This is a genomic window from Burkholderia sp. Ac-20365, assembly GCF_017104715.1.
Taxonomy (GTDB): Bacteria; Pseudomonadota; Gammaproteobacteria; order Burkholderiales; family Burkholderiaceae; genus Paraburkholderia.
In genome coordinates this window covers 171,902-220,947 of the sequence record NZ_JAAGPI010000013.1, presented here as the reverse complement: position 1 = coordinate 220,947, position 49,046 = coordinate 171,902, and the positions used below count along the sequence as shown (strand labels likewise).

45 protein-coding genes and 1 pseudogene (1 of these 46 cut by a window edge) are annotated in these 49,046 nt (G+C 62.4%); 15 read left to right on the top strand and 31 right to left on the bottom strand.

Annotation, left to right across the window (positions count from 1 at the left end):
• The 3 genes from G3O01_RS23520 to G3O01_RS23510 all read left to right on the top strand — a co-directional run.
• Positions 1-1,613 (top strand): type VI secretion system Vgr family protein (locus G3O01_RS23520; protein ID WP_205808189.1); only part of this gene is annotated, 1,613 nt, incomplete at its 5' end.
• 2 nt (positions 1,614-1,615) lie between these two features.
• The gene (locus G3O01_RS23515) at positions 1,616-3,028 is read left to right on the top strand and encodes a hypothetical protein (RefSeq protein WP_205808187.1); all 1,413 of its coding nucleotides are present in this window, start codon (positions 1,616-1,618) and stop codon (positions 3,026-3,028) included.
• 24 nt (positions 3,029-3,052) lie between these two features.
• Positions 3,053-3,832, top strand: a complete 780-nt coding sequence (locus G3O01_RS23510) for a hypothetical protein (RefSeq protein ID WP_205808185.1) — start codon at positions 3,053-3,055, stop codon at positions 3,830-3,832.
• A 17-nt stretch (positions 3,833-3,849) separates the two neighbouring features.
• On the opposite strand, the gene G3O01_RS23505 is transcribed toward G3O01_RS23510, so the two are convergent.
• Both G3O01_RS23505 and G3O01_RS23500 read right to left on the bottom strand, forming a co-directional pair.
• Positions 3,850-7,194: an adenylate/guanylate cyclase domain-containing protein gene (locus G3O01_RS23505; RefSeq protein WP_205808183.1), complete on the bottom strand. Its 3,345-nt coding sequence runs from the start codon at positions 7,192-7,194 to the stop codon at positions 3,850-3,852.
• Positions 7,195-7,353: 159 nt separating this feature from the next.
• The gene (locus G3O01_RS23500) at positions 7,354-7,992 is read right to left on the bottom strand and encodes a LysE family translocator (RefSeq protein ID WP_205808181.1); all 639 of its coding nucleotides are present in this window, start codon (positions 7,990-7,992) and stop codon (positions 7,354-7,356) included.
• A gap of 106 nt (positions 7,993-8,098) precedes the next feature.
• Between G3O01_RS23500 and G3O01_RS23495 the strand changes: the two genes are divergently transcribed.
• Positions 8,099-8,950, top strand: coding sequence for a LysR substrate-binding domain-containing protein (locus G3O01_RS23495; protein ID WP_205808179.1), 852 nt, complete (start codon positions 8,099-8,101; stop codon positions 8,948-8,950).
• Between the two features lie 15 nt (positions 8,951-8,965).
• Here G3O01_RS23495 and G3O01_RS23490 read toward each other — a convergent pair whose 3' ends face one another.
• On the bottom strand, positions 8,966-9,544 hold the full coding sequence (locus tag G3O01_RS23490) for an NnrU family protein (RefSeq protein WP_205808177.1): 579 nt from the start codon (positions 9,542-9,544) through the stop codon (positions 8,966-8,968).
• 214 nt (positions 9,545-9,758) lie between these two features.
• Between G3O01_RS23490 and G3O01_RS23485 the strand changes: the two genes are divergently transcribed.
• Both G3O01_RS23485 and G3O01_RS23480 read left to right on the top strand, forming a co-directional pair.
• Entirely contained in the window at positions 9,759-10,352 is a 594-nt protein-coding gene (locus tag G3O01_RS23485) for a DUF1007 family protein (RefSeq protein ID WP_205808175.1), read from the top strand.
• Complete coding sequence (locus G3O01_RS23480) at positions 10,346-11,461, top strand: high frequency lysogenization protein HflD (RefSeq protein WP_205808173.1); 1,116 nt, start codon at positions 10,346-10,348, stop codon at positions 11,459-11,461. The genes G3O01_RS23485 and G3O01_RS23480 overlap by 7 nt, the downstream gene beginning before the upstream one ends.
• Here the strand turns inward: G3O01_RS23480 and G3O01_RS23475 are convergent.
• From G3O01_RS23475 to G3O01_RS23405, 15 genes are all read right to left on the bottom strand, one after another.
• Positions 11,458-12,207, bottom strand: coding sequence for a GGDEF domain-containing protein (locus tag G3O01_RS23475; RefSeq protein WP_205808170.1), 750 nt, complete (start codon positions 12,205-12,207; stop codon positions 11,458-11,460). The genes G3O01_RS23480 and G3O01_RS23475 overlap by 4 nt on opposite strands.
• Before the next feature lies 1 nt (position 12,208).
• Positions 12,209-12,604, bottom strand: coding sequence for a DUF1987 domain-containing protein (locus G3O01_RS23470; protein ID WP_205808168.1), 396 nt, complete (start codon positions 12,602-12,604; stop codon positions 12,209-12,211).
• A gap of 18 nt (positions 12,605-12,622) precedes the next feature.
• On the bottom strand, positions 12,623-13,186 hold the full coding sequence (locus tag G3O01_RS23465) for a SiaB family protein kinase (RefSeq protein WP_205808166.1): 564 nt from the start codon (positions 13,184-13,186) through the stop codon (positions 12,623-12,625).
• Between the two features lie 2 nt (positions 13,187-13,188).
• The gene (locus G3O01_RS23460) at positions 13,189-14,430 is read right to left on the bottom strand and encodes a SpoIIE family protein phosphatase (protein ID WP_205808156.1); all 1,242 of its coding nucleotides are present in this window, start codon (positions 14,428-14,430) and stop codon (positions 13,189-13,191) included.
• 444 nt (positions 14,431-14,874) lie between these two features.
• Positions 14,875-15,987, bottom strand: coding sequence for a Gfo/Idh/MocA family oxidoreductase (locus G3O01_RS23455; protein ID WP_205808154.1), 1,113 nt, complete (start codon positions 15,985-15,987; stop codon positions 14,875-14,877).
• Positions 15,988-16,038: 51 nt separating this feature from the next.
• A complete protein-coding gene (locus G3O01_RS23450) occupies positions 16,039-17,151 on the bottom strand; it encodes a porin (protein WP_205808152.1) in 1,113 nt (370 codons plus the stop codon).
• Between the two features lie 70 nt (positions 17,152-17,221).
• Entirely contained in the window at positions 17,222-18,031 is an 810-nt protein-coding gene (locus G3O01_RS23445) for an SDR family oxidoreductase (protein ID WP_205808150.1), read from the bottom strand.
• On the bottom strand, positions 18,028-18,921 hold the full coding sequence (locus tag G3O01_RS23440) for an aldose 1-epimerase (protein WP_205808148.1): 894 nt from the start codon (positions 18,919-18,921) through the stop codon (positions 18,028-18,030). Before G3O01_RS23440 ends, G3O01_RS23445 begins: the two co-directional genes overlap by 4 nt.
• A 2-nt stretch (positions 18,922-18,923) precedes the next feature.
• The gene (locus tag G3O01_RS23435) at positions 18,924-19,757 is read right to left on the bottom strand and encodes an aldolase/citrate lyase family protein (protein WP_241024205.1); all 834 of its coding nucleotides are present in this window, start codon (positions 19,755-19,757) and stop codon (positions 18,924-18,926) included.
• A 17-nt stretch (positions 19,758-19,774) separates the two neighbouring features.
• Positions 19,775-21,517 carry an L-arabinonate dehydratase gene (gene araD / locus G3O01_RS23430; protein WP_205808146.1) on the bottom strand — a complete coding sequence of 581 codons (1,743 nt, stop codon included), beginning with the start codon at positions 21,515-21,517 and terminating at the stop codon, positions 19,775-19,777.
• A 5-nt stretch (positions 21,518-21,522) separates the two neighbouring features.
• Positions 21,523-22,344, bottom strand: coding sequence for a TSUP family transporter (locus G3O01_RS23425; protein WP_346779217.1), 822 nt, complete (start codon positions 22,342-22,344; stop codon positions 21,523-21,525).
• Positions 22,341-24,371: an alpha-glucosidase gene (locus G3O01_RS23420; protein WP_205808144.1), complete on the bottom strand. Its 2,031-nt coding sequence runs from the start codon at positions 24,369-24,371 to the stop codon at positions 22,341-22,343. Before G3O01_RS23420 ends, G3O01_RS23425 begins: the two co-directional genes overlap by 4 nt.
• Before the next feature lie 38 nt (positions 24,372-24,409).
• A complete protein-coding gene (locus G3O01_RS23415) occupies positions 24,410-26,158 on the bottom strand; it encodes a solute:sodium symporter family transporter (protein WP_205808141.1) in 1,749 nt (582 codons plus the stop codon).
• 137 nt (positions 26,159-26,295) lie between these two features.
• Positions 26,296-27,762: an NAD-dependent succinate-semialdehyde dehydrogenase gene (locus tag G3O01_RS23410; protein ID WP_205808139.1), complete on the bottom strand. Its 1,467-nt coding sequence runs from the start codon at positions 27,760-27,762 to the stop codon at positions 26,296-26,298.
• Positions 27,763-27,784: 22 nt separating this feature from the next.
• A complete protein-coding gene (locus tag G3O01_RS23405; protein ID WP_205808137.1) occupies positions 27,785-28,675 on the bottom strand; it encodes an SMP-30/gluconolactonase/LRE family protein in 891 nt (296 codons plus the stop codon).
• A 178-nt stretch (positions 28,676-28,853) separates the two neighbouring features.
• Here G3O01_RS23405 and G3O01_RS23400 point away from each other — a divergent pair, with 178 nt between their 5' ends.
• Positions 28,854-29,951, top strand: a complete 1,098-nt coding sequence (locus G3O01_RS23400) for a LacI family DNA-binding transcriptional regulator (protein ID WP_205808136.1) — start codon at positions 28,854-28,856, stop codon at positions 29,949-29,951.
• Here G3O01_RS23400 and G3O01_RS23395 read toward each other — a convergent pair.
• Complete coding sequence (locus tag G3O01_RS23395; RefSeq protein ID WP_205808134.1) at positions 29,939-30,178, bottom strand: hypothetical protein; 240 nt, start codon at positions 30,176-30,178, stop codon at positions 29,939-29,941. The genes G3O01_RS23400 and G3O01_RS23395 overlap by 13 nt on opposite strands.
• Positions 30,179-30,599: 421 nt before the next feature.
• On the opposite strand from G3O01_RS23395, the gene G3O01_RS23390 reads away from it, so the two are divergent.
• Together G3O01_RS23390 and G3O01_RS23385 are read left to right on the top strand one after the other, a co-directional pair.
• On the top strand, positions 30,600-33,023 hold the full coding sequence (locus G3O01_RS23390) for a membrane-bound PQQ-dependent dehydrogenase, glucose/quinate/shikimate family (protein WP_205808132.1): 2,424 nt from the start codon (positions 30,600-30,602) through the stop codon (positions 33,021-33,023).
• Between the two features lie 93 nt (positions 33,024-33,116).
• Positions 33,117-34,148 (top strand): porin, encoded by a 1,032-nt coding sequence (locus tag G3O01_RS23385; RefSeq protein WP_205808130.1) that lies wholly within the window; start codon positions 33,117-33,119, stop codon positions 34,146-34,148.
• A gap of 19 nt (positions 34,149-34,167) precedes the next feature.
• Here the strand turns inward: G3O01_RS23385 and G3O01_RS23380 are convergent, their stop codons facing one another.
• Together G3O01_RS23380 and G3O01_RS23375 are read right to left on the bottom strand one after the other, a co-directional pair.
• Entirely contained in the window at positions 34,168-34,998 is an 831-nt protein-coding gene (locus G3O01_RS23380) for an aldo/keto reductase (protein WP_205808128.1), read from the bottom strand.
• A 38-nt stretch (positions 34,999-35,036) separates the two neighbouring features.
• Positions 35,037-35,876 carry an amidohydrolase family protein gene (locus G3O01_RS23375; protein WP_205808126.1) on the bottom strand — a complete coding sequence of 280 codons (840 nt, stop codon included), beginning with the start codon at positions 35,874-35,876 and terminating at the stop codon, positions 35,037-35,039.
• A gap of 143 nt (positions 35,877-36,019) precedes the next feature.
• Between G3O01_RS23375 and G3O01_RS23370 the strand changes: the two genes are divergently transcribed.
• Positions 36,020-36,916 (top strand): LysR family transcriptional regulator, encoded by an 897-nt coding sequence (locus G3O01_RS23370; protein WP_205808124.1) that lies wholly within the window; start codon positions 36,020-36,022, stop codon positions 36,914-36,916.
• A gap of 9 nt (positions 36,917-36,925) precedes the next feature.
• Here the strand turns inward: G3O01_RS23370 and G3O01_RS23365 are convergent, their stop codons facing one another.
• The 6 genes from G3O01_RS23365 to G3O01_RS23340 form a co-directional block, all read right to left on the bottom strand.
• Positions 36,926-37,342 (bottom strand): cupin domain-containing protein, encoded by a 417-nt coding sequence (locus G3O01_RS23365; protein WP_205808122.1) that lies wholly within the window; start codon positions 37,340-37,342, stop codon positions 36,926-36,928.
• A gap of 36 nt (positions 37,343-37,378) precedes the next feature.
• Entirely contained in the window at positions 37,379-38,134 is a 756-nt protein-coding gene (locus tag G3O01_RS23360; RefSeq protein WP_205808119.1) for an SDR family oxidoreductase, read from the bottom strand.
• A 32-nt stretch (positions 38,135-38,166) separates the two neighbouring features.
• Positions 38,167-38,409, bottom strand: a complete 243-nt coding sequence (locus tag G3O01_RS23355; protein WP_205808117.1) for a hypothetical protein — start codon at positions 38,407-38,409, stop codon at positions 38,167-38,169.
• A 391-nt stretch (positions 38,410-38,800) separates the two neighbouring features.
• The gene (locus G3O01_RS23350; protein WP_205808115.1) at positions 38,801-39,259 is read right to left on the bottom strand and encodes a carboxymuconolactone decarboxylase family protein; all 459 of its coding nucleotides are present in this window, start codon (positions 39,257-39,259) and stop codon (positions 38,801-38,803) included.
• A 23-nt stretch (positions 39,260-39,282) separates the two neighbouring features.
• Entirely contained in the window at positions 39,283-39,927 is a 645-nt protein-coding gene (locus G3O01_RS23345; RefSeq protein WP_205808113.1) for an NAD(P)H-dependent oxidoreductase, read from the bottom strand.
• Complete coding sequence (locus G3O01_RS23340; protein ID WP_205808111.1) at positions 39,924-40,361, bottom strand: GNAT family N-acetyltransferase; 438 nt, start codon at positions 40,359-40,361, stop codon at positions 39,924-39,926. The genes G3O01_RS23345 and G3O01_RS23340 overlap by 4 nt, the downstream gene beginning before the upstream one ends.
• Positions 40,362-40,451: 90 nt before the next feature.
• Here G3O01_RS23340 and G3O01_RS23335 point away from each other — a divergent pair, with 90 nt between their 5' ends.
• From G3O01_RS23335 to G3O01_RS23325, 3 genes and pseudogenes are all read left to right on the top strand, one after another.
• Positions 40,452-41,894, top strand: coding sequence for a PLP-dependent aminotransferase family protein (locus G3O01_RS23335; protein WP_205808109.1), 1,443 nt, complete (start codon positions 40,452-40,454; stop codon positions 41,892-41,894).
• A 941-nt stretch (positions 41,895-42,835) separates the two neighbouring features.
• Positions 42,836-43,227, top strand: a pseudogene (locus tag G3O01_RS45580) (peroxiredoxin).
• 145 nt (positions 43,228-43,372) lie between these two features.
• Positions 43,373-43,636: a DUF3331 domain-containing protein gene (locus G3O01_RS23325; RefSeq protein WP_241024197.1), complete on the top strand. Its 264-nt coding sequence runs from the start codon at positions 43,373-43,375 to the stop codon at positions 43,634-43,636.
• 88 nt (positions 43,637-43,724) lie between these two features.
• On the opposite strand, the gene G3O01_RS23320 is transcribed toward G3O01_RS23325, so the two are convergent.
• From G3O01_RS23320 to G3O01_RS23305, 4 genes are all read right to left on the bottom strand, one after another.
• Positions 43,725-44,468 (bottom strand): SDR family oxidoreductase, encoded by a 744-nt coding sequence (locus G3O01_RS23320; RefSeq protein WP_205808104.1) that lies wholly within the window; start codon positions 44,466-44,468, stop codon positions 43,725-43,727.
• Positions 44,469-44,652: 184 nt separating this feature from the next.
• Positions 44,653-45,225: a YbhB/YbcL family Raf kinase inhibitor-like protein gene (locus tag G3O01_RS23315; RefSeq protein WP_205808102.1), complete on the bottom strand. Its 573-nt coding sequence runs from the start codon at positions 45,223-45,225 to the stop codon at positions 44,653-44,655.
• Between the two features lie 76 nt (positions 45,226-45,301).
• Positions 45,302-46,507 carry an FAD-dependent oxidoreductase gene (locus G3O01_RS23310; protein ID WP_205808094.1) on the bottom strand — a complete coding sequence of 402 codons (1,206 nt, stop codon included), beginning with the start codon at positions 46,505-46,507 and terminating at the stop codon, positions 45,302-45,304.
• A gap of 253 nt (positions 46,508-46,760) precedes the next feature.
• Positions 46,761-47,663, bottom strand: a complete 903-nt coding sequence (locus tag G3O01_RS23305) for a LysR substrate-binding domain-containing protein (protein ID WP_205808092.1) — start codon at positions 47,661-47,663, stop codon at positions 46,761-46,763.
• A gap of 103 nt (positions 47,664-47,766) precedes the next feature.
• Here G3O01_RS23305 and G3O01_RS23300 point away from each other — a divergent pair, with 103 nt between their 5' ends.
• Complete coding sequence (locus G3O01_RS23300; protein WP_205808090.1) at positions 47,767-48,969, top strand: MFS transporter; 1,203 nt, start codon at positions 47,767-47,769, stop codon at positions 48,967-48,969.
• Positions 48,970-48,999: 30 nt separating this feature from the next.
• On the top strand, positions 49,000-49,046 hold the start of the coding sequence (locus tag G3O01_RS23295) for a TIGR03571 family LLM class oxidoreductase (RefSeq protein ID WP_205808088.1). 928 nt of this gene lie beyond the right edge of the window; the window shows 47 of its 975 coding nt (coding positions 1-47); it begins with the start codon at positions 49,000-49,002; its stop codon lies off the right edge, out of view.

Here is a 49,046-nt window from a genome sequence, read left to right as displayed (position 1 = left end):
TGTCGTCGGGTACGACGGATTTCCCTCACAGCCTGAATAGCGTGATTGCGCAGGCGCGTGCGCAGCACGGCGCGGAATCGCTGGCGATAAAAGGCAGCGACGGCAGCGAAGGTTTTTTCATGGCGCGGGTCGAGGCGCAGCGCAAGGTCATTCCGTACCGCAGTCCGTTCGAGCATCGCAAGCCCGAGATGCGGTTGCAGACGGCTACCGTCGTCGGCCCCGCGAACGAAGAGGTCTATACCGACGAACTGAATCGCATCAAGGTGCGTTTTCATTGGGACCGTTTGAATCAGGGCGATGAAAACGCATCGTGCTGGGTGCGCGTCGCGATGTCGGATACAGGTGGCGGTTATGGCAGCGTGCATGTGCCGCGTATCGGCGAAGAAGTGATCGTCAGCTGGCTTGATGGCGATTGCGACCGGCCTGTCGTCACGGGGCGCGTCTATAACGGCGCGAAGACGCCGCAATGGCATTCGAACGGCATTCTGTCGGGCTATCGCTCGAAAGAGTACCAGGGCAGCGGCTACAACCAGATGGTGATGGACGATGCGACCGGGCAGAACCGCGTGCAGCTTTATAGCAGCAGCGCGGATTCGTTCCTGCATCTCGGCTATCTGGTCGCGCAGAACGGCAATACACGCGGCGCGTATCTGGGCAGCGGCTTCGATCTGAAATCGGATGCGTATGGCGCGGTGCGCGCGTCGCAAGGTTTGTATGTGTCGACGCATCCGTCGAATGGCACGGCAAGCCAGCCGCTCGACGCGAGTGCGGCGCGCTCGCAACTGGAGAACTCGCACAGCGTGATCGATGCGATGTCGTCGGCGAGCGAGGCGCATCAGGCCGAGTCGCTGAAAGACGGCACGGATGCGCTCAAATCGTTCAGCGATGCGACGCAGAATAGCGTCGCGGGTTCGAGCGGCAGCGGCGGCAACACAGCGGGCGGCGGAACCGGCAACGCGAACGCGTTCAAGGAACCGATCATGCTGTTCGCGACGCCTTCGGGTCTTGCGATATCGACGCAGCAATCCGCGCATATCGCTTCGACGCAACACACGAATCTCATCAGCGGACAGAGCACGCATATCGCGGCAGGCAAGTCGCTGATTGCAAGTGTCGGGGAGAAGATCAGCCTGTTCGTGCAGAACGCGGGCATGAAGCTGTTCGCTGCGAAAGGCAAGGTCGAAGTGCAGGCGCAGTCGGATAACGTCGAGATCACGGCGCAGAAGACGCTGAAGCTGCTGTCCGCCACTGATCAGATCGAGGCCGCCGCAAAACAGGAAGTGCTACTGACATCGGGTGGTGCCTACATACGCATCAAGGACGGCAACATCGAGATTCATGCGCCCGGCAATATCGACATCAAGGGTGCTCAGCATACGTTCAACGGGCCGACGAGCCTGAGCCGTACTTTCAACGCCGAAGGCAAAAAGGCGGACATGCGGCTCCGCTATGTCGACGCGGATGGCAACGTCCCGCAGGGCGAGCCGATCAAGCTGATGTCGGAGGACGGTGCGGTCCACAACCTGGTGCTCGACGGTGAAGGCAAAGGCGAACTGAAGGGTATCGATTTCGGCCGGTTCGTCGCGAATCAGCTCAAACGCAGCGGAGAATAACAATGGGCAATCGCCCCATGATTCAGCACCAGGTCTGCATCGACCTGCCAGGCGAACCGGTCCAATGCTGGGCAGAGACCGATGTCATCGTGCTATTGCGCAAACATCGCGACGTGATCTTCGACATCCACGTCAACAAAGGCGCAACCTATACGGTCGAGGCACCGGAGGACTGGATCTACGACGTCGTGAAGAAAAAGCGCGTGCAGCAAGGGCAATTCGCCGACGGGCAGCGCTATCACATCTGGATCAGCCGTGCGTTCAAGGGCGAACTGTTGCTCAAGCAGAACGGCAAAGTATTGCAACGCTATTCGATGCATCAATTCGGCCTGACGGGCAGCAATCCCGATCCGAAGGCAAAGCCCGATCCCATCATCATCGCGATGGGCACGAATCAGGCAAGCGGGCCGCCATTCGCAATGTTGCCTGCCACGAGCCCGCGCACCCCAGCGCTGCTGTCATACCCGCAGCCTGCCCTTCCCGACTATCTTCGCGCGCCGCAGCCATTCGACCTGACGACGGCGCAGCAGCAATGGACCTGTCCCGTGCCGGTCAAGCTCGCGGCCGGCACCGTGCAGGAGCCGGCGCAGCAGGCGCATGTCGCCGAAGTCAACAAACAGTCGTTGCCACAGGAGATACTCGACGGCATCGCAGCAGGCGGCGGCGACGAGACGGCGATCGACACGAACAAGATCGCGACGCGCAACTGGCTCATCGGTCAGCTCGCCGGCACGACGGCCTTTCTCAGCGACAACAAGGAATGGATCAAGGAACTGCTCCTGGAAAGATTCAAGCTGATGAAGATCGTGCACAAGAACGTGGGTGAGCGCTGGTATGTTGTTTTCACCGGCAATCCGCGCCTGCGCAAGCTGATCACAGCTGCGCGTTATGGTGTCAGGAATGAAAAAGTGTTGACCCTGGCAGGTGGCGCCGGCACGGTTGAATCGGGTGCCGCCGCAGCGTGGGAGAGTTCGAAAGGCGCGTTCAAGAAGGCCGGGTTGATCGCGCTGATCTTCACCGTCTCGCTGGATGTCGCCGAATGGCTGCATGACTACCAGCAGGTCGGACCGGACGGCAAACGCAAGAAAGACTTTGCCGATCTGCTCGGCAAGATCGGTATCGATCTCGCCAAAGCCGGCCTGAGCGCGGCCGTCGCGTCCGTTGCTGTCGGTACGATCGTCGCGGGACTGGCGGGCACTGTTGCGCTGCCCGTGGTGGCTATTGTTGTCGGTACGATCGTCGTCGCCATTGCGGTGGGCTACGGACTCGATTACCTCGACAAGAAGGTCCATGCGACGGAGCACGTCACGTCATGGTTCCGGTCTATCGGCGAATCGCTCAAGCATGCCGCGGAGTATCTGGCCAAGTCGATGCCGAAGGACTACGATTCCTATCCGCTGATGTACATGCCCTGAAGCACACCTTTTCGATCTCACTCAATGTCGCGTACTGAATCGATCTCGAAGCCCCGACAGCAAAAGCCCAATCACGTATTGGCGAATGCGAAGAAAGTCGCACCAATGGCGTTGATATTTACGTTGCTGGCAGCGGGTTTCTCGTATCTGGTCTACACAGATGAACTGTCCGTCGGCTCTGCGCCGTGGATAATCGGCATGCTGCTGGCATTGTTTTGCGCAGGCGGCCCGTTCGTGGTCGCTTTCATATCTCGCGGGAGCAACGCACTAAGGGCATGCGGCATCGTCGTGACTGTTGCGATGTTCGCTGTCTATTATTTTTTTGGCATTGTTTGTTACTTTTATTATTTTCTGTTTTCACCGATGCCTGCCGCTATGCATTGGCCAGGCCTGCTGGGCGGGATTGCCTTGACGGCCCGCTGGATCATGCTCGCGTACAAAAGCGTGCGGCACACGATCGACAAGACCTCATTCGTCGCCAAGGCATTTGCCGATAACGGCGACCACTATGCGTACAACATTGCAGAGGCCGGGAAACTCTATGAACGCTTCAACAGCGAGCGCTCTCCGTTCCCCAAGGTCCTGATGTACGTCGTAATGGGAATCGCACCGTTCTACCTGATATTGAGCCGCCTGTTGTCGGAGAGCTTTGGCGCAAACGGTGTGCTGCTCTTTTTGGCGGTCCTTGGTATGCCTATGTCGCTGTGGTCGGCGGGTATGATGGTGCGCACCTATCTGATCATGATCGCGTTGCCGGGCAAACTGGAAAGAGAAACGGGCAAATCAGTCGTGGTGGTCGAATAGTCGCTACCGAGCCGTATCTACCGCCCCTCCTTCCGCGAACTCTGGAACTTTATCAGCGCCGCATCCACCTCACGCCGCGCGCCATCGAACCCCGCCGCCGCCAGTGCCCCACTCACGCTTTTAAGTTCCTGAAGAACGGCTTCATCGGCCGAATCACGAAGCACTGCAGCTAGCACGCGCCCCCGGGCCGCGAACAGTTGAGCCCACGGCAATGGCTCCGTACGCGTGTACTGCTCGAGTGCTTCGATATAACGCAGCGCGCCCGCCGGATCGCGCATCGACAGCATTGCATCGATCGCATCGCGATAGAACCACAGATGATTGTGACCGACTGCACCACGCCGCAGCAGTTCGGCGCCCTCTTCAAGCATACGGACCCGCTCGACATCATCGTCGACAGCGCGGCTCAGCACGCTCAATGCCTTCGGCGCGCTGAACTGCATGCCGACCTCGCGACACAGTGCCAACGACTCCCTCAGCACGCGCACCGCCTGCTCCCGCTGCCCGTTGTGAAGCAGCACACGCGCCTGCATTTCCAGGTTCTGCGCCTCGAACCGCCGCGCGCCAAGTTGCAGGATCAACTGCATTTCCTGTTCGAGATGAACCTGCGTCGCGCGCATGTCGCCCGTTTCGTAGCACGCGAATGCGCCCAGCGTTTCGCATAGCAACTGCGCGCGCGGCTGCCCCACGAGCGCCGCATCGCGCGACGCAGCGATCGCATCGACACGTGCCTCGCGCGCCTCGTTCAGGTAGATGCGGCTAAAGCCCTGCATCGAGCGGTTGGCCACTTCGATACGACCGAAGCCATGTTCGCGGCAAAGCGCGACACAACGGCTGAAGTACTCGAACGCTGTGCGCATCCGTCCTTGCGCATAGGCGGCATCGGCGAGACCGCCCAGCGCGCGCGCCTCCGCTTCGGACAAGCCAAGTCGCTGCGCGTAAGCCAGCCCGCGTTCGTGTTCGATCCGGCAATCGTCGATCCGTCCGAGCGGGAACAGGATATTGCCGCGCAGATGATGCAGGCGCGCGAGCTCGCTCACGCGGTCTTCGCGCACCGCTATCTGCTGCGCAGCGTCGAGCAGCGCAAGCGCTTCGCTCAAGCCCTCGTTGACCCGCAAACCTTCCGCGAGTCCAAGTTGCGCGACACAACGGCTGGCATCATCGGGTGTTGCATCGACTGCGCAGCGATACGTCGCAATCGACGCTGCAATGTCGCCCAGATCCCGCTGCAATTCGCCCTTGAAGCACGTCAGCGCATGCGTGTCGTGCGGCGTGTGCGCGATCCGAAGCCCTCGCTCGATCAGATGCAGCGCAGACTCCGTGAAATGCACGGCACGCTGCGCAAGCGCCGCATCGAGGTAAGCCTGCGGCGCGCGGTCATCTTCGGCGCGATCCAGGTGCTGTGCGCGCAGCACGACGTCGGTGTCTGCGAACCAGTCGGCGGCGCAGCGATGCAACTCGCGCCGCCGCGCCCGCAGCAGCGTCGAGTACGCGCTCTCCTGAATCAGTGCGTGCGCAAACAGAAAGTCGTCGCCTTCCGGCAGCACGAGCGCGTTGGCGACGAGTGTCCGGCAGTCGTAGTCCGGCCTGTCGATCAGCCGTCTGAGCAGCGCGAGCCCAAAGCGCTGCCCGATCGCCGATGCCGCCTGAAACGCGACGCGGTCGAGCGCGTCGAGCCGGTCCATACGCGCGAGCACGAGGCTCTGGATCGACGCCGGCACGGCATCGCCGCTGCCTTCTTCGGCGTTGTGCAAAAGCTGTTCGAGAAACAACGGATTGCCGTCTGCGCGTTCGATGCACGCAAGCGCCACGCGCTGCGTCGCGTCGATAAAATTGCCCGCGAGCGTCAGCGCTTCGTCGCGGCGCAGCGGACCAAGATCGATCGTCGCGAGCGGTGTGTCGCGCATGCGGGCGCGCCACACGGCGTCGAGCGGATCGCCCTCGATGCGCGACGTCAGTACCAGCAATCCCACACCGCCGCCAATACCCGACGCAAACGCAGACAGGTAGCCCAACACCTCGGCGTCGGCCCAATGCAGGTCTTCGACGACGATCATGCTCGCGCCACGCCGGCATGCATCGGCCGTCAGCGCCGCGACGACGGCCTGCTTGCCGTGCTTGCGCGCGCCGTGATCCATCGCGTCGTAGAGCGTGCGCCATTCGCCCGCTTGCGGCAGATCGAGCAGATCGTCGAGAAAGACCCGCTGCTCAGGCTGGATGACGCCACTGTCGACAAGCCGCGCGGCCACGGCCTCGCGCGTTTCGCTGTCGGCCGCGGGCGCCAGGCCAAGCAGGCTGTCGATGATCGCGCGAACAGGGTCCTGCCCCTTGCCGACGCCGAAGTCAAGCACGAGGCCGCGATGCACCGCGAAGCATTGCGTCTGGGCAAACACGCGCATCTCCTCGACGAGCCGCGTCTTGCCGATTCCCGCATCGCCGCGCACATAGACGACATGTCCGGTTCGCTGTTCGACGCACGTGCGCGCGATGCCACGAAACTGTTCCAGTTCCGCCTTGCGTCCGACGAATCGGCTGCGGCTCGCACGGGCAGGCTCGCGCACCATGCAGGAGAGGCGCCACGCGCGCGCGGGCCCGTCGATACCCTTGAGGTGCATGTCCTCAATCGGTTCGCAGACCGCGCTGTCGCCGAGCGCACGCCGCACCCCGTCGGACAACAGCGTCTGCCGCGCGCCCGCCGCCGACACCAGGCGCGCGGCGAGATTCACCGTGTCGCCATGCACCGTGTAGTCCTGTGCATCGGCACGGCTGACTGCGCCCGCAACCACCTCGCCGCTTGCAATGCCAATATGTGCCTGTAAGCTGCGCCCGCTTTTCGCGCTCAACTGGTCGAGCGCATCGTGAATATCTAGCGCGGCGCGGGCCGCACGCAATGGATCGGTTTCGTGTGCCCGTGGTGCGCCAAAGAGCGCCATCACCGCATCGCCGATGTGTTTGTCGATGGTGCCGCCGTACGCGAGCACGATGTCGTCGACCAATGCGGTGAAGCGACCGATCAACTCGCGCAACTCCTCGGGATCGAGTGTCCTCGAGAGCGCCGTGAAGCCGCACAGGTCGGCGAAAAGCACGGTGACCTGTCTGCGCTCGTCCACAGGTGCGCTGACGGCAGGCGCGACGGGTTTATCGCGGGCAGGCTGGGTTTCAGGCGGCGCATCGGCTCCCGCAGCCGACATCTGCGCAATCGCCGCCAATAGCCGCTTGCGGTGTCCGAGCGATTGCACGCCGAGTTCCTTCAGATCGGCGTCGGTCAGTCCGGGCAGCATCGTCGCGTCGATGTCGTTGTCGACAAACGCCTGTGTGTATTGATCTAGCCCAAGTCCACCCAACCACAGTTCGATATTCATCGTCGTCGCCGGAGTCTGGTTCTCGTTGCGCGCTTAAAAATGCAACACCACACCTTGTCTAGTGTAGGTGTTGTGCACGCGGGCGACTGCTTGTGTGGGTGGTTTTTCAGGCGGTCATATGCGCCTGCCTTGCGCAAATGTCAGCGGATTTGATCTGTATCACACAGACAGATTCCACTCCCACGCATCCAGCGCCATCTTCGCGCCGAGCGCGAACAGCATCACGCCCATCACGCAGCGCTGAACACCGAGCCAGTTCGGCCGCGTCGCCAGAAACCGGGCGAGATTGCCCGAAAACATCGCCACCGCCGTATTCACGGAAGCAAACGCAAAGATCAGCGAAAAACCAAGCGTCAGCGACTGCCTGAACACACCTCCCGCGCGATAGTCGATGAATTGCGGCAGCAGCGACAGGAAAATCAGCGCGAGCTTCGGATTCAACAGGCTCGTCGTCGCACCCATCGCAAACAGCCGGCGCGGCCTTTCAATCGACGCCACTTCAACTTGCAGCGGCGAGCGGCCGCCCGGCCTCAGCATCTGCCAGGCGAGATACAGCAGATAGAGCGCACCGCAGACGGCAAGCATGCGGCCCGCGCCCGGTATCGCGAGAAACAGCGTGGTGATGCCGAACGCCGCACCGAACATATACGTCAGATAGCCGAGCATCACGCCGGACAGCGAGATCAACCCCGCACGCGTACCCTGCGCGACCGAGCGCATCATCACGTAGACCATATTGGGACCGGGCGTCACGGCTAGCATGCCGCCCACGGTAATGAATTCGACCATCGTTCTCATGCGCTGCCCCGTACGTTCCCGGTTTCAATCACGATTCCAGTATCGGGACGCACGACCGCTAAGTAAAACGATTTAAACTGAATGAATTATTCAATTTTTCTGAGTGATGAAAAAACTCGATCTCGACGTTCTGGAAATGGTGGTCGCCGTGGCCGACACGGGTTCGTTTGCGCGCGCCGCGACGTCCTTGCATCGCACGCCGTCGGCCGTCAGCATGCAGATCAAGACCATCGAAGAAGCGCTAGGCAAGCCGCTTTTCGTGCGCACGACCCGCAACGTGGCGCTGACGGAAGAAGGCAGGACCATCGTCGATTACGGCCGGCGCATGCTGGCGATGCGTGAAGAGGCGTGGTCGTCGGTAGTGCGGCCGGAGATACGCGGCCGTGTGACCATCGGCGTGCCCGACGATTACGCGTCGTCGCTGCTGCCCACCGTGCTGCGCAAATTCGCGGTTGCGCATCCGCGCGTGCAGGTCCGCGTGATCGGCATGCCGAGCAGCGCGCTCGTCCCCTTGCTGAAGGACAACACGCTCGACCTCGCGTGCATCACGAAGACGCGCGGTATCACGGGAGAAACGATCCGCGCGGAACCGATGGTATGGGCCGCCGCGCGCGGCAATCAGCAGATATGGAAGGAGCGTCCGCTGCCAATCGCCGTGTTTGCGCCTGGAAGCACGGCGCGCGCGCACGCCATCGGCGCGCTGCAACAGGCCAATATCAGGTATCGAATGTCGTATGAAAGCCCGAGTCTTCTGGGCCTGATCTGCATGGTCGAGGCAGGTCTCGCCGTCGCACCGCTCGCGCGATGCAGCGTGCCTGCGCATCTCGCGCAACTCGGCGAAGCAGAAGATTTACCGGCTCTGGCTTCGTTAGAAGTCGTGCTTGCGCGCAGCGCGCGTTCGTCGCGGCCGCCGTGCGACTTTCTCGCCGAGCAGATGCTGGCCGATCTCAGATCGTAGCTTTCATGCCGCGTTTCAGCCGAACGGCCTCACGCCGAACAGCCAGCCGTGCAGGAAGAATGCGAATGCAGCCCAGACAACGGCACCGGCGACAACGGGCATCACATCGCGCGACAGCGTCCCTTTCGGATACACCACGCCTTCAGCGCGATCCCGCTTCAGCGCGGCCGCGATATCCAGCACGGCCCACACGAGAAACGTGCCGAACAGCACGAGCGCGTTGAGCGTCCCGTTCGCCAGCAGATGCGCCAACGCCCATAGCGCGACGCCGAGCGTCATGGGATGCCTGAAAATCGCCTTGAAATGATTCCCCGGCGCATGCGCGGCCGGAAACAGAATGAACGCGCAAAGCGTCAGCAAACCCGCGAGATGCGGCGCCCATACTGGCGGCGCCCACAGCACGACGGGCTCGCGCCGCGCCATGCCGTATCCGACGATAATCAGCACGAGTCCGATCAGCGACACAATGGAATATGCCGCCTTCCATTTCTTCTCGCCCATCCGCGCGATTTGCGCGCTGCGCCAGTCTTCCGCGAAGATACGGACCGAATGTCCGCCCAGGAATAGCACCAAGCCCAAGATCAGTATCAACATGACGGCTCCTCGTGACAGACGTCGCTGGATGGTGGCGATTGTCCCGCATGATGCCCGCTCTGCCAATATCGCGCTTCCGGCGTGCACCCACCGCTCATGCGACAATAGCGCGCTTTCTCCCGCTGCCGCCTCACGTTTGAAAGAAAGCATCGGCATGCTCGACAGTGCTTCGCACCATGTCGGCGTGTGATCGTAGAACCAACAATCAAAAGCGATGTTGAATCTTTCTGTCATCAGGCGGCTCGCAGGCGCGGCCGCATTCGTGGTGTCCGGGGTCGCCGCTGCGCATCCGCATGTGTGGATACGATTTGCAGCGCATGTGCAGATGCAAGGCACATCCGTGGTGTCGATAGCGCAATCGTGGCGGTTTTCAGAAGGCTTTCCTGTCCAGCTAGTCGGTATCGACACATTGCCCGACAACGGCCCGCTCGACGCAAAGCAAACCGCGATCTTCCGCGAACAGGCCTTTGCTTCGCTCGCGGGTGCAGGGTACTTCAGCCATCTTTACGTCGACGGCACTGCGCAGCCTCTGGGGGAACCCGCGAACTTCCGCGTCTCGGTCGATCACGGCAAGCTCGTCTACACCTTCACGTTGCCGCTGAAAAAGCCCATCGACGTAAGCGCACACAAAGTTTCGCTCGGCATCTGGGACGACTCGTTCTTCGTCGATTACGAACCTGACAACGCCAACGCAGTCACGCTGGACGGACACGCTGCGTCCAGTTGCACGGCGAAGCCCTTTCAGGATCACGCGCATCCCATCTTCAACGGCATCGTCGTTCCACAGGCGACGGCAATATCATGCTGATGCCCGAACGTCTGTTACGCCGTCTACTGCTTGCGCTTTTCGTGATGCTCGCGAACCTTGCGATGATTGCGCCGTCACACGCGGCATCGCCCGCTGTCGATGTTTTCGGCCGGCCCGTGCAACCGTCTTCAGCAACTGCGGCAAGCGCGAGCGCGCCCGAAAACCCTTCCGCCGAAGCAGCCAGTCACACGCTCGTGCTTCCCGAATTCGTGCGCCGCGTGCTGGCGACATCGATCGTATGGCAAGGCAGGCTCAACGCGCGCATTGCAGACGCCGCGCATGCGCTGCAGCGAACACCCGCGCCATCGAAGTGGCTAACGCTGCTCGCGCTCTCCTTCGCGTATGGCGTGCTGCATGCACTCGGCCCTGGGCACGGCAAGCTGGTCACAAGCACGTGGCTCGGCTCGCGTAACACGCGTGTCGCCCAGGCTGTCGCACTCGCGAGCTGGAGCGCCATCGTGCAGGCGATGAGTGCAATCGTGCTCGTGTTCGGCGCAGTATGGTTCGCGCAGGCGGGTGTGTCGGGCGTGCTGTCGAGCGCGGCTTCGCTCGACATCGTCAGTTACCTTCTGCTTTGTCTGGCGGGCGGCTGGACCATCTACAGCACGCTTGCGCGGCGCGACTGCTGCGCCGATCCGCGCGCGTTGAAACTCGTGCCTGCGCAACGCAACGAGGCATCGACGGACGAACCCGCGTATCTCGGCACGAAGCTGCAATTCCACGCGCGGCAACCCGTCGGCTCAACGCGATTCGTGCAAGCCAGGTTCCCCGCCGCATCGCAGATTCTCGCGACGGGTTTTGCATCGGGCGTGCGGCCATGCGTAGGATCGATCTTCGTGTTGATTGCGTCGGTCGCGGCGCACGCGCCGTGGGTGGGTATCGCAGCGACGTTCGCCATCGGTGCGGGCGTAGCTTTGACCGTCACGCTCTTCGGACTCGGCGCGATCGGCGCGAACCGCTTCGTCATGGCCCGCAGCCTGCGCGTTCGCGCACGGATCGAAACGACGCAGCGCGTGGCTGCCATCGCTGGCGCCGCCGCTATCGTGCTGTTCGGCGCCGTGCAGACGGCCCTTATTCTGACGGGCTATCTGCAACCTGCATTGACCTAGCGGCTGCAGGCGGCCGCGCTTTCCGGGTTCGCGAATTCCACGCGGTTGCGGCCACCGCGCTTGGCGCGATAGAGCGCAGCGTCGGCGAGGCCGTACGCGGTGTCGAAACCGCTCCCGACGGCATTCGCGCTGACGCCGAAGCTCGCCGTGATGCGGCGGTCCACGGGCGATGCAAACACGTGCCGGCCAATCGCTTCACGCATGTTTTCCGCCTCTTGCAGCGCATCCTCCACTTCGTAGCCGGGCAGCAGCACCGTAAATTCTTCGCCGCCAACCCGGCCGATCAAGCCGCGCTCACCCACGATTCCCCGCAGACACTCGACGATACCCATAATCACCGCATCGCCTGCCGGATGACCGAAATCGTCGTTGACGCGCTTGAACTCGTCGATGTCGAGAATGATCATCACTGCGCTATCGTGGCGCAGCGCCTTCGTGGCGCGTTCGATCACGGCGCTGCGATTGAGCACGCCCGTCAGCGCGTCGTGCGTCGCGCGGTGCGCCAGTTGCTGCGCGAGCGCCTGCATCTCGCGCTCGGCGCGGTCGCTGCGGCCAATCAAACGGCGCGTCTCGCGCATCAGGCGCTCGTAGTGCGTGATGAGTTCGCCGAGCGACTGGCGATAATCGTGCGCATCCGCATTGGCGGCCGCATGGATCGCGCGCGCCCTGTCGAGCGCGTCGTTCTCGCTCTGGAACAGATCCGGTGCGTCGCTTGCGGGCGCGTCCGGCGATGAGATCCGCGGCACCTTATTGTCCCTGGTGAGAGACCGGGCGATCGGTGAATTCGATCGCCTGGAAATCGGCCTTCAGTTCTTCGCCGAACTCGAAGATCGTTTCATCTTCTTCGTCGCGATACCAGTTCATCAGCACGCGGCTGCCCGACTGCGCGGCTTCGTCCAGTGCGTCGAATACGCTGAACAGCATCTTCGTGCTGGAGCTATTGAAGTAGGTCAGCACGACGTCGACGGTAATCACTGCGCCAACCGACTCTGAAAGATACTGGCGCAACTGTTCGATGATCGGCGCGTAGAACGCCGCTGCATTCTCAGGGTACGACTCGCCCCGCAGCAGCAGCGAGTGCTGATCGAAACGAAAGTCGACTTCCGGAGACGTCGCCGTTGCGGCAATGTAGAGATTGTCCATAGCTCGTGAGCCTTTTACTCAGATGATGGCCTTGAGGCAAAACAGCGTGGTTCCGGGTTCGTCGGCACGCGGATGAAATTCGAATTCGAGCGGCGCACTCGCATCGCGCGCCATCGTCAGGAAACCCAGACCTGCGCCCTTGCTGTCTTCGGGCGTGTCGGCCCGCAACGAGACCTTGTAGGCCTGCTTGATCTCTTCCACCGACATGCTGCGCAGCGGCTCCAGCTTGGTGCGCAGACCCTCGACATCTTCCGCTGCAATCGGGTTGACGCACATCATCAGGTGCCTCTCGCCTTCCGTGCTGATGCACACGGCGCCTTCGCGAATCGAGCCGCCGCCTTCGTTGTCGGGCTGAAGCGAATCCGATGAATAGTGAACGATGTTCTGCGACAGTTCGACAAACGACGAGAACAGTTTGCGGCGCGTCGGACCGCTCACGCCGGCAATTTCAAGTTGCAATTTGACGACCTCGCCCATCGCGGCAACGATGTTATGCGAGAAGTACCCCTTGTGATAGAAGAGGACATTACGCCGCTGCGCCAGATCGAAAAAGGCGCTGTCTTGATCGAGTAGTTGAGACATGCTTATTGGTCGGTAATGCGGGCACAAAACAGGGTGAGGTCATCGCGGCGCGGTTGTGCGCCTTGCCAGTCGGCCAGCGCGTGCCGCAATGTTTCGCAGATTGCCGAAGGCGACTGCGTGCGTTGCGCGAGAATCAGGTCCAGTGCGCGGCGTCGGCCGAACGCGATGTTTTTCGGGCCGCCAATCTGGTCGATCAGGCCGTCTGTGCAAATGAACAGCAGACTGCCGGGCGGCACCGTCAACGTGCGCAGCTTCCATTCGTAGTCGGCGAGGCTGTCCACATAGCCAACGCCCATGCGGTCGCCCGCGATCGTTTCGAACTGGTCTGAGTCCGGCGTCAGGATATGCAGCGAGATGCGTGCGCCCGCGAAATGCAGCTGGTTTTCGCGCGCGTCAAACCAGAAGAACGCAGCATCGAGACCGTCATCCGACTGCGATACTTCCGTCGCGCTATGCACCTGGCCAAGCAGGCTCTTCACGTTGCGGTTGACCGCCGCCAGCAGCGCCGCCGGATCGCGCGGCCCGATCTGCTCCAGCGCCTGCGATAGCGACGCCGACGCGAGCAGCGTCATGAACGCGCCGGGCACGCCGTGGCCCGTGCAATCGGCAGCCGCGCCGAACCAGCCATGCGGAAATGCGGCGAAATGATAGAAGTCGCCGCCGACCACATCGCGCGGTTCCCACACGAGTGCGGCATCGGGAAGCCTTGCGGCAAGCGTGTCGCGAGAAGCACGCAGCATCGCGCGCTGGATCACGCTCGCGTATTCGATGCTCTGCATGATCTGGCGGTTTCTTTCCGCCTGCATCTCGGCCACTGCGCCAAGCAACTGAAGCCCGCTGCCGAGCCCGACGAAACTGCCGTCGCGCGTAACGATAAAACCATCCACCAGCGCTTTCTCGCCGACTTCGACCGTCTTGAACGTCAGCGCTTCGATGCTCATGTCGGCATCGACGACGAGCGGCTCCTTGTCCATGAACGCGATGCAACTCTTCTTGTCGTAGAGCTCGCGATGAAAAGGCTTGCTCATCTGCGACAGGAAGATATCGCGATTGATCAGCCCGATTGGACGATTGCCCTCGATCACCGCGAGACTCGTCATGTCGCGACGCGAAGAGAAGATTTCCATCACGACCGAATTGGGGTCTTCCGCATCGACGGATGGAACCTGCTGGCACAGGTCGCCTGCAGAGCGCGGTTCTCCCTGTGCGGATGGACGGCGTAACCGTGAAAACGCGGGATGCATGGCGAAGCGGGCCGGTGTATGGAGAAACCCTGCACGCTAATGTTTCTCTGTGTACTTTATGTGACAGAGAATATTTTCTTTAGACAATTAGCGACGGAATTGCCCGAATTCTTTATGCAAATGGCGCTATGACAATTAGAAAAGAGCCACTCTTTTCCCGTAATCAACGCGATATGCACACCGGCAAACGTTTGCCATGAAAAGTGATGCAAAAGCGCGTCACGTCATGCTGTTGTGCGTATGAGCGCGAGAGAAAATGTAGCCAGCGACTGCCGACAAGATGCACTCGATCATTAAAGGAATGCCTTGGTCTATTCACCACATTTAATACAGGGCAAACGATTGCCGTGAACAAATTAGCCCGAATTACGTCAGTAAGAATACAAGAATCACGCTCCTGACGCCATATATGTCAGGAGCGCCATTTTCATTGCGGACTATCCGTCAATGAAGCCGCAAACCGTCGATCTCCACTGCCCGTTTTTCCCTGATCGACTGCTCCGCTGCGAGACCAATCACGACAGCCTTCAACCCATCTTCCACCGTGACCTTGACCGGCGCACCTTCAAGCACCGCTTGCTGGAAACCAAGATGCTCGAAATACGTCGATCCGTGATGCGCGCCGAGGCTCAGCAGCTTCTCATCAACTTCGACGGTTCGCCGCACGGGTCCTTTCGGATCACGCGGGCTGACAACGAGTTCAGCCTGACGCTCGCCGCGCCCCGGCCAATGCTTGCCGGCGCCCGGCACGTAGCACTCCACCTTGCCCTTGTCGCCTACCGCCGAGAACTCTTCCTGCCAGTACGCACCATCCGCGAACATGCAAAGATCGAGACTCGCGCGGCGCCCGCTTTTGAATTCGACAACCACATACGCGTTGTCGATCATGTCGGGCACCTTGCCGTCATAACTTTCGTCGCGATGATTGACATCGGCGGCACCCGAAGCGAACACGCGCACCGCCTCGTCGTCGACGATCAGACGCATCAGATCGAAGAAGTGGCAGCACTTCTCGACCAGCGTTCCGCCCGTGCGCGCAGCGAAGCGATTCCAGTTGCCGACCTTCGTGAGAAACGGATGGCGATGTTCGCGAATCGAGAACATTTTCAGTGCGCCAATCTGACCGTTATTGATCTCGTCGATCATGGCCGTGAGCGGCGGCATATAGCGGTATTCCATCCCCACCCAGAGCGGCGCACGGTAGCCCGATGCCGCTTCAGCCAGCTGCCGGCAATCCGCGATCGTCGTGCAGAGCGGCTTTTCGATCAGCGTCGGATACGCCGTCGGCGCGCTGAGAATGTCTTCGAGAACGGCGCGGTGTGTGTCGTTCGGCGTCGCGACTACGAGCACGTCGCATGCGTTGCTTTTCAGCAGATCGCGATGATCGGCGAATACCTGCACGTCGCGTCCCAGGGTCTTCGTCGCCGAGGCAATCGACTCCGCATGCGGATCCGCCAGCGCCGTGACAGTCGCGTTCGGCAGCAGCGCGATATTGCGAAGATGCTCCTGTCCCATCATGCCGGCGCCGATCACGCCGTATCTCAAAGGCTCTGTCATGGAATCTCCTTCAGTGGAAAGGCGTGTGCGAGTCCGCACACGCAGGGATGATCAGAACGAAGTGCGCAAGCCCACCGTGACTGCCCATGGGTCGAAGCCCGGCGTCACCGTTGCATAGGTGGAATTGAGCAGCGCGAAGCCCTGGGTCGAATGGCTGTTGTTCGAAATCATCGATGCATAGCCATAGAGCTGCGTGCGCTTCGACAGGAAGTACACGTAGCCCGCGTTGTACGCCATCGCGCGTGCGTCGGCGTTCTCGATGCGTCGCGCGACGCCCAGTTCGATATCGCCCGGGCCGGCCGGAATCTTCGCGTTGACGAGAAACGCCGATGCAAACCAGTTGGTCGCGTCAGTGCGTTTCGAGTAGATATAGTTCGCGCCGATGAAATTGCCGCTGTAACCATAGGTCGCGGCGACCACGTGCGTCAGTTGCGACGACGCCGTCAGCGTGCCCGTGTTCGCGTAATACTGGTAGCGGTTGAAGCCATAGCCGAGCATCATGCCGAAGCGCTGGTACATCACGTTCATGCCGATGTTGCGTCCGTCGGCGGTCTGGCCCGATGCGTTCTGCGCGCCGAACGAATAGCCGATTTCACTCGTCAGGCCATTGAAGTTCGGCGTGCGATAACGCACCGCATTCGGATAGAAGCCTCCCGTGCCCGACTTGCCGAGCGTCGTCGTATGTTCAAGCGACATGATCGCGGCGGGATTCGACAGACCGTAGGTCGCGACGTCCGATGCGAGAAACACCCAGTAGATGGGCAGATACATGAAGCCCGCGTCGACGCTGCCATACGTCGTGCTCGACAGCCCGACAGACGCGCCACGATTGAACATCGTCGAACCGCCGCCCACGCCCGTATAGGTGTTAAAGCCGGTTTCCAGCTGGAAGTTCGCGCGATACCCGCCGCCCAGGTCCTCGCTTCCTCTAAAACCAAAACGCGACGCCTGCAGATTGCCGCTCGCAGCCATCGCCGTTGCGCCGACGGTATCGTTGAACTTGCCGTACTGCACGGCCGAATCGACGATGCCGTACAGCGTGAGCGTCGATTGCGCCCATGCAGCAGAATGTCCCACTGCTGCCAAAGCCGCAGCCGCTACGCCGTTTCGCAGGCACGAGCGCGCCCACGCGCCCTTTTTCAGGCACTTTTTCGTGTGAAGCATCAGAAAGTCTCCAGATTCCTTTGGTTTTAGTGGTTCTTCTAGTGATGACGCGAGAGCGGCCGCCGCCCGTCTATCCGACGACCGACACCTGCGCGAGTCCGGCATCGACGATCAGGTTCTGGCCCGTGATCGCCGCCGCTTGCGGACTCGCGAGAAACAGCACCGAATCCGCGATATGCGCGGGTTCGACGCGGAACTTCAGACATTGCAGATCGATAAACTGCTGATCGGCGGCGGGGTCGCGCCACAGAGCAGTCTGTCGCGGCGTGACGACTGCGCCAGGCAGCACTGCGTTGACGCGAATGCCACCGTCGCCGAGTTCACGCGCCAGGGTGCGCGTGATGCCCGAGATCGCCGCCTTCGAAGCCGTATAGCCGATCAGGTTCGGGCGCCCGCGCAGCCAGGAAATCGAGCCGAGATTGATGATCGAGCCACCGCCCGCTGCACGCATGCCAGGTGCAACGCGTTGCGTCGCGAACACGTGATGCGTCAGATTGACGGCAAGCATCTCGTTCCACATCTCGACCGACAGATCATCGAGCGCGTGGCGCGTGTCGCGGCCTGCGTTGTTCACGAGCGTGCGGATCGGTCCGAGTGCATGCGCCGCATCGTCGAGTACCTGGCGATACGCGTCGATATCGCGCACGTCGCAGCGCGCGAACCAGGGCCGTACACGCCTGACCGACGACGCGTCGCCACCCGCCCCGCCAAGCCGCTCGCACAGCGCGTTGCCGGCCTCGTCGTCGAGATCGCAAAACGCAACTTGCGCGCCCTGCTCCCAGAACGCTTCGACCATCGCTTCGCCGATGCCCGATGCGCCGCCCGATACGAACGCGACTTGCCCAGCCAGCGCCGGATACAACGGACGGTTTGAATTCATGACTCGCTCCTGAGTGATTCTGTGTTCAGCGTTTGCATCGACATGGCGACGCTTGCTTCGAGTGCTTCGCCATGCGAGAGCACATGCATGGGTGGCTCGTTGCCGTTGAGCGCATTGTTCGCGTGACTGACAGGCTCGAATGCGAAAAATGGCTGGCCTGTGGGACGAAAAACAACTGCGCAGCGCAACGCATCGCTCGCTTCGATTGCGATCCGATGGTGCGGCGTGTCGATATGCGCGCTTCGGCTCCAGCCGGTGAAGCAGTTATCGACGACTGTTTCATCCAGTGCGCTGAATTGCGGTGGCTTCGTGCTCGCGCACGGCAGGTCGTTTGCGTCGCTGACCAGCATCGATGCGAACTCCGATTGCAAACGCGTTGCGCCTTCAGACGTATCGAGTGGAAAGAACGGATGCCAGCCCACGCCACAAGGCGCTGTGCGTGAATCGGTGTTGATGACGCGCATATGCAGCGTCAACTGATCGCCGTCGATTGCGACACGCTGCTGCGCTTCGAACGCGAACGGCCAGTTCTCATCCGGCGTGTGCGCCAGTCGCATATCGATAGCGTTCGCACTGCTTTCCCGCACGGACCACGCCCGCTGGAACCCGACGCCGTGAATCGCATGCGACATTCCAGCAAGATTCTTCGCCAACGTGTAGCGCGAATCGCCGAATCTGAACACGCCGAACGCGATGCGATTCGAAAACGGCACGAGCGGATAGCACGCCGTCTTGCGGACGTTGCGCGCTTCGAGTTCCGCGACGGGCGTCGGCCGCAATACGTCGCGGCCACGCCAGCGCGCATCGACGATCGCGCCGCCCAGCGACGGCGCAACGCGCACCTGCCACGCGTCGTTACCCAGCGAGAACAGTTCCGGTGCACTCGACATGATCAGTACGGCCCGCCCGCATTCGCGTTCGCCTTCACCTGATCGAGTTCGGCGATAAACGCATTGGCCTGGCGCATCATCATGCCCATGTCGGACGCAATGGCCACGTAGTCGTAGCCCATTTCGACGAACTCGCGCACCATCGCGGGCGTCGGTCCGACAATGCCAATCGGCATGCCGATCGCGTTCGCGCGTCGCGCGCAATCGGCGAGCGCGGCACGCACTTCCGGGTCAGCAAGATTGCCGATCTTGCCCATCGCCGCCGACAGATCGCCCGGCCCGACGAAGAGCGCATCGACCCCCGGCACGGCCGCAATCGCTTCGAGTTGCGCAACAGCTTCCGGCGTTTCGAGTTGCACGATGCAAGCAGTCGCTTCGTTGGCGCGCGTGCCGAATTCGCTCCATGTGCCATAACGGCTCGCGCGATGCATCGCCGCGAAACCGCGCGTTCCGAGCGGCGGGAACTTGGTCGATGCAACGGCTGCACGTGCTTCTTCCGGGCTTTGCACGTACGGGAACATCAACGTCGGCGCGCCCATATCCAACGCGCGCTTGGCAAGGGTTGCGTCATTGCGCGCAATACGCACGACAGGCGCCGCGCCGCCGCACTCGACGGCTTGCAGCATGTGCAGCACGTCCGTGAATTCGAGCGGTGCGTGTTCCATGTCGATCACCAGCCAGTCGAAACCGGCATGCCCGAATGCTTCCGCCGATGCCGCCGAGCCCGACATCAACCACGTGCCGAGCGGCTTCGCGCGCATCGTGCTGCCGTCCTTGTGTTTCAGTGCGTCGCGGAACGCATTGCGCGTCGGGTCCTGTTTGATCCTGTTGGCCATTGTGTTGTGTCCTGTGTTCAGAAAATCGACGGTTCGACGGGTTCTTCGAAGCCCGTCAGGAAGTCGAAGTCGCAGCCCTTGTCGGCTTGCGAAACCCGCTCGATGTAAAGACGGATGTAACCGCGCTTGCGCGGCGCCGGCGGCGCACGCCAGTCTTCGCGACGACGCGCGAGTTCTTCGTCGGACAGCACCACGTCGAGGCGTCCCGCTTCGACGTCGAGTTCGATCATGTCGCCCGTGCGGATCAGCGCAAGTGGGCCGCCCGCCGCTGCTTCGGGCGCAACGTGCAGCACGCAGGTGCCGTAGTGCGTGCCGCTCATGCGCGCATCGGAGATACGGACCATGTCGCGCACGCCTGCCGCAAGCAGCTTTTTCGGAATCGGCAGATTGCCCCACTCAGGCATGCCGGGCGCGCCGATCGGACCGCCGCCGCGCAGCACGAGCACCGTGTTGGCATCGACGTCGAGATCGGGCGCGTGAATCTTCGCGTTCATCTCGGCAATCGAATCGAACACCAGCGCGCGGCCGCGATGCTTCATCAGATGCGGGCTTGCTGCGCTCGGCTTGATGACCGCGCCGTCGGGCGCGAGATTGCCGCGCAGCACGCCCAACGCGCCGCGTTCGCTGACGGGATCGGTCAGCGGGCGGATCGCGTCTTCACCTTGCGGACGCTGGCCCGCTTCGAAACGCGCGATGTTCTCGCCGAGCGTTTCGCCCGTCACGGTCACGCAATCGAGCTTCAGATATTCCTTCACGCCGCTCAGCAATGCGGGCAGACCGCCTGCGTAATAGAAGTCTTCCATCAGGCGCTTGCCCGACGGAAATACGTCGGCGAGCACGGGAACGTTCTTGCCGACACGCGCGATATCGTCGAGCGTCAACGGCACGTTGCCGCGGCCTGCAATCGCGATCGTGTGAATCGCGGCGTTGGTCGAGCCGCCCAGCGCCATATACGTGACGATGCCGTTCTCCACCGACTTGCGATTGAAGAAGCGGCTCGGCTTCAGGTCTTCCCACACCATGCCGACGATGCGCTCGCCGCTGGTCGAACACATACGCGTGTGCGAAGCATCCATCGCGGGAATGCTCGTTGCGCCGGGCAGCGTGAAGCCCATCGCCTCGACAATCGACGTCATCGTGCTGGCGGTGCCCATCGTGTTGCAGGTGCCGGGCGCGCGCGTCATGCGCGCTTCGAGCGAAATCCATTCGGGCTGTTCGATGTTGCCCGCCACGTATTCGTCCCAGAACTTCTTGGTATGCGTGCCTGCGCCGACCGCCTGGCCGCGATGACGGTCGTTGAGCATCGGGCCTGCCGGCACGAAGATGCACGGCAGATCCGCGGACAGCGCGCCCATCAGCAGGCCGGGCGTGGTCTTGTCGCAACCGCCCATCAACACCGCGCCGTCGATGGGCAGCGAGCGCAGCAGTTCTTCCGTTTCCATCGCGAGGAAGTTGCGGTAGATCATGGTGGTCGGCTTGACCATCACTTCGCCAAGCGACATCGCGGGCAGTTCGAACGGCATGCCGCCGGCCTGCAGAATGCCGCGCTTCACGGCTTCCGCGCGCTCACGCAGATGCGCGTGACACGGCGACAGGTCGCTCCACGTATTGATGATGCCGATCACCGGCCGCGACATGAATTCTTCGCGGCGCAAACCCATTTGCTGCAAGCGCTGACGATGTGCGAACGAGCGCATGTCGTCGGGTGCAAGCCAGCGCTGGCTGCGCAGTTCGCTGAGTTGTTTGAGCTTTTGTTGCACGATATTCACGCCGTGATAGAACGAAGTTGAGGGAATGCCACGCTGACCTTGGTGCGTGCGTGCGCGCTCGCGCTCGTGACGGCGGGCGCGACGAGGCTCGCGCCGGCAATCGCCAGCAGCACGAAGACCACGCGCCGCACGGCCGTCGGCGACCAGTTGGGCGGATAACGGCGCGCGAGCCACGTCACCGTCAGCACGACGGGCAACGCTTCCGCGCTCAGCGCAAGCGATGCCGCGTCGAAGCGACCTTGCGCAAGCACGATGACGAGCCGCAGCACGGCATTGACAGCGAACAGCAGCACCAGCGTGTCGCGCACGACGACGCGATCGAGCGGCTGGCGATAGAGATGGAACACCATCGGCGGACCGGCGCTGGCAAACACGCCGCCCATCACGCCGGAGATGCAGCCATAGAATGCAAACGTACCGGGCGATGCAAGCTGCGCGCGCGGCTTCGATTGCACGACGAGCAACAGGCTGCACGCGAGAATCGCCAGCCCGAGCGCGAAGCGCACCGCGCCGATTGCGTTATCGGAAAGCCATGCGAGCAGACATGCGCCCAACGCGACACCGACCAGGCTGCTGCCATAGGAAGGCACCAGCAAACGACGCGGCAACGCGGGCACGCCGCGCACCAGCAATGCTGCGTTGGCAAGCACCATCACCGTGACCACGTTCGCTGCGACCGGCAGCGGCGCGAGATGAAACACCGCGACGAGGCCAAGCAATACGAGTCCGAAAGCGAAGCCCGTGAGGCTTTGCGTGAACGTCGCGGTCGCAACGCACACGGCGAACAGCAGATGGTGCAGGAACGGACTGAGGCTCACGCTGCGTCCTTCGCCAGTGCGAGCAGTTGCGCTTCGCGCGCCGCACCGGCACGCACGAAAACAGGCGGCTCGCCGAGCGGAGCAGCCACGTCGACGTGCTGACCGCCTTCGTGACGCTTGCCGCTCCACAGATGCGTCCACGCATCGCCTTGCGGCAGATACACACGCCATTGCTCTGCACCTGCCGCATGCACAGGCGCGACGAGCAGATCGCGGCCGTACAGGTAGTGATCCTGGATCGCGTAAGTGGCGCGATCGTGTTCGTAGTGCAGGAACAGCGGACGCTGCAACGGCAGACCGCGCGCCGCCGCTTCATCGACGAGACCTTGCACATAGGGCTTCAACGCGACGAACACACGCGTCATGCGCGCGAAGTGTGCGAGTACGTTGTCGTCCTGCCAGAACTGGAAGTTCTCGCCGGGACGATTGCCTTCGTGCGTGCGCATCATCGGCGTGAACGCCGCCATTTCGGCCCAGCGCTGGAACAGCTCCGGCGTGCGCGTGTTGCCGAACAGGCTCGTATAGCCGCCGATATCGCTATGGTGATACGCGTTGCCAAGCAGACCCGACGACAGCGCACCGCAGATCACCGTCTGCAAACCATCGTGACGCGTGAAATCGACGGATTGATCGCCTGCCCACAGCAACGGGCAATGTGCCTGTACGCCCGTGTAGCCTGCACGCATGAAGAACACAGCATCGCCGGTGCGGCCCGCGCGTTCGATGGCGCTTGCATTGACCTCTGCCCACAGCGTCGGCCACGCGTTGTGCATCAGCTTCGCGTCGATGCCGTTCGCGAGCGTGACATCCGTCGGCAGATATTCGCCGAAGTCCGCCATCCAGCCATCGAGACCTTTGTTCAGCATCTCATCGCGAATCACGCGCTCTTCGAACCAGCGCGATGCCGCCGGATTCGTGAAGTCCACCACGCCGCAATCGAACTCGCCGAAATCGACGAGATAGTCGCTGCCGTCTGCACGTGTCGCCAGATAGCCGGCTGCTTTCGCTTCGATGTACAGCGTGCCGTCATTGCACAGATACGGGTTCACGTAACCGAGAAAACGCACACCTTCCGCATTGAGTTGCCTGACCCATTCCGCGTGCTGCGGATAGCGCGTTTCATTCCAGCGCCAGTCCCAGAAGAGACGCTTGCCGAACGACGTCTGGCGAATGCCGACCCAGTCTTCGCACCACAATCCGCCGACCTTCAGGCCCGCTGTGCGGCTTTGCTCCATGATGGTCTGCGCATGTTCGCGGCCATTCTTCAGGCCGAGAATCGCGCCGTCCATCACCCATTCAGGCAACGCAGGCTGTCGACCGAAGCGTTGCGAAACGCGTTCGACGAGCGTGACGAAATCGTCGGCAAAGATGAACTCGAGTCGCTCAGGAACGGCCCAGAATTGCAGTTCGTGCCGCTCGGCATGACGGAAATCGAAGTCTGCATAAGCCGTAGTTTCAGCGTGCAGGCAGTACTTCTGCGACGATACGAAAGTCGGTTGCGGATAATTCGTGTTGTAGTAATCGCCGCCCGACTTGGACGTCGTATCGGCCTGCCACGTCAGATGCGTGCTCTTGTCGCGGCCCACGCCGGGCTCGGAGGTCCACAGCGGGAAGTTGCGGCCGCGCAGATCGAAGTACGACATCTGCTCGCCGCAGCCCCACACATGCTCGTCTTGCTGCGCGGGCACGCGCCACCACACGCGGTTGATCTCGCCGTTTGCTGCCGTGAGCGCCAGTTGCACACCGTGCGCCGTTTGACTGGCGACGATGGTCAACTCAGGCGCAGCTTGTGCATCGCGTGCCAGTTCCACACGCGCACTGCCATCTTCGAGCAACGTCAAACGCGCGTCACGCAGCGCCACGCGTTCTTCCACATAATCGCTGATGTCGAAATTGCCGCGATACATGTCGATCGTCTCGACGCCATGTCCCACGAACACAGCGGGTGCATCCGGCGCATGTTCGAAAAGCGTGCGGCCCGCGGCGCGCAATACGAGCTTGCCGCCCGCTTCTTTCTGCCAGTTCATCAGCTTTACCTTGCTATTGCGTTGGTTAATACGGTCGATCAGTGCCCGTTCGATTCGCTCGGCGACTGGTTCCACGCCAGCGCACGCTCGCCCGCCGATGCGCGCCGCCGGAACAGCGCGATCAATGCAACGGCCACACACCATGTCAGCGCGATCAGCACTTCGTATTGCGTCGTCACGCCGCCTTGCCGCGCGACACCGATCGGCGAGAACGTCAGATAGATGCTGACCAGCATGGCGATCAGAAACACACTCATCGTGCTGGCATGACGCCACGGCGTGAGATCGCCTGTCTGCCGCGATTGCGGCTCATACGCTTTCGCACGTTGATGCCACGTACCGAGCACAAGCATCAGCGCCACTTCGCACACGAACAGCACGCCCATGATGTGAATGAAGTTGATGCCGAGCTTCTTGTCGACCTGGAACACGAGAATGCCAAGCGTGTAGACGATCACATGCAGCAGCAACACCATCTTCGCGGGGAACGCGCCAATCTTCTTGCTGAAGAAGCCCACCAGCACCACAGCAATAATCGGAATGTTGTAGAAGCCGGTGAAGCGGCGCATCACGGTATAGATGCCATCCGGCGCGTACATCAGCAGCGGCGCGACGAGCAGCGACACCACAGCGATCACCACGCTCGCTGTCTTGCCGACGCGGATCAGCTTTTCATCGCTGACCTCCGGCTTCCACACGCGATAGAAGTCGAATGCGATCAGCGTTGCCGTGCTGTTGATCACCGCGTTGAAGTGACTCATCACCGTGCCGAACAGCACTGCGATAAAGAAGCCTTTGGCCCACCACGGCAGCACGTCGGTGACGAGCGTCGGGTATGCGAGATCCGGGCGGCCCAACGGATGCGATGCGTACAGATGAAACGCAACCACGCCCGGCAACATCATGATGAGCGGCACGAGCAACTTCATCAGGCCCGACAGCAACACGCCCTTTTGCCCTTCAGCAAGGCTCTTCGCTGCGAAGGTGCGCTGCACGATCGCCTGATTTGTACACCAGTAAAAGAGGTTCGCGAAGATCATCCCCGTGAACAGCGTGCCGAACGGAACGGAGTCGTGCGGGCCGCCGATTGCGGAGAGCTTCTCGGGCGCTTGCGTCGCAACGGTGTGCACGCCAGCGAAGAAGTCGCCATGACCGAGCGCGAACAGACCGAGCACGGGCACGAGCAGACCGGCAACCAGCAGACCGACGCCGTTGATCGTGTCCGACACGGCCACCGCGCGCAGTCCGCCGAAGATCGCATACAACGCGCCGATGATCCCCGACATCCACACGAGTATGGTGATCGTCGCCGGATAGGACGTGCCGAGCAGCGCCTGCACGCCGAACACCTGATTGAACGTGATCGCGCCGAGATACAGACCCGACGGATTCGCCACCAGCATGTAGCCGATCACGAAGAATGCGCTGACCACACGGCGCGTGGTCGAGTCGAAACGCTCTTCGAGGAACTGCGGCAAGGTCGAGAAGCCGCCGCGAAGGTAGCGCGGCAGAAAGAACATCGCGAGCGCGACGGTCGCAATCGCGGCGGTGCATTCCCACGCCATCGCCGAGAGGTTATGCGCGTAGGCATCGCCGTTCAGGCCGACCATCTGCTCGGCAGAAAGATTGGTCAGCATCATCGAGCCCGCAATGAACCAGCCCGTCAGCCCGCCGCTCGCCATGAAGTAACCGCGCGCGCCGTGATCCTTCGCGCGCCGCGTGAACAGGTACGACACGAAGCCGACCAGCGCGGTGAAAAAAGCAAAACTCAATATGGTGAAAATCATTGTCTCCTCGTCCCTTTGAGGTTGTCGTCGGACTTCGAGCGGGCGATCCGCTGGCAACCTGCGCCGCTATTTTCGCAGCGCTGCGATTTCTGCGCGAGCTTTGCAGCGTGTCGTAAGGCTCGCCGGAAGGCCAGCCGTTACGCCACTTGCATGCACAGGTACTTCATTTCCAGGTACTCGTCGATACCGTATTTTGAACCTTCGCGTCCGAGGCCCGACTGCTTGACGCCGCCGAACGGCGCTTCCGCGGTCGAGATCAGCCCCGTGTTGATGCCGACCATGCCAAACTCCAGTGCTTCCGCGACACGCCAGACGCGTGCCATGTCGCGCGTGTAGAAGTAGCTGGCGAGGCCGAACTCGGTGTCGTTGGCAAGCGCGATCACGTCGGCTTCGTCGGTGAAGCGCATCACGGGCGCGACCGGGCCGAAGATCTCTTCACGCGCGACGCGCATCGACGGCGTGACGTTGGTCAGCACGGTCGGCGCGTAGTGGCGGTTCGTACCGTCGCCGCCCAGCGCGAGCGGCTCGCCGCCGCAGAGAATCTTTGCGCCTTGTGCGCGGGCATCGTCGACGAGTTCGCTGACCTTGGACAACGCGCGAGCGTCGATCAGCGGACCGATCTGCGTCGACGGTTCGCGTCCGTCGCCGCAACGCAGCGCCTGCACGCGCGTCGCGAGTTTGTCGACGAAGGCTTCGTAAATGCCCGCCTGCACGTAGAAGCGGTTGGCGCACACACAGGTCTGGCCCGCGTTGCGGTACTTCGAAATCAGCGCGCCTTCGATAGCTGCGTCGAGATCGGCGTCGTCGAACACGATGAACGGCGCATTGCCGCCCAGTTCCAGCGACAGCTTCTGGATATGCCGCGCGCCCTGCTCCATCAGCCGTGCGCCGATGCCCGTCGAACCCGTGAACGACAGCTTGCGCACGATCGGGTTGCCCGTGAGTTCTTCAGCGATGGGCTGCGGATCGCCCGTCACGACATTGAGCACGCCCGCCGGAATGCCGGCGCGTTCGGCAAGCGCCGCGAGCGCGAGTGCCGAGAACGGTGTCTGGGACGCGGGCTTGAGCACCATCGTGCAGCCCGCTGCGAGCGCCGGTCCGGCCTTGCGCGTGATCATCGCGGCGGGGAAATTCCACGGCGTAATCGCGGCGCACACACCGACTGGCTGACGGATCGTGAGAAGGCGCCGGTCGTTAGACGGCGTCGCGATCACGTCGCCATCGACACGCCGCGCTTCTTCCGCGAACCATTCGATAAAGCTCGCAGCAAACGCGATCTCGCCTTTCGCTTCCGCGAGCGGCTTGCCTTGTTCCATCGTCATCAGCAGCGCGAGGTCGTCCTGATGGTCGAGCATCAGGTCGTGCCATTTGCGCAGCAGCGTGGCGCGTGCTTTTGCCGTCAGCGCGCGCCACGCGGGCAGCGCAGCTTGCGCCGCATCGATGGCTTCGCGCGTTTCGACAGCGGTCATCGACGGCACGCTGGCGATCAGCGCGCCGGTTGCGGGATCGGTGACGTCGAAGGTGCGGCCGTCGCGTGCCGCGCGCCATTCGCCGCCGATCAGGCAGTGCGTGCGTAACAGGGTGGAGTCTTTCAGATCAGGCATGTCGGGGTCCGTCGAATGTGAATCACACAGATGCGCGCCAGCGCGGCTCGGGCAGTCCCGGCACGTCCGTGCGCATCGCAAAGAGTCCGCCTGCTTGCGGCTCGCGTTCCAGTTCTTCGGCGCTGCGTCCCGCGCGCGCCGTCGTGATGTAGAGCGTGCGCAGATCGTCGCCGCCGAACGCGCACATGGTCGGGCAGCGCACCGGCACGGGATAAACCGAATCGACGCTGCCGTCCGGTGCAAAGCGGACCACGCGCCCTCCTTCGTAGAACGCGCTCCAGTAATAGCCTTCGGCGTCGACGGCTGCGCCGTCGGGGCGGCCGCGATCGGTCGCGGTCGGCTGGATGCGCGCCCACACTTCGGCTTCACCGGCGGCGCCTGTTGCGAGGTCGTACGCGCGGCGATAGATCGTGAAGTTCGGCGTGTCCGAGTGGTACAGCCAGCGGTTGTCCGGGCTGAAGGCCAGTCCATTCGACGTCAGCAGGCCAGCCGCCAGCGCGTCGAGCTTGCCGTCAGCAAACCGGTAGAGATGGGCGTTGCCGCCCGCCTTCGGTTCGTCGATGGTGCCCGCGAAGAAGCGGCCCGCCGCGTCGCAGCGTCCATCGTTGAAGCGGCTCGTGCGTACGTCTTCGGGGTTCGCGGCGAGTTGCCCCGTTGGGCGCGCCGCCTCGTCGAACATCCAGATGCCCGAGCGCAATCCCGCGACAAAACCGCCGCCCTCGCGCAGCGCAAAGCAGCCAATGTGCTCCGGCAGCGCAAACGTCCGGTCGATGCCCGTCGCGGGATCGAAGCGATGCAGCGCCGGCTCGAGAATGTCGACCCAATACAGCACGCGCTCGCGCTCGTCCCAGCGCGGGCATTCGCCGAGTTCGGCACGGGCGTCGAGGACGCAGCGGAGATCGGAAGAAGACATGTTTGCGTAAGCTGTTTAGGGCGCATCGCTAAAATCGCAGCGCTGCGAAATAATAGCGCTACGATTCTGGAGACCGATACCAGGGTTAGTGCGGAGACAATGACTCGTTGCGCTGCGTCAATTACAATATAAGCTCCGCGCCGAATGCGGCGCCCGCCCTTCCCACCGCTTGCAGCCCATGTCTCAGACAGCCAAGGCACCGCGCTCCCGGCGCAGCACCAACCGGGTCACGATGGACGACGTCGCCGCCCGCGCGCGCGTGTCCGCCAGTTCCGTTTCGCTGTTTTTGCGCAATCCCGAGGCGGTGTCGCCCCGTATCGCGCCGCGCATCAAGCAGGCCATCGACGTGCTCGGCTACGTGCCGAACCTGCTGGCGGGCAGTCTGGCCGCGGCGCGCACACGCGCGATCGGCGTGGTCGTGCCGTCGCTGGGTAACGCGTTCTTCTCGGCGACGGTCGCCGCGATGCAGAAGGAGTTCGACCGCCACGGATTTCAGTTGCTGCTCGGCGCGACCGAATATCAGCCCGGCCGCGAAGCGGATCTGGTGCGCACATTCCTGTCATGGTCGCCAACCGCGCTGGTCGTCACTGGCTGCCGTCACGACGATGAAACGCGCGCGTTGTTGCGTAGCGCACGCGCGCCCGTTGCGGAAATGTGGGAACTCGGCGAACAGCCGTTCGATCTGCAAGTCGGTTTTTCGCACTACGCGGCAGGCGAAGCCGTCGCGCGGCATATGCTGGATATCGGCGCCAGGCGCGTCGCGTTCATCGGCGCGCGGATGGCGAGCGACGTGCGCGCGCGGCAGCGCTGCGAAGGCTTTGGGCGCGAGATGCTGAAGGCGGGCATTGACGTGCACGTCGAGGATGTGGCGGGCGACGCATCGCCGCAAACGGGCGCCCACGCGCTCGCCGACATGCTCAAAGCGATGCCCGATCTGGACGCGATCGCCTGTTCCAATGACGTGATCGCGCTCGGCGTGCTGTTCGAAGCGCAACGGCGCGGCATCCCGATTCCGCAGCAACTGCGTGTGGCAGGATTCGGCGATCTGCCGTTCAGCGAAGAATGCGTACCGCCGCTCACCACCATTCAGCCGCGCGCAACCGAGATCGGCCTGCGCATCGCGCAGGAACTGATGGAGCGCACCGAACACGAACCCGAAGCGGAGATCGAACCGCGTATCGTCGATGTCGGCTTCGAGCTGGTCGTGCGCGCCAGCACCTCGACCACGTCAATCACGCCACCCACGCCCACCGTCAGGCAGGATCAGGACGCGTAATCGGAAGCCGTGAGCGGCGACGTCTGCACCGTCGGGCGCGCCTCGCGCGCAAACATCCGACGACATGCCGCGCGATTCTGCGCCGTGCCCGTTGCAAACGACACGGAATCGCACATCGGCGCCCGGCCGTCACGGTCGGCGGTATGACTGGCAGGCTGCAACGTGCCGGCGTTGGCGGCACCGCCAACCAGCAGCAAGCTCAACGCAAGTGGCTTGAAAATATCCATGGTCCTTCACGCCGGAAACCTTGTTGGGCAAGGCGCCGCACGTCCTCTCACTTCGACCTCTGAAGTCTAGCAGCAGCCCGTGCGCGCTTCACAGGAAGGGCGCTGCAAAACACTCTTGTAGAACACGGAAGGATGGCAGTCCGCAGTGCCTCCTGCGGACTTTGCTTCGGGATTCCCCGAATTGCGTTAAAATGTACGAACTAGTTAGTCCTATGTGAATTTGCGCCGCCGTAACAGGTCCGTTCCCGGCGCATCTGTCCACATCGCGCTCGTCGCGCCCAGCCCGTTGCCCGGCGCGCACCCGAGCCAACCCGTCACGGTGGAAGCCATCGCGCGTCGACTTCGCGGCCGGCTGCCCGCGCTTGCGCGGCCCGGCGACGGTTGGCACGCGCCCACTTTTGCGTACCTTTGAAGACAAGCAATGTCCAAGCAACCTCAAACCAAGCCAGTATCGACGGCAGCCCGCGTTGTCCTGGCGCTCGCGGGCGTACTGGGCCTGCTGCTCGGCCTGTACTTTGCGATCGGCGGCACCATGCTCGTCGCGCGCGGCGGCACCTGGTATTACCTGTTGATGGGTCTCGCCGTCTGCGCGGCGGGCGTCCAGCTCGCGCGACGCAAACCCGCCGCGTGCGTGATCTTCGCGTTCGTGATCGTCGCGACCGTGTTGTGGGCCGTGTGGGAAAGCGGCTTCGATTTCTGGCCGCTGCAGGCGCGCATCTTCATGTTCACGATGATCGGCATGGTGCTCGCACCCGTTTATCCCGCGCTGCGCCGCTTCCAGGGCAAGAGCCCCGCGAAGGGTGCCGCGTGGACGGCGGGCCTCGTGCTGCTCGCGTGCAACGCATCGTTTGTGTATGGCATGTTCGTGCCGCACGGCATATTCGGCAGCGAGTCGAATGCACCGATTGCTGCAAATGCGAACAGCAATGGCGGTGACTGGTCCGCATACGGACACTCGGCGGGCGGCGACCGTTTCGCGGGCTACACGCAGATCGATCGCAACAATGTGAAGAACCTGCAGGTCGCGTGGACGTACCACACGGGCGACACGCCCGTCAGCCCCGGCGGTGGCGGCGCGGAAGACCAGGAAACGCCGCTGCAGATCGGCGATACGCTGTTCCTGTGCTCGCCGCACAACACGGTGATCGCACTCGACGCCGCGAGCGGTCACGAAAAGTGGCGTCACGAATTCCCGACCAAAACCACTGTCTGGGTGCGCTGCCGCGGCCTCGCGTATTTCGACGCGACGAAGCCCGTGCAGCAGCCGAGCGTGGCCGGTTCGACGCCTGTGACGCCGGTTGCATTGGCGGATGAACATGCAGCATGCCGTCGCCGCATCTACATGAACACGATCGACGCGAAGCTCGTCGCGCTCGACGCCGACAACGGCAAGCTGTGCGCCGACTTCGGCAACGACGGCATCATCGATCTCAAGGCAGGCCTCGGCAACGCAGCGAGCCCGCTGTACGAACTGACCTCGCCGCCGACGGTCGCAGGCACGACCGTGGTCGTCGGCGGCCGCGTCGCGGACAACGTGTCGCTCGACATGCCCGGCGGCGTGATTCGCGGCTTCGACGTGATGACGGGCGCAATGAAATGGGCGTTCGATCCAGGCAATCCGCAGGACAAGCAGGCGCCCGCGCCTGGCAAGACCTTCACGCGCTCGACGCCGAACGTATGGGCGCCGATGTCGTATGACGCGACTTCGAACACCGTGTACATGCCCGTGGGCAGCGCGGCAATCGATCTGTGGGGCGTGAAGCGCACGAAGCTCGACGAATCGTACGGCGCGTCGATTCTCGCGCTCGACGCAACGACGGGTATCGAAAAGTGGCACTTCCAGACTGTCCACCACGATCTGTGGGACTACGACGTGCCGATGCAGCCGACGCTCGTCGATTTCCCTGTCGATGGCAAGACGGTGCCGGCGCTGATCGTCGGCACGAAGATGGGCCAGCTGTTCGTGCTCGACCGCCTGACGGGCAAGCCGCTGACGAAGGTGATCGAGCAGCCGGTCAAGTCCGCGACGATTCCGAACGAGCCGTACGCGAAGACGCAGCCGCTGTCGGTCGGCATGCCGCAGATCGGCGCGGAAGTGCTGAAAGGCGCCGACATGTGGGGCATGACGCCCGTCGATCAGATGATGTGCCGCATCGTCTTCCACGGCATGCGTTACGACGGCCTGTTCACCGCGCCGGATACGGACACCTCGCTCAGCTTCCCCGGCTCGCTCGGCGGCATGAACTGGGGCGGCCTGTCGTACGATCCGAACGCGGGCATGATCTACGTGAACGACATGCGCCTCGGCCTGTGGGTGCATCTCGTCAAGGAAGAGCGTAAAGAAGGCACGTCGAACGGCAACGAAGCAGTGAATGCAGGCATGGGCGCAGTGCCGCTCGGCGGCACGCCGTATTCGGTGACGAAGGACCGCTTCTTTTCGCCGCTCGGCATTCCGTGCCAGAAGCCGCCGTTCGGCAGCCTGACGGCAATCGATCTGAAAACGCGCAGCATCGCGTGGCAAGTGCCGCTTGGCACGGTGAAAGACACGCGTCTGTGGGGCGTGCAGATGCATATGCCCACGCCGATCGGCATGCCGACTATCGGCGGCTCGATGAGCACGGGCGGTGGCCTCGTGTTCTTCGCCGCGACGCAGGACTACTACCTGCGCGCGTTCGACAGCTCGACGGGACGTGAAGTGTGGAAAGCGCGTCTTCCTGTTGGCAGCCAGGGCACACCGATGAGCTATGTGGTGAACGGCAAGCAGTACATCGTGATCTCGGCGGGTGGCGCGCGTCAGTCGCCTGATCGTGGCGATTACGTGATCGCTTACGCGCTGCCGCAGTAACACACACGCATTACGAGCCCGACGCGCGCACGATCCTGCGCGCGTCGGGCGCTCGTCTTTCTCGCCAGCTTCACGGCGCTCTTTTTTTCTCTCATGAAACCTTCGCTACTCGCGCGGCGCACGTCGATTGCGCTCGCGGCGTTTGCCGCTTGCGCCTCGAGCGCGCACGCGCAGTCCTCTGTCACGCTATACGGCACGCTCGATACCAGCATCGAAATCACCAACCCTGGCGGCGGTTACGTCGCGCGGATGGATTCGGGCGCCTATCGCGGCTCGCGCGTCGGGCTGCGCGGTTCCGAAGATATCGGCAACGGCGTCCAGATTCTGTTCGACCTGGAAAATGGCTTCAGCTCAGGCAACGGCTCGCTGGCTGTCGCGAATACGATCTTCAACCGGCAGGCGTGGATCGGCGCGTCGACACCGTATGGCACGGTGCGAATCGGGCGTCAGTATTCGCCGATCTACATTCCGTTCAAGGGACAACTCGATGCCTTCGGCGCAGGCACGATCGCATCGGGCCTCAACAACCTGTCGAAGATCACGCCGTACGCGAGCAACGCGATCACGTATCTGTCGCCCGAATATCACGGCTTCTCGACGACGGTGATGGCGATGCTGCGCGATCCCGCCGACGACGACGGCAACGGCCTCGCCGGTCACATCGAAACCTTCGCGTGGCGTAGCGGCGGATTTCGCGTTTCCTACGCGCATCAGCAGACACACGGCGACGGCGCGTTGCGGGCGAACCTTGGCGGCGTCTCGTACGCGTACGGACCGGTCACGGGCTTCGTCTCGTTCTTCAATGGCGATGGCGGCACGCCGCGTTATCACAACGATGGCGTCTCGGTTTCCGCGCGTTATGCCGTCAACGCGCGCTTTCGCGCGTCGCTCGGCTACGCGTATCTGCGCGACCGTTCTGGCGGCGATAACAACGCGGACCAGTTCAGCGCGGCCTGCGAATACGATCTGTCCAAACGCGTGCTGCTGTACGCGGCCGCAGGCTGGTTGAGAAATCGCGGCGAGGGAGAGTTCACGCTCAAGGGCGTGAACGTGACGGGCCTCACACCGTCGTGGCCGGGCGCGGCGGTGCGAGGCGTGCAGTTAGGGATGATCGACCGGTTCTAGGTGAACCGTCGGCGCCTGATCACGCAGCGTCATCCCATTGCGGGGCAAACGCCGGATTCACGAGGCGTTCGTTCTTCGGCAATGCGGCAATCGTCGCGCGGTCTTCATCGTCGAGACGCACATCGAGCGATGCGAGGTTCGACGTCTGATTCGCCGCGCCAGCCGCCTTCGGCACGGCCGCAACGTTCTTCTGTTCGAGCAGCCATGCCAGTGCGATCTGCGTGGGCAGCACGTTGTGCTTGCGTGCAATCTCGACGATCGCCGGGATCTCCGACACGCGATTGCGCGCGAGCGGGCTATACGCCGTCAGCGCCATGTCATGTCGTCGCGCAAATTCGAGCAGATTCGTCTGACCGAGCGTCACGTGATATTCGACCTGAAGTGCTGCAAGCGGCGCGCCGATCGTTTCGACGGCCTCTTTCAGGAGCGGCAGCGGAAAGTTCGCCACGCCGACCGCGCGCGCCAGCCCGCGCTCCTTCAACCCGACGAGCGCATCGAGCGTGCTGCGCAGGTTCATGTCCGTCGTCGGCCAGTGAAGCAGAAACAGGTCCACGTAGTCGCTGCGCAGATCGCGCAACGAGCGTTCGCATGACGCGCGCAGCGCCTGCGGTTCGAGCTGGTCCCACCAGACTTTGCTGGTCACATGGATCTGCTCGCGCGGCACGGTCGTCGCAGACAACGCGGCGCCGACGGCATCTTCGTTCTGATAGCCGGCGGCCGTGTCGATATGCCGATAGCCGAGTTCAAGTGCCTGCACGACGGCGCGCGTGCAGTCTTCGCCGACCATCGGCCAGGTACCGAGACCGAGCTTCGGCATGTCGAGGCCGTGCCGGTTGACGATGTGTTCCAAGCGTTGTTTCTCCATCGTTGATATGAGTGCGCGGCGCGTCACGCCGCGTGCGTATCGAAACCGAAAAGCCGCCGCGGCGTGTCCCACTGGATCTGACGACGCGTGGCCGCGTCGGGCACGATCTGTTCGAACAGGTTCAGCAGCGGGCCATAGTCGAGACGTTCGGGCGCGCGCAGAAACGGCCAGTCGGAACCCCACAAGCAGTGTTGCGGACCGAAGGCATCGAGCAATGCCTGCACGTACGGCCACACGTCCTCATACGGATGCGCATGCTTCGAATACTTTTGCCAGCCCGACAGCTTGACACTCGCGCGACGGGTATCCGCCAGCCGCAGCACTGCCTGAAAACCTGCCTGGCCGATGCCCGCTTCGACATCGGGCCGGCCGCAATGGTCGATCAGCAATTGCGCGCCCTGCTGCGCGAGCCACGGTCCCAGCGCAGCCATCTGATCGCCGCACACCTGCACCTGCGCGAACATCCCGAGATCCGCCAGCATGGCAAACAGCGCGCCAGCATCGCGCACGAGCTCGATGCCTTCCATCGCCGGATTGAAAGCGACGCCGACGACACCTGCGTTTTTCAGCGCCACAAGCTCGCTTCGGCTGATATCGTTGTCGACCACCGCAATGCCGCGGAAGCGGTCTTTGTAAGTATCGAGCGCGTTGAGCAGGCAGCGGTTGTCGGTGCGATAACCGCTCGTCGGGCCGACGAGCAGCGCATGGCGCACGCCATACGTGTCCATCACGCGCACGAACTGCGCGGCCGTGCCGATCTCCTGCTGCGCAGGCCGATAGGCCGTGTCCTCGCGATACGGAAAGCGCGCGGGATCGAAAATATGACAGTGGCAGTCGATCTTGTCTTCGTCGAATACGCTCATCTCAGGTTCCATCTGCGGGCCAGCGTGTCAGCATCGCACATTCGTGGCACGGGAATACTAATGCGCGGCCGTGCCGCTGTCGTATGCCGTCTTTAGGCTACCCTATAACCTTTTGTTAATCACCGCCCGAATACGGAACAACCATGCGTTTCAAGCTGCGACAGATGGAAGTATTTCGAGCCGTCATGCTGACTGGCTCGATCAATGCAGCGGCAAAGATGCTGTACGTCTCGCAGCCGGCCGTCAGCAAGCTCGTCGCGCACACGGAGACCACGCTCGGGCTGCGGCTCTTCGAGCGCGCCAAAGGCCGGCTCGTCCCGACAGCCGAAGCGCATGCGCTGTATCGCGAGGTCGAGCAGGTGTATCAGTCGGCGTTGCGTGTCGACGAATTCGCACGTGCGCTCGCGCTCGGACCCGCGAGCCTGCTGCGCGTCGCGTGCAGCCCATCGCTCGCGCCTGCCGTGGTCGCGCCCGCTATCGTGGAGCTTAAGCGCCAGTTGCCCGCATTGAACGTCGACTGGCATACGACGCTGATGGCCGGCATGCCGCTGGAAGTATTGAGCAAGACAGTCGACGTCGCGATCACGTCGTTGCCCATCGAACACGAACATCTCGAAGCCGTGCCGTTCATGCGCGGCCGCATGGTCTGCGCGTTGCCGCCGAACCATGCGCTCGCAGCGTGCAAACGCATCGCGCTAGCGGACCTCGCGCACGAGCCGATGATCCTGTTTCGCCGCGATATCCCGTTCGGCACGATCATCGTTGCCGCGTGCCAGCAGGCGGATGTCGAGCTGACCTCGGTGGTCGATGTCACGCGCGCCGACCAGGCGCTTGCGCTCGTGCGCGGCGGACTCGGGCTTGCGATCGTCGACGAGTTCGCGGCCAGCGAAGCCGACTGCATCGTGCGGCCGCTCGTCGAAGACCTGGAGATGACGGCCACCTTCGTCTACTCGAAGTTCTCGCCGCCGTCGCGCAGCGCAACGGTGCTGATGGAGGCCGTGTGCCAACGCGCGGTTCAACTGGGCAGACGGATCAGCTGATCCGCGCATTCATTCGCCGAATGGTGTCGTCAGTTCCGTCTCGTTCGTATCGACCACGAACACGGCCAGCAGCTTTGCCGGCTTCGTCTTGCTCGCATTTGCGCTGACGCGATGACGGTCGCCGGGCAGCTCGGAGAAATTCTGCCCCGCCTTGTAGACCGTCACGGGCCCGTCGTTGACCTGGCTGCGAATTGCGCCTTCGAGCACGGTCGCATAGATGAACGCCGACTTCGCATGCGTATGCCCGGCCGAATAGCCGCCCGGACCATACTCGACGAGCACGCCCTTGACGCTCTTGCCCGGCACGTTCGGCAATTCATGCTGATAGACCAGCGTCACTTTGGCGCTCTTTTCCTTTGGCGTCTGCGCGAGCGCGGTGCCGAACGGCAAGCTGGCGACGAGCAGCGAACAGAGGATGCGTTTCATGTCCCACCTGTTGTTGTTAGTTCGATGCATGAGAAATCACGCCTTGTTCTGCGGACGGCGCAACCATTCGTCGAAGCCGGTCGTGCCGACGCGCGCGTCACCAAGCGGCACGAGCGACAGTTCTTCGACGATGCCGCCGAAATAGCGCGCTTCAGGGTCGCGCACGACTTCGCGCGGGTCGCCGACCGCCTTCAGATAGCGGGCGATGATCTCGTTGAACGGCGCGCGATCGGGCCCGGCAATATCGATGATGCCGTTGCGCGGCGCAGCGAGCGCGACATCGGCGACGATCGCGGCGACATCATCGGCGGCGATGGGCTGGAACATGCCCGGCGACATGTGCACCGTGTTGCCTTGCATCGACGAATCGGCAATGCCGCCGAGAAACTCCATGAACTGGGTCGAACGGATGACCGTGTACGGAATGCCGGAGGCCGCGACCAGCTTTTCCTGCGCGACCTTCGCGCGAAAGTAGCCATTCTCGGGCGTGCGGTCGGTGCCGACGATCGATAGCGCGACATGGTGCTGGACGCCCGCTTCCGCCTCAGCCGTACGAAGATTGCGGCCAGAGGTTTCGAAGAACTCCAGCACCGCCTTGTCTTCGAACGATGGCGAATTGGACAGGTCGATTACCACCTGCGCGCCCGCGAGGCCCTCTTTGAGCCCTTCGCCCGTGATGGTGTTGACACCCGTTCTGGGCGACGCGGCGACGACATCGTGACCCGCCTGACGCAGGATAGCCGCCGTCTTCGAGCCGATCAGACCCGTGCCGCCGATGATAACGATCTTCATGATTCACCCTCCATGCAAATGCACCTGCTGATTCAGTGGCCCGAATTCGGCGCGCAGCGCGGCAGATAGTTGCAGCTGGACGACTGCACCCAGCCCGCGCGTGTCGAACCGCCCATTGCCGTGCTGCTGCCGGACACGCCGCCATACTCGGTGGTGGTGGACGTCGTCGCGGCCGGTTGTGCATTCTGCTGCGTCGTCGTGTTCTGGGCGTGCGCGACGCCTGCCAAAGAGAGCGCGGTGGCGAACGCCGCGCACAGGATGATTCGTGTCTTCATGATTTGACTCCTTCAAAACGACATCACGTTTCGGAACGGGCAGCCGCGCTGGCTTCGTCGAAGACGATGCCGCGGCATGCGTTGCCTGACGGGCACTGCTGACGGTTCCGTACGCAGCCGGAGCGCGCCGGATGCACGGCTGCGCGCCTGGCTTGCTGCCTGGTTTCGATAGAAAAGGGGACGCGGCATCACCGCGGTTGGCGTTCGAGGTGGCAGATGCACCTGAAGAATCGTCAGAGGGCCGGTAAGCCCCGCGCGCGTAAAGAAAACGCACCATAAAAACATAGACGTTCTTCAGGAAAATGGAACATCAATTTGAAAGGCGGTCGTCAGTTTTTGCGTGCGTAGACAATGCGCCAATCGAATCCCGGTTCCCTGCCCTTTTGCGCCGTCAGTCGATCGGATCCGCGGCCACGGGCTGATGCATGCCAATCGCCATACGATTCCACGCATTGATCGCCGCAATTACCCATGTCAACTCGACAATCTCAGCGTCGCTAAAGTGCGCGCGCAAGGCCTGAAATTCGACTTCACGCTCCGTATGACTATCCGCGAGGCGAGTCATGGTTTCGGCCCATGCGAGCGCGGCCTGCTCTCTGGCGCTGAAGAACTCCGTCTCGCGCCATGCGGACAGCACGTTCAGACGCTGCCACGCTTCGCCGCTCCTGCGCAGTTCGCGCACGTGCATGTCGAGGCAAAATGCGCAGCCGTTGATCTGCGACACGCGCGTCTGCACGATTTCGATCAGCTTGCCGCCAAGCGGCGATTCGACCAGCGACTGGCTGACGGCGTACATCGATTTGTATTGCGCGGGTGCGAGGGCGGTCCACGGCAAACGGGGTGAATTCATGATGTGTTCCTGTATGAAATGAGTTAAGCGATCGAAGAAAGTGTGTGTCCGGGCGACTCATGACGCAGCCACTGCGCCGCTTTCTGTTCGACGAGAGCAAGTGGCTCGTCTGTTCTCGCGAGGCCGGCCGCATGCATGAACGTGACGTCCTTGAGTCCGATCACGCCCAGCACCGCCGACAGATAAGGCCGGAAGAAATCGGGCTGATAGGCCGGCTCGCGAAACATCGCGCCGCCCGCCGTCACCGCCACGAAAGTCGGCCGGTCGCGCAGCAAGCCGACCTTGCCTTGCGCGGTCGCGGTGAACGTCACATCCAGACGCACCACGTGGTCGATCCAGTTCTTGAGGACGGCGGGCACCGTGAAGTTGTGCACGGGCGTCGAGATCCAGAGCATGTCGGCTTCGTTCAGTTCGCGGATCAGTTCGTCCGATAGCGCGAGCGCATCGCCATATCGCTCTCTGGCCACGTCGGCGGGCAGCACCAGCGACTCCGCATACGCTTCCGAGATGGCGGGCAGCGGCTGTGCGCCAAGTTCGCGCCGCGTGATCTCGATGTCTCGCCCAAGGCGCTCGGCCATGGCGGGCAGCAGATGACGGGTGAAGTGCCGGCTCGTCGAACTGTCGCGCCGCGGGCTGCAATCGAGCAGCAGCAATTTGAGGCTGTTCATGCCAGGTCCATGCTGAAGTGAAGACCGCGTGCCAGCAGACCGCAGCGGAAATAGAAGCGTTGCGCGAGCGCATTGGCAAGCGCCGTATCGAGCACGAGGCGCTGGCAGCCATCGGCACGGCCCAGTGCGCCGATCTCGGCGAGCAGGCGCTCACCGTGGCCTTTACCGCGCCCTGCTTCATCCGTGATCAGGTCGTCGACGTAGACGAAGCGGTCGTGAATCAGGTTGTCGATACGCCGATAGCCGGCCAGCGCGACGGGCTTGCCGTTCTCCCACACGCCGAGCAGCCGGTATCCCTGCGCGCGTTGCACCGCGACGCGGGCGACGAACTCCTCGACCGATTTCAAATGGGGACGCAGTTGCTGCATGACGGCGAAACAGGCCTTTAAATCGGCGTCCGTTTCGGCGTGTCGGAGGATGGGCGTGTCAGTCATGATGTTGATGGCGAGGGGTTGGTGTAGGCTTCAGTGTCGTCGTTCCATGTCCCAGCCGACAGGGACATTTTTTGAGCTTTAGACCAGGCCATGACCCAGCCAACGGCCCGCGCGGCGCCTGCCGCTACGCCTATCCACGAGCAGATCTACGTGCGGTTTCGCGCGATGATCGAACAGGGGCAACTGAGTCCCGGCCAGAAGGTATCGTCGCTGCGTGCGCTCGCGACCGAGCTGGGTGTGGCGCGCGGCACGGTGCAGGTCGCGTACGACCGCCTGCTTGGCGAGGGATACCTCGTTGCGCGCGGCCCGGCGGGGACATTCGTTTCGGAGCACACCGCTCCCGCCCGGCCCGCGCGCCCGAAGAAAGCCGCTGCTGCGATCCGCGTGCTGCCGGCGCAGATTGCGCCCGAAGACATCATCGATGCGGAAGGCGGCGGTCCCTCGCTGCTTCAGATGGGCTTGCCAGCACTCGACGAATTTCCGAGGAAGCTCTGGGCGCGGCTGATGGCGCGGCAGGTACGCAGAGCGGGATCGCTGACCAAGCCACCGCCGGCTGGCTATATGCCCTTGCGCGAGGCACTGGCCGCGTATCTGCACCGCTCGCGCGGTATCGACGCGGACGCAGGCCAGATCTTTATCTCACCTGCTTACACCGCGAGCCTGGCGCTCATCGTCGATGCACTTGGGCTCGCGCGTGAGAACGCCTGGATCGAGCAGCCCGGTTATCCGCCCACCGCGCTCACGCTCAAGCGACTGGGCCTGCAGGTCCGCGACGTGCCCGTGGACGAGCATGGCATCGACGTCGCATCTGGACGCGCGCATTTCGCTGCTGCGCGCCTCGCCGTCGTGACGCCATCGCATCAAAGTCCGACTGGCGTCGCGCTGCCGCTGCAGCGGCGCGTCGAGTTGCTCGACTGGGCGAACGGGCACGACGCGTGGATTGTTGAAGACGACTACGACGGCGAGTACCGGTATCGCGGTCATCCTCTGCCGGCTTTGAAAAGCATGGATTCATATGGGCGTGTGATTTATTGCGGCACGTTGAGCAAGGTGTTGTTTCCTGGGTTGCGGCTTTCGTATGTGGTCGTCGCACCTGGCCTTGTCCCGCAATTCGAACTTGCTTGCAGGCGCACTGTGCATGGTGGATGTCCGGAACTGATGCAGGCTGTGGTGGCTGATTTCATCGGCGAAGGTCATTTCTCGCGGCATATCAAGCGAATGCGGACGCTCTATGCGCGACGGCGCGCGCTGTTGGCCGATGCGCTGGCGGCCTATGCAGAAGATGGATTCGTTGTTCATCTTCAGGACGGTGGTATGCATCTTCTCGTCGACGTGCGTGATGATCTCGACGATGTCGAGTTGGCCAGCCGCGCGCGTAAGGCTGGGTTTGCTGTGCATGCACTGACGACATGGCGGAATGGGGCGCCTGGGCGGCGTGGGATTTTGATGGGGTTTACTAATGTGCGGGATCGTAGCGAGGCTGAAAGGCTTGTTGCCCGGTTGGTTAGTGCGTTTGGAGTTCGTGTGAAGTAGTGTTGCCCCCTTTGGCGGGGCGGCATTTGGTTTGGTTTTTGGTTTGGTCTGGTTTGTTTTGTCTTGCGACGCTTGGGTGGTTTGCTTGTGTTTTCGCTGACATCCGCGTTTTGTTTTGCCTGCTTCAAGCGTCGCCCCTGTGCGGGGCGGCACCTACTTTTCTTTGCCGCGGCAAAGAAAAGTAGGCAAAAGAAAGCCGCTGAACACCGCCAATCCTTGTGCCCGCCTGAGGGCCCCCAACGGGTCCTCCGCTTCAAACGGCAACCTGCTTTTCACTGCCCGTTGCCAACGCTCTTATTGAGCGCCTCACCCGCTTCACACTCCTGCGTCGCCACAAGCGCGATCAGATCGCCCACGTTCTATAGCGGCAAACTGTGTGTCGGCTTTCGCGCCGTACGCGCTTCACTCCGGACTGAAAAACACGATCGGTGTCGTAAGAGCGCAGAGGTGTGAAGCACTACGACCTACACACAGTTTGCCACCTGGGCGGCCGTAACCATTCGCTGTCGCTGGCTGTGCTACGGGCGAGTGAAGCGGGTGAGGCGTCGATTCGAGGCGTTGGCAACGGGCAGTGAAAGGCAGAACGCCGTGTGAAGTGGAGGAACTGTTGGGGGCCCTCAGGCGGAGGTCAAGAGCTGGCGGTGTTAGCCCGCTTTCTTTGCTTACTTTCTTTGCGGCGGCAAAGAAAGTAAGTGCCGCCCCGCACAGGGGCAACGCTTGAAGCACCGATACGAAACCGCGGATGCCAGCGAAAGCAAAAGCAAAGCAAAAAAAACCAAACAAAACCAAACCAACGTCACAAGACAACACCGATTGATGCCCCCGATGCAACATCATGCTCCCCTCCAGGAGCCTTCTACACGCAAGCGCATCTCTCTACGATTCAACCTACACAGAAATCACAAACCACGAATCAAGCAACAAAATTCGCACTGAAAAGAATGACGCAGCCACAAACATCACTCGACAAGCACTCCGAACAAGAGACTCAGATTCTCTATTCGACCACAGTCACCGTGAAGGGTGGCAACGCGGGCCACAGGCGCGCATCAGGAATCGCGAGCTCGGAAGACGGGCAACTGGCAGTTGAATTGCGATTACCCAAGGCACTCGGCGCCCCCGGAGACGGCACCAACCCCGAGCAATTATTCGTCGCGGGTTATGCAGCCTGTTTTCATGGCGCTCCCAGTCTGCTGGCAGCACGCTCGGACGCGCCGTGGCTGAAGAACTGGTTCGCAAGACCGCGCGCTTTCGTCCTTACACAAAGATGGCAAGGCAAGGCATCGTGAATGTCGTCGCACTCGTCGTGTCCGGCGAAGCGGGCGAGTCGTGACGCGGTCCGACTCATCGGAAAGAGATTGGAAATGAACAGAATCGATCCATGGCTCCAGATTGTCAGCGGGTTGCACGGGCGCAGCCGCTTCACAGCACAACAGTCACTCGCACCGAGCGAACGCTGCAGTCCAATGACAGTTGCAATGGCCAACGCTTCATCGATCCGTCGCATCGAATGGCAGACCACCTGCACGATTCTGGTTTCATGGAGCGATTCGACGCTCGGCCATTTCGAAGATCAGACCTGGCGTGCCGGTTTTGCACGCACGTCCGGCGTTTGTGGACTCACAGGCGAACCCGTGCGTCGCGGCGACCCTGTGTTCCGGCCACTTCAACGCGCTGGCGTGCTGCCGCGCAACGCGTTCGACATGATTCTCGCGAACACACTGCAAGCGACGCACAACTAAATCGCAAGTGAGCTTACGCGTGGTGTCCAAGGCATCCGCGTCCGCGTTGCGCGACGCGCTTGCCAACGGACACTCTCCGCAGAGAGTTTTACTGCAGCGTATAGCCGTGATCGACGATCAGATCCTGTCCATAAACGCCGCGCGAAGCAGGCGAAAGCAGAAACATGATCGCATCGGCGATTGCAGCAGGTTCAAGAAAGCGCCCAGGAAGCAGGCGTTGATTCACGCGGCCCGCGACGCTGGAGAGTTGATCCTGCGGCAAGCCCAGACTCGACCAGATGGCAGTTGCCGTCGGTCCGGGCGACACGATGTTGATCCGGATATCGTCGGCTGCCAGTTCTACCGCGAGCGTTCTTGCTTGTGCCTTGAGCGCTGTCTTCGACGCGATATAGGCAGCGAGCCCCGGAAACGTGACCTGTGACAGAAATGTCCCGATGAAGACCACCGATGCAGGCTTCGCCATCTGTTCCCGCATCACAGACAACGTATTCAGTGCACCGGCGCCGTTGACGGCCCATTGACGCTCGAACGCGGCCACATCCAGACCCTGCGCTAACTGGGCTATTCCCGCATTGGGCACCAGAAAATCAACGCGGCCCAATTGACGCGCGCGTTCGCCCAGAGCGGCGAGATCACTGCTTTGCGTGACATCGCCTTTTACCCACTCGAGTTGTTCTCCATACTGGCTCTGCAATGAGTCCAGTTCGCCCATTGTCCGGCTCATCGCCAGTACACGCGCACCGCTCGCCAGCAGACGATCGACCGTTGCAAGGCCAATTCCGGAACTCGCGCCCGTCACCACCGCGAGCCGATTCTCAAATCCCTCAAACATGCTGATTCCTTTTCATTCGTTAAATATATTTTTCTTGTCGTTGGCCTACGACGCAGGCCATCACGACCCGCTCTCTCTATCAAGGATCAGGCCAGGTCGTGAATGCCTTGTTTTCAACGAAGTGAGAACATGCCGTGTCGAATCGACCCGATGCGATCCGACTGCATCGGTAGTCGGATCGCACTCATTCAGGCATGCGGTAATACCGTGCGATGTAGCGCGCCTGCGCGATCACCTTGCCGTGCATCTGATACGCGACCAGCGCCGGGCTCGACGCCGCTTTGACGTCGATGCCCTGCACGCTTAGCGCCGACACAGTCACGATGTACCGGTGCGCCGAGCCTTGCGGCGGGCACGGCCCGCCGTATTTCGAATCGCCGAAATCCGTCAACGTTTCCATTGCGCCCGCGGGCAGCAATTTCGCATTTCCCGAAGCGCCCTTTTCCAGCGACGATGCCCACGCCGGAATGTTGACCACTTCCCAATGCGTCCAGCCGAGCCCGCCCGTCGGTGCGTCGGGATCGTGAATGGTCACGACGATGCTTTTCGCCGCGGGCGGCACGTTGGTCCACGAGATATGCGGCGAGACGTTGTCGCCGTGGCAACCGAATCCGCCGTACACCTGTTCGTTCACGAACCGGCCACGATCCAGCCCATCGACAGTGACCGTGAACGGCGCGGCCAACGCGATGGGCGGCATCAGCGCCATCAACATGCACAGGCAGATCGCTGCCAGCAAAGAAGCGTTGGCTCTCATGGTGAACTCCATCGGGAGGAATATGCGTGAATGCATGCCGCCCGCGCCGTTTGCGGCTGCGGGCGGCACTGAAGGCTTAGCCGAAGCTGGCTTCAGGATTACCCGCTGCCAGTGCTTCAGCGCGATTCGGCGCCGGCGGATAGATCCACTTTGTGTTGATCATCTGCTTGCGCGCTTTGCCTTCGGCGTGCGTGAGCTTGATCTGCCGGTCCCAGCCTTCCGAGTAGATCGCACCCCACTCGCCCAGATCGACGCACGTCGCGTAGAACGGCTGACGGTACTTGAGCGTCGGCACGCCGATCAGATCCGCCGCCACGTTATGACCGCCGAATTGGCCCATTACGATTGCGTGCTGGCACGACATCAACGCGTAGCGGCCGTCGTCGTCTGTGAGTGCGCGTGCGACGTCGCCCGCCACGAATACATGCGGCGCCTCTGGCACGCGCAGATCGGGCGCCACTGCGACGCGCCCGAGCGGGTCGAGATTCGACGACACCTGCGCCGCCAGCGGGCTCGCGCGCATGCCGCCGGCCCAGATCACCGTGCTCGCCTCAATATGCTGCCCCGACGCCGTGCGTACGCCATCCGGGCCCACGGACACCACGCCCGATCCGAGCACAGCCTCAACGCCTAGCGATTTGAACGCATCGGCGATATACGGACGCGGGTTCGCTCCGAGGTCGGGTCCAATCTCAGCCTTCGAGCCGATCACGACAACGCGCATCTGCGCGTCCGCGCCAAACTTCTCGCGCAGCCGCTTCGGCAGTTCCGTTGCGACTTCGATACCCGTGAAGCCGCAGCCGACGATAGCGACGGTATTGCGCGCAGGTGTTGCGGGCAGCGTCGCGAGCCTGGCGAGGTGCTTGTCGAGTTCCACCGCGTCTTCGATACAGTCCACCGACAACGCATGCTCCAGACCCGGAACGGGCGGCCTGCTGAGCTTGCTGCCGCTCGTCAGCAACAGGCGGTCATACGCGAGCGAGCGCTTTGCTCCATTGGCCGACACGACGCTCACCGTCTTGTTCTGAACGGAAATACCATCGACGCTGCCTTCGACGTACTTCACGTCGATTGCGTCAAGCAAAGGCAGCAGCGGCGCGGCCATCTGCTGCGGTTCGGCTTCGTACATGCGCGGACGAATCTGCAGTTCAGGCTTCGGCGAAATCAGCGTGATCTCAACATCGCTGCTTCTGACACCTGCGCGGTCGAGCACACGCGCTGCGCCTAACGCGCCCCACACACCGGCAAAACCGGCACCTACGATCAGTATCTTCTGCGACATGATGTTGCCTTCCGTTAGAGAGTTGCGAAGTCGACGACAGGCGCGGGGACGTCGGGCGAAAGCGTGCGCGACTGCGCCAGCCCGACGTTGGAAACATGGCCTGTGCGACCATCGTCGAAACCGATTGTAGGTAGGGATATCCAGTGCCAGAAGCACCGCGCGCGAGTTCACCGTGTTGCCTGCACGACAACAATCACGGTGAGACGCAGAAGGATTTGAGCGGGATGTAGCGGGTAAAACGACGCCGCGAAGACTAGCGCGCGAACTCCGTCGTCTTCACTGCTTCAGCCAGATAATCGACGAAAGAAGCGATGCGCGCCGATATCGCCGTGTTGCGATAGTAGACGGCATTGATCGGCTGACGCACGTCCTGTGTCTGTCGCGCAAAGAGCTGAATCAGACGGCCTTCGCGACGGTCGCGGCCTGTCATGAAGTCGGACAGGCAGACAATGCCCGCGCTTTCCAGCGCCAGTTGGCGCAGCGTCTCGCCGCTCGACGACGCAATGCTGGGTTCGATCCGGTACGGCTCGTTGTCAGGTCCGACGAGTGGCCACACATTCAGCGATTCGGGTTGCGTGAAGCCGAGCAGCGAATGTTTCGAAAGTTCATCGACGCGTTTCGGATGACCGTGTGCCTTCAGATACTCCGGCGTCGCGAGCACGCGAATGCGGCTGCTGCCAACGGGACGACTGTGCAGCGTCGAGTCCTTCAGCCTGCCGATGCGGATCGCAACGTCGGTGCGTCGCTCCAGCAGATCGATGATGCCTTCGTTGCTGTTCAGTTCCAGTTCGACTTGCGGATAGCGCTCGCGATAACCCGCAACGAGCGGCACGATCACATGCAGCATGAACGGCGTAGCCGCATCGATGCGCAAGCGTCCCGATGGCCTCTCGCGCCGCGCGGCAAGCTGTTCTTCTGCATTCTCCACGGCACCGATGATTTCGCGCGCGTTCTGCAGGAAGGCCTTGCCTTCTTCCGTCAGTTCGAGCCGCCGCGTGGTCCGGCGCAGCAGCGTGGTTTGCAGCTTTTCTTCGAGCCGTCCCAGCGTGCGGCTCGCACCGGAAACCGTTTGCTCCAGTTGCTCGGCGGCGGCCGTGATCGAACCCGTATCGACGACGGTTGCGAAGGTCTGCAGTTCATCGAGTGTGACTTTCATACTTGATCTGAAATCAAAAGTGTTTCCTTTATAGACCAGTTTTTCTGCAAAAGTAAAGACGGCACACTGCGTCCATCCTTTTGAAGCTCTCCGGTAGACGACCATGCCACTTGCTCTTTTTGCGCTGACACTCAGCGCTTTTGCGATCGGGACGACCGAGTTCGTTATCGTCGGACTCATTCCCACCATCGCCGCCGACCTCGGCGTCAATCTTCCTTCAGCGGGCCTGCTCGTCAGCCTGTATGCGCTGAGCGTCGCGATCGGCGCACCGCTGCTGACTGCGCTGACGGGACGCGTGCCGCGCAAGACCTTGCTGGTCGCGCTGATGGCGCTCTTTACGATCGGCAATCTGGTCGCGTGGCGCGCGCCTTCGTATGAGTCGCTCGTCATCGCGCGGATTCTGACCGGCCTTGCGCATGGCGTGTTCTTCTCCGTCGGTTCGATCATCGCGACGACGCTGGTGCCGAAAGAGAAATCCGCGAGCGCCATCGCGACGATGTTCAGCGGCATGACCGTGGCGTTCGTCGCGGGCATTCCGCTCGGCACGTTCATCGGCCAGCATTTCGGCTGGCGCGCGACGTTCCTCGTGGTCGCGCTGTTCGGTCTCATCGCGATGCTCGGCGCGCTGTTCTTCATGCCGAACAATCTGCCGCATAAACGCCCTGCCGCGCTGCTCGAACAGGCTCGCGTGATCGCGCATCCGCGCCTGTTGCTGGTGTACGCAATGACGGCTGTCGGTTATGGCGGCTCGCTGATCGCCTTCACGTTCATGGCGCCGATTCTCGAACAGATCAGCGGATTCACGCCGTCGCAGGTCAGCATGGTGCTCGTCGCGTATGGCGTGTCGGTCGCATTCGGCAACGTCTGGGGCGGCAAGCTCGCCGATGCGCAAGGCCCCGTCAAGGCATTGAAGCGCATTTTCCTGCTGCTCGCCGCCGTGCTGCTGGTGTTCACGTTCACGTCGCACAACGCGTGGCTCGCCGTTCTGACGATGCTCGCGTGGGGCGCCGTCGCGTTCGGCAACGTGCCGGGGTTGCAGGTCTACGTCGTCAAGCAGGCGCAGCAGTTCGCGCCGCAAGCCACGGATGTCGCATCGGGTTTCAACATCGCCGCATTCAATCTCGGCGTGGCGGGCGGTTCGTCGCTGGGCGGCGTGATCGTCGCGCATCTGGGGCTGGGCCACACGCCCTGGATCGCGGCTGCCGTGACCCTGCTCGCCTTCGCGCTGACGGCATTGAGCGGCCGCCTCGACCGCCGCGCGGGACTGCCCGAGCGCCCGGCGGAAGCCGTTGCCGTGACCCATTGAAGTGCGCATCGAACCTGAACGGAACCACTCATGACCGACTCACTCGACAAACTCACGCAAGGCGGCTTCAGCATCGG

Bases quoted from the DNA above. Each gene is read 5' to 3' on its own strand.
- G3O01_RS23515 (WP_205808187.1), top strand. From the start codon at position 1,616: ATGGGCAATCGCCCCATGATTCAGCACCAGGTCTGCATCGACCTGCCA.
- G3O01_RS23510 (WP_205808185.1), top strand. From the start codon at position 3,053: ATGTCGCGTACTGAATCGATCTCGAAGCCCCGACAGCAAAAGCCCAAT.
- G3O01_RS23505 (WP_205808183.1), bottom strand. From the start codon at position 7,194: ATGAATATCGAACTGTGGTTGGGTGGACTTGGGCTAGATCAATACACA.
- G3O01_RS23500 (WP_205808181.1), bottom strand. From the start codon at position 7,992: ATGAGAACGATGGTCGAATTCATTACCGTGGGCGGCATGCTAGCCGTG.
- G3O01_RS23495 (WP_205808179.1), top strand. From the start codon at position 8,099: ATGAAAAAACTCGATCTCGACGTTCTGGAAATGGTGGTCGCCGTGGCC.
- G3O01_RS23490 (WP_205808177.1), bottom strand. From the start codon at position 9,544: ATGTTGATACTGATCTTGGGCTTGGTGCTATTCCTGGGCGGACATTCG.
- G3O01_RS23485 (WP_205808175.1), top strand. From the start codon at position 9,759: ATGTTGAATCTTTCTGTCATCAGGCGGCTCGCAGGCGCGGCCGCATTC.
- G3O01_RS23480 (WP_205808173.1), top strand. From the start codon at position 10,346: ATGCTGATGCCCGAACGTCTGTTACGCCGTCTACTGCTTGCGCTTTTC.
- G3O01_RS23470 (WP_205808168.1), bottom strand. From the start codon at position 12,604: ATGGACAATCTCTACATTGCCGCAACGGCGACGTCTCCGGAAGTCGAC.
- G3O01_RS23465 (WP_205808166.1), bottom strand. From the start codon at position 13,186: ATGTCTCAACTACTCGATCAAGACAGCGCCTTTTTCGATCTGGCGCAG.
- G3O01_RS23460 (WP_205808156.1), bottom strand. From the start codon at position 14,430: ATGCATCCCGCGTTTTCACGGTTACGCCGTCCATCCGCACAGGGAGAA.
- G3O01_RS23455 (WP_205808154.1), bottom strand. From the start codon at position 15,987: ATGACAGAGCCTTTGAGATACGGCGTGATCGGCGCCGGCATGATGGGA.
- G3O01_RS23450 (WP_205808152.1), bottom strand. From the start codon at position 17,151: ATGCTTCACACGAAAAAGTGCCTGAAAAAGGGCGCGTGGGCGCGCTCG.
- G3O01_RS23445 (WP_205808150.1), bottom strand. From the start codon at position 18,031: ATGAATTCAAACCGTCCGTTGTATCCGGCGCTGGCTGGGCAAGTCGCG.
- G3O01_RS23440 (WP_205808148.1), bottom strand. From the start codon at position 18,921: ATGTCGAGTGCACCGGAACTGTTCTCGCTGGGTAACGACGCGTGGCAG.
- G3O01_RS23435 (WP_241024205.1), bottom strand. From the start codon at position 19,757: ATGGCCAACAGGATCAAACAGGACCCGACGCGCAATGCGTTCCGCGAC.
- G3O01_RS23420 (WP_205808144.1), bottom strand. From the start codon at position 24,371: ATGAACTGGCAGAAAGAAGCGGGCGGCAAGCTCGTATTGCGCGCCGCG.
- G3O01_RS23415 (WP_205808141.1), bottom strand. From the start codon at position 26,158: ATGATTTTCACCATATTGAGTTTTGCTTTTTTCACCGCGCTGGTCGGC.
- G3O01_RS23410 (WP_205808139.1), bottom strand. From the start codon at position 27,762: ATGCCTGATCTGAAAGACTCCACCCTGTTACGCACGCACTGCCTGATC.
- G3O01_RS23405 (WP_205808137.1), bottom strand. From the start codon at position 28,675: ATGTCTTCTTCCGATCTCCGCTGCGTCCTCGACGCCCGTGCCGAACTC.
- G3O01_RS23400 (WP_205808136.1), top strand. From the start codon at position 28,854: ATGTCTCAGACAGCCAAGGCACCGCGCTCCCGGCGCAGCACCAACCGG.
- G3O01_RS23395 (WP_205808134.1), bottom strand. From the start codon at position 30,178: ATGGATATTTTCAAGCCACTTGCGTTGAGCTTGCTGCTGGTTGGCGGT.
- G3O01_RS23390 (WP_205808132.1), top strand. From the start codon at position 30,600: ATGTCCAAGCAACCTCAAACCAAGCCAGTATCGACGGCAGCCCGCGTT.
- G3O01_RS23385 (WP_205808130.1), top strand. From the start codon at position 33,117: ATGAAACCTTCGCTACTCGCGCGGCGCACGTCGATTGCGCTCGCGGCG.
- G3O01_RS23375 (WP_205808126.1), bottom strand. From the start codon at position 35,876: ATGAGCGTATTCGACGAAGACAAGATCGACTGCCACTGTCATATTTTC.
- G3O01_RS23370 (WP_205808124.1), top strand. From the start codon at position 36,020: ATGCGTTTCAAGCTGCGACAGATGGAAGTATTTCGAGCCGTCATGCTG.
- G3O01_RS23365 (WP_205808122.1), bottom strand. From the start codon at position 37,342: ATGAAACGCATCCTCTGTTCGCTGCTCGTCGCCAGCTTGCCGTTCGGC.
- G3O01_RS23360 (WP_205808119.1), bottom strand. From the start codon at position 38,134: ATGAAGATCGTTATCATCGGCGGCACGGGTCTGATCGGCTCGAAGACG.
- G3O01_RS23355 (WP_205808117.1), bottom strand. From the start codon at position 38,409: ATGAAGACACGAATCATCCTGTGCGCGGCGTTCGCCACCGCGCTCTCT.
- G3O01_RS23350 (WP_205808115.1), bottom strand. From the start codon at position 39,259: ATGAATTCACCCCGTTTGCCGTGGACCGCCCTCGCACCCGCGCAATAC.
- G3O01_RS23345 (WP_205808113.1), bottom strand. From the start codon at position 39,927: ATGAACAGCCTCAAATTGCTGCTGCTCGATTGCAGCCCGCGGCGCGAC.
- G3O01_RS23340 (WP_205808111.1), bottom strand. From the start codon at position 40,361: ATGACTGACACGCCCATCCTCCGACACGCCGAAACGGACGCCGATTTA.
- G3O01_RS23335 (WP_205808109.1), top strand. From the start codon at position 40,452: ATGACCCAGCCAACGGCCCGCGCGGCGCCTGCCGCTACGCCTATCCAC.
- G3O01_RS23325 (WP_241024197.1), top strand. From the start codon at position 43,373: ATGGCCAACGCTTCATCGATCCGTCGCATCGAATGGCAGACCACCTGC.
- G3O01_RS23320 (WP_205808104.1), bottom strand. From the start codon at position 44,468: ATGTTTGAGGGATTTGAGAATCGGCTCGCGGTGGTGACGGGCGCGAGT.
- G3O01_RS23315 (WP_205808102.1), bottom strand. From the start codon at position 45,225: ATGAGAGCCAACGCTTCTTTGCTGGCAGCGATCTGCCTGTGCATGTTG.
- G3O01_RS23310 (WP_205808094.1), bottom strand. From the start codon at position 46,507: ATGTCGCAGAAGATACTGATCGTAGGTGCCGGTTTTGCCGGTGTGTGG.
- G3O01_RS23305 (WP_205808092.1), bottom strand. From the start codon at position 47,663: ATGAAAGTCACACTCGATGAACTGCAGACCTTCGCAACCGTCGTCGAT.
- G3O01_RS23300 (WP_205808090.1), top strand. From the start codon at position 47,767: ATGCCACTTGCTCTTTTTGCGCTGACACTCAGCGCTTTTGCGATCGGG.